At 75.9% G+C, this 57,338-nt stretch carries 46 protein-coding genes and 3 pseudogenes (2 of these 49 cut by a window edge); 20 read left to right on the forward strand and 29 right to left on the reverse strand.

Annotated elements, in window-relative coordinates:
* Positions 1-985 carry the 3' portion of an NADP-dependent malic enzyme gene (locus IPO09_12740; GenBank protein ID MBK9518191.1) on the forward strand. The gene continues 1,328 nt to the left of window position 1, outside the view, so the window shows 985 of its 2,313 coding nt (coding positions 1,329-2,313); its start codon lies off the left edge, out of view; it ends in the stop codon at positions 983-985.
* 164 nt (positions 986-1,149) lie between these two features.
* Here the strand turns inward: IPO09_12740 and IPO09_12745 are convergent, their stop codons facing one another.
* From IPO09_12745 to IPO09_12775, 7 genes are all read right to left on the reverse strand, one after another.
* Positions 1,150-1,533 carry a DUF302 domain-containing protein gene (locus IPO09_12745; protein ID MBK9518192.1) on the reverse strand — a complete coding sequence of 128 codons (384 nt, stop codon included), beginning with the start codon at positions 1,531-1,533 and terminating at the stop codon, positions 1,150-1,152.
* 196 nt (positions 1,534-1,729) lie between these two features.
* Positions 1,730-3,133, reverse strand: coding sequence for a hypothetical protein (locus tag IPO09_12750; protein MBK9518193.1), 1,404 nt, complete (start codon positions 3,131-3,133; stop codon positions 1,730-1,732).
* A 223-nt stretch (positions 3,134-3,356) separates the two neighbouring features.
* On the reverse strand, positions 3,357-4,172 hold the full coding sequence (locus IPO09_12755; GenBank protein MBK9518194.1) for an outer membrane lipoprotein-sorting protein: 816 nt from the start codon (positions 4,170-4,172) through the stop codon (positions 3,357-3,359).
* Between the two features lie 5 nt (positions 4,173-4,177).
* Complete coding sequence (locus tag IPO09_12760) at positions 4,178-5,485, reverse strand: ABC transporter permease (protein MBK9518195.1); 1,308 nt, start codon at positions 5,483-5,485, stop codon at positions 4,178-4,180.
* A 14-nt stretch (positions 5,486-5,499) separates the two neighbouring features.
* Entirely contained in the window at positions 5,500-7,689 is a 2,190-nt protein-coding gene (locus IPO09_12765; protein ID MBK9518196.1) for an FtsX-like permease family protein, read from the reverse strand.
* Entirely contained in the window at positions 7,686-8,402 is a 717-nt protein-coding gene (locus IPO09_12770) for an ABC transporter ATP-binding protein (GenBank protein MBK9518197.1), read from the reverse strand. The genes IPO09_12765 and IPO09_12770 overlap by 4 nt, the downstream gene beginning before the upstream one ends.
* Before the next feature lie 647 nt (positions 8,403-9,049).
* Positions 9,050-9,232 (reverse strand): CPXCG motif-containing cysteine-rich protein, encoded by a 183-nt coding sequence (locus tag IPO09_12775; GenBank protein ID MBK9518198.1) that lies wholly within the window; start codon positions 9,230-9,232, stop codon positions 9,050-9,052.
* Positions 9,233-9,384: 152 nt separating this feature from the next.
* Here IPO09_12775 and IPO09_12780 point away from each other — a divergent pair, with 152 nt between their 5' ends.
* The 3 genes from IPO09_12780 to IPO09_12790 all read left to right on the forward strand — a co-directional run bounded on the left by IPO09_12780 (position 9,385) and on the right by IPO09_12790 (position 10,799).
* Positions 9,385-10,017 carry a Smr/MutS family protein gene (locus IPO09_12780; protein ID MBK9518199.1) on the forward strand — a complete coding sequence of 211 codons (633 nt, stop codon included), beginning with the start codon at positions 9,385-9,387 and terminating at the stop codon, positions 10,015-10,017.
* 168 nt (positions 10,018-10,185) lie between these two features.
* On the forward strand, positions 10,186-10,578 hold the full coding sequence (locus IPO09_12785) for a hypothetical protein (protein MBK9518200.1): 393 nt from the start codon (positions 10,186-10,188) through the stop codon (positions 10,576-10,578).
* Positions 10,575-10,799, forward strand: coding sequence for a hypothetical protein (locus tag IPO09_12790; GenBank protein MBK9518201.1), 225 nt, complete (start codon positions 10,575-10,577; stop codon positions 10,797-10,799). The genes IPO09_12785 and IPO09_12790 overlap by 4 nt, the downstream gene beginning before the upstream one ends.
* A 61-nt stretch (positions 10,800-10,860) precedes the next feature.
* Here the strand turns inward: IPO09_12790 and IPO09_12795 are convergent, their stop codons facing one another.
* Positions 10,861-11,211, reverse strand: coding sequence for a hypothetical protein (locus IPO09_12795; protein ID MBK9518202.1), 351 nt, complete (start codon positions 11,209-11,211; stop codon positions 10,861-10,863).
* A 349-nt stretch (positions 11,212-11,560) separates the two neighbouring features.
* On the opposite strand from IPO09_12795, the gene IPO09_12800 reads away from it, so the two are divergent.
* On the forward strand, positions 11,561-12,130 hold the full coding sequence (locus tag IPO09_12800; protein MBK9518203.1) for a sigma-70 family RNA polymerase sigma factor: 570 nt from the start codon (positions 11,561-11,563) through the stop codon (positions 12,128-12,130).
* Here IPO09_12800 and IPO09_12805 read toward each other — a convergent pair.
* Positions 12,127-12,693: a sigma-70 family RNA polymerase sigma factor gene (locus IPO09_12805; GenBank protein ID MBK9518204.1), complete on the reverse strand. Its 567-nt coding sequence runs from the start codon at positions 12,691-12,693 to the stop codon at positions 12,127-12,129. The two genes, IPO09_12800 and IPO09_12805, sit on opposite strands and share 4 nt — an antisense overlap.
* 125 nt (positions 12,694-12,818) lie before the next feature.
* Here IPO09_12805 and IPO09_12810 point away from each other — a divergent pair, with 125 nt between their 5' ends.
* The 3 genes and pseudogenes from IPO09_12810 (at position 12,819) to IPO09_12820 (ending at position 22,434) form a co-directional block, all read left to right on the forward strand.
* Positions 12,819-16,766 carry a M36 family metallopeptidase gene (locus tag IPO09_12810; GenBank protein MBK9518205.1) on the forward strand — a complete coding sequence of 1,316 codons (3,948 nt, stop codon included), beginning with the start codon at positions 12,819-12,821 and terminating at the stop codon, positions 16,764-16,766.
* Positions 16,767-16,913: 147 nt separating this feature from the next.
* A pseudogene (locus tag IPO09_12815) lies at positions 16,914-17,474 on the forward strand (hypothetical protein).
* Positions 17,475-17,679: 205 nt separating this feature from the next.
* Positions 17,680-22,434, forward strand: a complete 4,755-nt coding sequence (locus IPO09_12820) for a myxosortase-dependent M36 family metallopeptidase (GenBank protein MBK9518206.1) — start codon at positions 17,680-17,682, stop codon at positions 22,432-22,434.
* Between the two features lie 94 nt (positions 22,435-22,528).
* Here the strand turns inward: IPO09_12820 and ybaK are convergent, their stop codons facing one another.
* The 4 genes and pseudogenes from ybaK to IPO09_12840 form a co-directional block, all read right to left on the reverse strand.
* Positions 22,529-23,011, reverse strand: coding sequence for a Cys-tRNA(Pro) deacylase (gene ybaK, locus IPO09_12825; GenBank protein ID MBK9518207.1), 483 nt, complete (start codon positions 23,009-23,011; stop codon positions 22,529-22,531).
* 49 nt (positions 23,012-23,060) lie between these two features.
* Positions 23,061-23,753: an orotidine-5'-phosphate decarboxylase gene (pyrF, locus tag IPO09_12830; GenBank protein ID MBK9518208.1), complete on the reverse strand. Its 693-nt coding sequence runs from the start codon at positions 23,751-23,753 to the stop codon at positions 23,061-23,063.
* Positions 23,754-24,387: 634 nt separating this feature from the next.
* Positions 24,388-25,275 (reverse strand): annotated as a pseudogene (locus tag IPO09_12835) (DUF4388 domain-containing protein).
* A 21-nt stretch (positions 25,276-25,296) separates the two neighbouring features.
* The gene (locus tag IPO09_12840) at positions 25,297-27,024 is read right to left on the reverse strand and encodes a proline--tRNA ligase (GenBank protein MBK9518209.1); all 1,728 of its coding nucleotides are present in this window, start codon (positions 27,022-27,024) and stop codon (positions 25,297-25,299) included.
* A gap of 98 nt (positions 27,025-27,122) precedes the next feature.
* Between IPO09_12840 and IPO09_12845 the strand changes: the two genes are divergently transcribed.
* Positions 27,123-27,476, forward strand: coding sequence for a cytochrome c (locus tag IPO09_12845; protein ID MBK9518210.1), 354 nt, complete (start codon positions 27,123-27,125; stop codon positions 27,474-27,476).
* An 18-nt stretch (positions 27,477-27,494) separates the two neighbouring features.
* Here IPO09_12845 and IPO09_12850 read toward each other — a convergent pair whose 3' ends face one another.
* The 4 genes and pseudogenes from IPO09_12850 to IPO09_12865 form a co-directional block, all read right to left on the reverse strand.
* Positions 27,495-27,968, reverse strand: a complete 474-nt coding sequence (locus IPO09_12850; GenBank protein MBK9518211.1) for a hypothetical protein — start codon at positions 27,966-27,968, stop codon at positions 27,495-27,497.
* A 165-nt stretch (positions 27,969-28,133) separates the two neighbouring features.
* Positions 28,134-29,253: pseudogene (gene ispG, locus IPO09_12855) on the reverse strand (flavodoxin-dependent (E)-4-hydroxy-3-methylbut-2-enyl-diphosphate synthase).
* Positions 29,254-29,310: 57 nt separating this feature from the next.
* Positions 29,311-30,363, reverse strand: coding sequence for a thioredoxin domain-containing protein (locus IPO09_12860; protein MBK9518212.1), 1,053 nt, complete (start codon positions 30,361-30,363; stop codon positions 29,311-29,313).
* Between the two features lie 192 nt (positions 30,364-30,555).
* Positions 30,556-32,955 (reverse strand): PAS domain S-box protein, encoded by a 2,400-nt coding sequence (locus IPO09_12865; GenBank protein ID MBK9518213.1) that lies wholly within the window; start codon positions 32,953-32,955, stop codon positions 30,556-30,558.
* An 870-nt stretch (positions 32,956-33,825) separates the two neighbouring features.
* Between IPO09_12865 and IPO09_12870 the strand changes: the two genes are divergently transcribed.
* A complete protein-coding gene (locus IPO09_12870) occupies positions 33,826-35,961 on the forward strand; it encodes a HAMP domain-containing protein (GenBank protein ID MBK9518214.1) in 2,136 nt (711 codons plus the stop codon).
* 128 nt (positions 35,962-36,089) lie between these two features.
* Positions 36,090-36,632, forward strand: a complete 543-nt coding sequence (locus tag IPO09_12875; protein MBK9518215.1) for a DUF1801 domain-containing protein — start codon at positions 36,090-36,092, stop codon at positions 36,630-36,632.
* 109 nt (positions 36,633-36,741) lie between these two features.
* Here the strand turns inward: IPO09_12875 and IPO09_12880 are convergent, their stop codons facing one another.
* Positions 36,742-37,206: a cyclic nucleotide-binding domain-containing protein gene (locus tag IPO09_12880; GenBank protein ID MBK9518216.1), complete on the reverse strand. Its 465-nt coding sequence runs from the start codon at positions 37,204-37,206 to the stop codon at positions 36,742-36,744.
* A gap of 111 nt (positions 37,207-37,317) precedes the next feature.
* On the opposite strand from IPO09_12880, the gene trxB reads away from it, so the two are divergent.
* The 3 genes from trxB (at position 37,318) to IPO09_12895 (ending at position 39,066) form a co-directional block, all read left to right on the forward strand.
* Positions 37,318-38,244: a thioredoxin-disulfide reductase gene (gene trxB / locus IPO09_12885; GenBank protein ID MBK9518217.1), complete on the forward strand. Its 927-nt coding sequence runs from the start codon at positions 37,318-37,320 to the stop codon at positions 38,242-38,244.
* Positions 38,245-38,327: 83 nt separating this feature from the next.
* Positions 38,328-38,780: a cyclic pyranopterin monophosphate synthase MoaC gene (gene moaC / locus IPO09_12890; protein ID MBK9518218.1), complete on the forward strand. Its 453-nt coding sequence runs from the start codon at positions 38,328-38,330 to the stop codon at positions 38,778-38,780.
* 85 nt (positions 38,781-38,865) lie between these two features.
* Positions 38,866-39,066 carry a hypothetical protein gene (locus IPO09_12895; protein ID MBK9518219.1) on the forward strand — a complete coding sequence of 67 codons (201 nt, stop codon included), beginning with the start codon at positions 38,866-38,868 and terminating at the stop codon, positions 39,064-39,066.
* Between the two features lie 28 nt (positions 39,067-39,094).
* On the opposite strand, the gene IPO09_12900 is transcribed toward IPO09_12895, so the two are convergent.
* Both IPO09_12900 and IPO09_12905 read right to left on the reverse strand, forming a co-directional pair.
* Positions 39,095-39,652: a heme NO-binding domain-containing protein gene (locus tag IPO09_12900; protein MBK9518220.1), complete on the reverse strand. Its 558-nt coding sequence runs from the start codon at positions 39,650-39,652 to the stop codon at positions 39,095-39,097.
* A 91-nt stretch (positions 39,653-39,743) separates the two neighbouring features.
* Positions 39,744-40,520, reverse strand: coding sequence for a TatD family hydrolase (locus IPO09_12905; protein ID MBK9518221.1), 777 nt, complete (start codon positions 40,518-40,520; stop codon positions 39,744-39,746).
* Positions 40,521-40,923: 403 nt separating this feature from the next.
* Between IPO09_12905 and IPO09_12910 the strand changes: the two genes are divergently transcribed.
* Both IPO09_12910 and IPO09_12915 read left to right on the forward strand, forming a co-directional pair.
* A complete protein-coding gene (locus tag IPO09_12910) occupies positions 40,924-41,586 on the forward strand; it encodes a hypothetical protein (protein ID MBK9518222.1) in 663 nt (220 codons plus the stop codon).
* Between the two features lie 391 nt (positions 41,587-41,977).
* A complete protein-coding gene (locus tag IPO09_12915) occupies positions 41,978-43,651 on the forward strand; it encodes a hypothetical protein (GenBank protein ID MBK9518223.1) in 1,674 nt (557 codons plus the stop codon).
* A gap of 352 nt (positions 43,652-44,003) precedes the next feature.
* Here the strand turns inward: IPO09_12915 and IPO09_12920 are convergent, their stop codons facing one another.
* The 9 genes from IPO09_12920 to IPO09_12960 all read right to left on the reverse strand — a co-directional run bounded on the left by IPO09_12920 (position 44,004) and on the right by IPO09_12960 (position 52,325).
* The gene (locus IPO09_12920) at positions 44,004-44,795 is read right to left on the reverse strand and encodes a methyltransferase domain-containing protein (GenBank protein MBK9518224.1); all 792 of its coding nucleotides are present in this window, start codon (positions 44,793-44,795) and stop codon (positions 44,004-44,006) included.
* On the reverse strand, positions 44,792-45,658 hold the full coding sequence (locus IPO09_12925; GenBank protein MBK9518225.1) for a chemotaxis response regulator protein-glutamate methylesterase: 867 nt from the start codon (positions 45,656-45,658) through the stop codon (positions 44,792-44,794). Before IPO09_12925 ends, IPO09_12920 begins: the two co-directional genes overlap by 4 nt.
* Positions 45,643-46,095 (reverse strand): response regulator, encoded by a 453-nt coding sequence (locus tag IPO09_12930; protein MBK9518226.1) that lies wholly within the window; start codon positions 46,093-46,095, stop codon positions 45,643-45,645. Before IPO09_12930 ends, IPO09_12925 begins: the two co-directional genes overlap by 16 nt.
* The gene (locus IPO09_12935; GenBank protein MBK9518227.1) at positions 46,095-48,650 is read right to left on the reverse strand and encodes a response regulator; all 2,556 of its coding nucleotides are present in this window, start codon (positions 48,648-48,650) and stop codon (positions 46,095-46,097) included. The genes IPO09_12930 and IPO09_12935 overlap by 1 nt, the downstream gene beginning before the upstream one ends.
* Positions 48,651-48,652: 2 nt before the next feature.
* Positions 48,653-49,216, reverse strand: coding sequence for a chemotaxis protein CheW (locus IPO09_12940; protein MBK9518228.1), 564 nt, complete (start codon positions 49,214-49,216; stop codon positions 48,653-48,655).
* Between the two features lie 3 nt (positions 49,217-49,219).
* On the reverse strand, positions 49,220-49,594 hold the full coding sequence (locus tag IPO09_12945; protein MBK9518229.1) for a response regulator: 375 nt from the start codon (positions 49,592-49,594) through the stop codon (positions 49,220-49,222).
* Entirely contained in the window at positions 49,591-50,892 is a 1,302-nt protein-coding gene (locus IPO09_12950) for a chemotaxis protein CheR (protein ID MBK9518230.1), read from the reverse strand. The genes IPO09_12945 and IPO09_12950 overlap by 4 nt, the downstream gene beginning before the upstream one ends.
* Before the next feature lie 26 nt (positions 50,893-50,918).
* Positions 50,919-51,482, reverse strand: a complete 564-nt coding sequence (locus IPO09_12955; protein MBK9518231.1) for a chemotaxis protein CheW — start codon at positions 51,480-51,482, stop codon at positions 50,919-50,921.
* Positions 51,483-51,563: 81 nt separating this feature from the next.
* Positions 51,564-52,325 carry a hypothetical protein gene (locus IPO09_12960; GenBank protein ID MBK9518232.1) on the reverse strand — a complete coding sequence of 254 codons (762 nt, stop codon included), beginning with the start codon at positions 52,323-52,325 and terminating at the stop codon, positions 51,564-51,566.
* 281 nt (positions 52,326-52,606) lie between these two features.
* On the opposite strand from IPO09_12960, the gene glmU reads away from it, so the two are divergent.
* From glmU to glmS, 4 genes are all read left to right on the forward strand, one after another.
* On the forward strand, positions 52,607-54,052 hold the full coding sequence (gene glmU / locus IPO09_12965; protein MBK9518233.1) for a bifunctional UDP-N-acetylglucosamine diphosphorylase/glucosamine-1-phosphate N-acetyltransferase GlmU: 1,446 nt from the start codon (positions 52,607-52,609) through the stop codon (positions 54,050-54,052).
* 33 nt (positions 54,053-54,085) lie between these two features.
* Positions 54,086-54,826: a DsbA family protein gene (locus tag IPO09_12970; protein MBK9518234.1), complete on the forward strand. Its 741-nt coding sequence runs from the start codon at positions 54,086-54,088 to the stop codon at positions 54,824-54,826.
* A gap of 133 nt (positions 54,827-54,959) precedes the next feature.
* The gene (locus tag IPO09_12975; protein MBK9518235.1) at positions 54,960-55,400 is read left to right on the forward strand and encodes a hemerythrin family protein; all 441 of its coding nucleotides are present in this window, start codon (positions 54,960-54,962) and stop codon (positions 55,398-55,400) included.
* A 142-nt stretch (positions 55,401-55,542) separates the two neighbouring features.
* Positions 55,543-57,338, forward strand: partial view of a glutamine--fructose-6-phosphate transaminase (isomerizing) gene (gene glmS, locus IPO09_12980; protein ID MBK9518236.1) — the 5' portion only. Its footprint extends 40 nt past the window's final position; only the first 1,796 of its 1,836 coding nucleotides appear in the window; it begins with the start codon at positions 55,543-55,545; its stop codon lies beyond the right edge, outside the window.

Raw genomic sequence — 57,338 nt, forward strand, 5'->3', positions numbered from 1 at the left:
GGTGATGGGCAACATCATCGAGAAGACCAAGAGCAAGCTCACCAAGATCGTCTTCGCCGAGGGCAACCACCCCAAGATCCTGGCGGCCGCCCAGATCCTGCGCGAGGAGGCCATCTGCGAGCCGGTGCTGCTGGGGCCGGTGGCGCAGATCCGGCAGTCCATCACCGACCTGCGGCTCGAGGCCCTGGAGGGCGTCTCGGTCATCGCCCCCGAGGAGAGCCCGGACTTCGAGCGCTACGTCACCCGCCTCTGGGAGCTGCGGCAGCGCCGCGGCACCACCCACGAGGAGGCCCGCCGCAAGCTCCGCTTCCGCAACTACTTCGGCTCCATGATGGTGGAGCTGGGTGACGCCGACGGCCTGGTGACCGGCCTGACCACCGGCTACGCCGACGCCATCCGCCCGCCGCTGGAGGTGCTGCGCACCCGCGTCGGCAAGCAGGCCGCCGGCGTCTACATCGTGGTCACCAAGAACGACTTCAAGTTCTTCGCCGACTGCACCGTCAACATCGACCCGACCGCCGAGGCCCTGGCCGAGATCGCCATCGCCACCGCCGACCTGGCCCGCTACTTCGACGTCACGCCGCGGGTGGCCATGCTCTCGTACTCCTCCTTCGGCAGCGCCGCCGGCGCCAGCCCCAAGAAGATGCGCGAGGCCACCGAGCTGGTGCGGCAGCGCGCCAAGGACCTGGAGATCGACGGCGAGATCCAGGTGGACATCGCCACCTCCCCGGACGTGCGCAGCGAGGAGTTCCCCTTCTCCTCGCTGAGCGAGGACGCCAACGTCTTCGTCTTCCCCAACCTGGACTCGGCCAACATCGCCTACCAGATGCTGGAGCGGGTGGGCGGCGCCGAGGTCATCGGGCCGGTGCTGCTCGGCATGCACAAGCCGGTCAACGTGCTGCAGATGGGCTGCTCGGTGCAGGCCATCGTGAACCTGGCCGCCATCACCGCCCTGCGCGCGCAGGGCGACCAGTTCACCTTCTAGCGGACCAGGCTCCCCCTCACCGCGACCCTCTCCCCCAGCCAGCTGGGGGAGAGGGGGCAGAGCGTGGTGAGCCTCCCCCCGGTTGCCGGGGTGAGGGCTGCCTGGCGTTCACCCGCGGTCAAGCCCCCTCTCCCCTCCGGGGAGAGGGCCGGGGTGAGGGGGGCTCAGGCCGGGGGCGCCAGCCGCTCCAGCACGGAGCGCAGCCGGGTGCGCAGCTCGGCCGCCACCCCGGCCAGCTCCGGGGTCGAGGCCCCCAGGGTGCGGATGGGATCGACCGCCATCACCACCACCCGGCTGGCCTCGTCCTCGTAGATGGCCACGTTGCACGGCAGGAGCACGCCCACGCCGAGGTCGGCCAGCAGGGCCTGCTGCAGCAGCCTCGGGTCGCAGGCGCCCAGCACCAGGTAGCGGCGGGACTCCGCGCCCAGCTTCTGGCGCAGGTGCTCCTGCACGTCCACCCGGGTCAAGAGCCCGAAGCCCTCGGCCTGCAGCGCCGACTGCACCCGCTCCACCACCAGCTCGAACGAGCCTGGGACCTGCCGCTTCATCCCGATGCCGCTCATCGCCCCCCCGGGGCGCCGCCCGGAGGCGGCGCCGATGTCGACCGCTCCACTCTGCTCCAACGCCGCGTGGAGTTCCACGGTGTACGGGGCCCTGGCGGCGCCCACGTCGACGCGTCACCCGGCCGGTGGGCCGGGCCGGTGCGTCCAGGTCGGGGCAGGTGGGAGGAGCGGCGCGGCGGACCTACAGCCTGATCCGCAGCGCCACGCCCAGGTCCAGCACCGGCACCGGGATCGGCAGGGGCGCCGTCGCGGAGCCGTTGCCCAGCGCCTGCGCCGGCACCGTCCCGCCGAAGCGGAACTCCCCCCCCTCGTGGCCCAGGTGGCCCGCCAGCCAGGTCTCCACCGTCAGGTAGGTGTTGACCAGCACCGAGTGGTCGAGCCGCAGCACCGCCGAGCCGTCGGAGAGGTTGGCCACCACCGAGGTGGTGAGGGTGGTGTCGTTCCAGCGCCCCGGCGAGGCCAGCACCAGGTAGGCCGCCGCGTAGTGGCGCCCCAGGTAGAACGGGGTGAAGGCGGGGCGTGGATCCACCGGGCAGGCGGCCGGCACCAGCTCGCCCGGCGTGGGCAGGCAGGCGGGGTCGGTGGGGTGGAGCGGCACGTAGGGCGAGGCCAGCAGCACCGGGTAGGCGCGCGCCGTGTCGTAGCCGGTGTCGTTGAAGAAGTACTCGGCCCCGGTGGTCAGGGCGTCCTCGTCGGAGTACTTCCAGGACCACTCGGCGCCCAGCACCAGCTGCGGCGTGGTGCGGGTGTCTGCGTCCCGCGCCCAGCTGGCCAGCTGGGTGGGGTCGGCGCCCGGCCGCAGCCGCCAGCGCGGGGCGTCGCGGCCCGAGGTGAGGGCCAGCTCGCCGCGCAGGTCGAGCTCCCAGAGGGCCAGGCTGGCGTCCAGCCCGAAGCGCGGCCGGTGCCCGCGCTGGCCCACCACGTCGGCCGCCAGCTCGGCGCCCCCCAGCACCACCTCGGCGCGGGCCCCGCCGCCCACCCGGCCGAGCGTGCCGGGCCCCTGGTTGCGGCCGGCCAGGTCCTCCAGGATGGCCAGGCCGTAGAGGTTCCAGCCGCGCGCCTCCCAGGGCAGGTGGGCCTTCACCATGGCCAGGCCGGTGCGCGCGTCGAAGGGGGCCAGGGGATCGCGCCGCACCGGGTGGAGGAAGTCGGTGGGGTTCCAGAAGCGGCCCACCCCCCACTTGACGTGCTGCTTGCCGGCCGTGACGAAGACCGTCCGCGACAGGTCGAAGTTCACGTAGAGCTGGTCGAGCGCGCCGCGCGACTGGGCCTGCGGCGTGGTGCGGCCGAGGAGATCGGTGGCCTCCAGCGCCGCGGTGGGATCGTAGGAGAGCCGCCCCAGGGCGAAGCCGCGCACCCGGTCGTTGGGGCGCACGTCGAGGAAGGCGTCGAGCAGGTTGGGCGAGCTCATCGGCCAGAGCGCCGGCACCACGTTGCGCTGCCAGGTGGTGGTGGCGCGCAGGTAGAGCTGCCCGCCCAGGGCCAGGGGATCGTCCACGGCGTCGTCGATGCGCCCGGTCGGGCCGGCGCGGTCGCGATCGCCGAGGAGCTCGGCCTCGCGAGGGTCGAGGGCGCCGCCGGGCACCCCTCACCCCGGCCCTCTCCCCGGAGGGGAGAGGGGGCAGACGTGGTGACGGGCACCCCCTCACCCCGGCCCTCTCCCCGCTGGGGAGCGGGGGGCACGGCCGCCGGGAGCGGAGGGGTCGGCGCACCGAACAGGTCCTCCTCGCTGGGCCGCTCCTGCGCGGCAACGGGGCCGGCCGCGAGGAGGGCGGCCAGCAGCAGCGCGGCCGGCGGGCGGGCGGCGCTCACCGGCTCCTCGCCTCGAGCCAGGCCTTGGTGAACAGGTTGGCCTCGAGGGGCCTGAGATCGATCTCCTTGATGAGCACCAGCGTCTGGTTGCCCTTCTCGATCTCGTCGAAGAAGCGCATCTCCTCCGGGTACCAGACCTCGCCCTGCTTCGACTCCGACCAGATCCGCCGCCAGCGCGGGTAGTAGGAGGTCCGCATCAGCTTGCCGGAGAGCGCCAGCTCCTCGCGCTTCAGCTCGTTCAGGGTGGCCTGGTCCACCCAGAGCCGCATCACCGGGAAGGCCACGTCCACCCCCGGCTTCACCGTGAGCGTCAGCTTCCAGGTCTGGTAGGCGCCCAGCTTCGCCTCCCCCTCGAACCTGGCGTCGTACTCCTCGGCCAGCCGGGAGTCGGAGAGGTCGCCGCGCCGCGTGTCCGACCCCCCGATGCGCTCGCGCTCGGTGCGCCGCTCCCACCGGCCGGTGGCCGGGTCGTACATCCACAGGTTCTTCTCGATGCGCAGGTAGCCCTTGCCGGCCTCGGCCTTGGGCTTGGTGAAGAGGAACATCTGCTTGTCGTCGGCGTCGCGCCGGTAGACCAGCAGCTCGGAGGCCAGGTCGGTCTTCCCCTTCTCCTTCGACTCCATGTAGCAGAGCGCCTTCCAGTCGCCCTGGTTGCGCTGCCGCTCGTCGATCTCCTTCACCACCGCGGCCAGGCCGGCCGGCGTGGAGGGGTCGAAGCGGCGCTCGGCGGCGGGGGCGGCGGCCCGGGCCGGCGCGGCGGCGGCGGCCAGGGCGAGCAGCAGGGCGGCGAGGGGCGTGCGGCAGGCTGGCATGGCGTTCACCCGATGTGGTGCATGGCCGTCACCGGCCGGAGGCGCGCGGCCCGCACCGCCGGGAAGACGGAGGCCAGCACGGTGATGGCGGTCAGCAGGAGGACGTCGACCACCGCGGCGCCGGCGTCGAACCGGAAGCCGAGGTGCTCCTGGGAGAGGAAGAGCTGGATGGCCTCGGGCACCGGGATGTGGGCGGCGTTGAGCCCCCCCGCCACCGCCGCCGCGCCCAGGGCCCCGGCGGTGCAGCCGGCCAGCCCCAGCAGCCCGGCCTCCAGCACGAAGAGCCAGAGCACCTTGCGGCGCTGCATGCCGATGGCCCTGAGGGTGCCGATCTCGCGGGTCCGCTCGCGGATGGCGATGGCCAGGGTGTTGAGGATGCCGATGATCACCACCACCATGAGGATGAAGACCAGCAGGCCGGTCAGCACCCGCAGGCCGAAGACCAGCTGCTTGAACTGGCCCAGCTCGTCCTCCCAGGTGGTGACGTCGAGCTTCTGCCCGGTCCAGTCCTCGCTGGGCACGGTCTGGAAGAGCTTCATGTAGTAGGGCTGCGGGTCCGGCTCCATGACCCGCCAGCCCTGCTCGGACAGCGCGGTGCGCAGGCGGGCCGCCACCTGCGGGGCCAGGGCCTGGTCCTTCAGGAACAGGTGGATGGCGCCGGTGGTGGAGGGGGAGAGGCCGTAGAGGCTGCGCAGGGTGCCGGCCTGGATGAAGGCCGAGAAGCCGGAGAGCAGCCCCACGTTCTTCACCACCACCGCCACCCGCACGTCCACGGTGTTGTTGACGCCGCGGTCGGTGGGGGCCGAGAGGGTGATGACGTCGCCGGCGGTGACCTTGAGCCGCTCGGCCTGGCCCTGGAAGAGCAGCAGGGTGTCGGGCTGGGCCAGCTCGTCGAGCGAGCCGGCCAGGGGCTGCAGCACGCGCCGCACCGCCGGCTCGCTGGCGATGTCCACCCCGCCCAGCACCAGGTCCATGGAGGCGCTGGGGGAGACCCCCTTGGCCCAGCCGCGCCCGCGCACCGTGAAGTAGTCGAGCTCGGGCACGGCCGCCCGGGTGGCGGCCAGCACCTTCGGGTAGTCGGAGACCAGCGGCGCGGCCGAGCCGCTGGTCACCTTGAAGAAGCCGCCCACGTTGACGTGGCCGGTCATCAGGGTGGTGGCCGACTCGAGCATGGCGAACTCGATGCCGGCGGTGAGGGCCCCCAGCAGCACCAGCAGGCCGGTCACCGCCGCCAGGGCCCCGCCCAGGAAGAGGTTGCGCCGGGTGTGGCGGGTCAGGTTGCGGGCGGCGATGCGCAGGTCGACGAGGAGCATGGCGGGGGCCGCTTTCAGTCGTCGGAGGCCATCGCCTCGACGGGCGTGACCCGCATGGCGATGAGGGCCGGGTAGAGGCCGGAGAGGACGCTGACGCCCAGCACCAGCAGGAGGGAGGCGGCCACGCTGGCGCCGCCCATGCGCGGCAGGAGCGCCGGCCCGGAGAAGAGGAAGAAGAGCAGGTCGGTGGAGGCCGGGATGCCGCCGAAGGCCCGCATGAGCGCCACCACCCCGGCGCCCAGCGCCGCGCCGCCCAGCCCGAAGACCAGCCCCACCGCGGCGATCTCCACCAGCAGCATCACCACCACGAAGCGGCGCTGCGCCCCGATGGCCCGCATGGTGCCGATCTCCTTGACCCGCTGCAGCGCCGCCATGACCATGGCGTTGTTGATGATGACCAGCGCGATGGCGAAGAAGATCACCACCGAGGTGTAGAGCACCACCCGGAGCACGGTGACGAACTGGCCCACGAAGCCGGAGGCGGTCTGCCAGTCCACCACCGTGAGCCCCAGGCCGGCCGCGTCGGCGGCCGCCTGCACGTCCCGGCGGGTGGCCTCCAGGCGGGCGGGGTCGTGCAGCAGGATGGCGGCGTTGAGGGCCACCCCCCGGTCGATCTCCTCCTGGGTGTAGACCCGCCCGGCCAGCGCCTCGGCGGCCTGGCGCTTGGCCGCCACCCCGGACAGCAGCGCCCCCTCGTCGATGTCCACCTGGCGGGCCTGGTCCGGGGCCGGCCCGGCGGCGCCGCCGAAGAGGGCCGCCTCGGCCTCCTCGCGCGAGAGCTGGCGCGCCCCCTGGGCGGCCCGCAGGCCGGCCAGCTCGTCGGCCTTGTCCTTGGTGAGGTAGCCGTACAGGTCGCGGAAGGACTGCAGGTCCATCACGCTGGTGGTGCCGGCGATGCCCGACTTCTCGATCCCCTTGAACTGGATGAAGCCGTAGACCTTGACGTTCACCGAGTTGAAGGCGCCGGTCTTGCCGGGGGCCTTGATGGTGATGACGTCGCCGACGCTGATCTGGTAGAGGCGCAGCAGCGGCGCCAGCTCGCGGTAGAAGAGGTCGTGGCGCTGGTCGAAGCTGGCGTCGTCCACGTCGAAGAGCCGCGCCAGCAGCGCCGGCAGCGCCTCGTCGTCCGGCGCGCCCAGGGCCGACCGGAGCCGCGCCGCCGCCACCTCGGCCTGCAGCGGATCGAGCTGCAGCAGGATCTCGCGGCTGCGCCCCTGCAGCTCCTTCTTCCAGCGCTGCAGCTCCTCGTCCTTGGCCAGGGTGCGCCCGAAGCGGTCGCGGGCGTCCTTGATCTGGTCGAGGCGCCGGGCGTTCTTCAGCTTGAGCCACTCCTCGGCGTACTGCTTGCCGAGCAGGATGCCGCGCTGGCCCGGCGGCACCACCTGGCCCTCGGCGATCTCGGCCAGCTCGAAGGCCTTCATGAAGGCGTCCACGTCGGTGCCGACGTAGCGGATGAAGGTGAAGGCCGAGTCCATGGCCAGCGGGGCGATGCGGTTCTCCAGGAACTCCAGCGCCGGCAGCGGGTCGGCCTCGAAGCCCTCCCAGAAGGCCGGCGCCACCGCCTGGTCCAGCCAGGCCTTCTGCTGCTGGCGCTCCGGCCAGTCGGGCCCGTCCTGGTCCACCAGCACGCGGGCCTGGGCCAGCTCCTCGCCGAGCAGCCCCACCATGCGCCGCAGGTGGGCCTGCCTGGCCCGCCAGGCCCGCAGCGCCTCCGGCCCGCGGTCGCCGCCCTCGACGCGGCGGGTGTCGGCCCGCAGCTTCTCCAGGGTCACGTCGAAGGCGTTGCCGGTGGCCACCATGGCCTGGTCGATGCCCATGGGCACCACCATCCGCACGTTGGGCACGGCCAGCAGCGCCGCCTTGACCCGGGCGAAGTCCTCGATGGGGTCGAGCAGCGACTCCCCGCGCAGCCCGCCGTAGAGCTCGAGCTGCCCCTCCGAGGACCGGTTGAAGACCTGCAGCTGGCCGCCCAGCGACCCCTGGATGGAGGTGCGCATGCCGCGGTCGATGGAGTCCATCACCGAGGCGCCCACCACCACGATGAGCGAGCCGGCCAGGACGATGAGGCCGATGATGACGGTGCGGGCGCGGCTGGCCAGCAGGTTGCGCCCGGCGATGCGCAGGAGGACGCGCGCGGCGTCGCCGCTCCGGCGCGGCCGGTCGCCCGGCGGCGCCGCGGCGGGGCGGGCGGGGGGCGCGGTCACGCCGGGCTCCCGGCGGCCTGGACGCCTCCCACCACCTCGCGCGCCGCCACCTGCCCGTCGGCGATGCGCACGATGGCGCTGGCGTGGGCCATCACCTTGGGGTCGTGGGTGGAGAAGACGAAGGTGGTGCCGTCCTTGCGGTTGAGGTCCCGCATCAGGTCGATGATGTTCTGCCCGGTCACCGAGTCGAGGTTGGCGGTGGGCTCGTCGGCCAGCACCAGGGCCGGCCGGGTCACCAGGGCGCGCGCCACCGCGACCCGCTGCCGCTGCCCGCCGGAGAGCTCGCTGGGCCGGTGCCGGCCGTAGGCCCCCAGCCCCACCGCCTCCAGCAGCCCGGCCACCCGCTCGCGCCGCGCCGGCGCGGCCAGCCCGCCCTGCAGGAGCAGCGGGAACTCGACGTTCTGGAAGACCGAGAGCACCTGCACCAGGTTGAAGCTCTGGAAGATGAAGCCGATCTGGTGGAGGCGCAGGTCGGTCAGGTCCCGCTCCGAGAGCGCCGCGGTGTCCTGCCCGCCCACCAGCACCACCCCGGCGGTGGGCGTGTCGACGCAGCCGATGAGGTTGAGCAGGGTGGTCTTGCCGGAGCCGGAGGGGCCGGCGATGGAGAGGAACTCGCCCTGCTCCACCTCCAGCGACACGCCGCGCAGGGCGTGCACCTGGGTCTTGCCCAGCAGGTAGTCCTTGGTGACGTCGCGCACCGAGATGATCGACATGTGGCTGCCTCCCTGATCCCGCGCCCGCCGCGCCGGGCGGGGTCCGGCCCGGCCGGGGGCCCCTTGCGGCGCCGGCCGCCCGGGCTGCTATACTTCTCAGTGGCTGATTAACTTAGCTGCTAAGACATTCTCGATCTAGGTCGACCCCGCCGACATGTCAAGTGACAGCCTCGTTCCCCCGCCCGGCCCGGACCACCTCCTGCTGGTGCTGCAGCAGCTCGGCGAGGCGGCCGGGCTCTACCAGCAGGTCATCGCCGACCGGCTGGGGCTGACCCGCACCGACCTGGAGGTGCTGTCCCTGGTGGGCCTGCGCGGGGCCCGGACGGCGGGGCAGCTGGCCGAGGCCACCGGCCTGACCACCGGCGCGGTCACCGGGGTCATCGACCGGCTGGAGCGGGCCGGCTACGCGCGCCGCGCTCCCCACCCGGGCGACCGGCGTCGCGTCATGGTGGCGCTGGTGCCCGAGCGGCTGCTGCCGGTGCTGCGCGTCCACGAGCCCCTGCACACCGCGGTGCACGCCCTCGACGCCGGCTTCGGGCCGGCCCAGCGCGCCGTCATCGCCGACTACGTGATGCGGGCCTCGGCCATCTTCCGGGCCGAGGCGCTCCGCCTGCGCGCCGAGGCGGCCTTCGCCCCGCGGCGAGGCCTCACTCGTCCTGGCGCGCCACGCCCACCGCGAACCCACCAGGCTCCTCCTCGACGGCGTGCACCAGCCACGGCCGGCAGCAGACCGGGCAGTCCTCCACGTAGGTCTGCGACTCGCCCCCCGAGGGGTCGATGAAGATGGTGACCACCTCACCGCAGTAGGGGCACTCCACGTCGAAGTCCACGCCGGCAGTCTACCCCTGGCCACCCGCGGCGGGCCGCCGTCACCGCGCACCACCCCGCCCGGGCCGCTCCGCCCGGCGGCTTCCGGCCGCGGCCGCTTGGCACTACATTCGACCCCGTGAAGAAGAAGCCCTTCCACGCCCCCTTCGAGAAGCTGGCCGGCCTGAAGAAGGCGCTGGAGGCGCCGGCGCCCAGGGTGAAGCCCGCGCCGCCGCGGCCGCTCCCGCCGCCGCCGCCGCGCGAGCGGAGCGAGGCCGAGCTGTGGGCCGAGGCCACCGCCGGCGCACGCCAGGTGGATCCGGGGCCCGGGCTGGCCGCCCCGCCCACCCCGCGAGGCCCGCCCGAGCAGATCTGGTACGCCGACCTCGACGCGGTGGACGCGCTGCGGGCCCTGGTGAGCGGCGACGCCCCCTTCGACATCGCCGACGGCGACGAGTTCATCGAGGGCAAGGTGGCCGGCCTGGACGCCGGCGTCATGAAGAAGCTGCGGCGCGGCGACTACGCCGTGCAGGGCCACCTCGACCTGCACGGGCAGACCCGCGAGGAGGCCAAGCGGGCGGTGGAGCTCTTCCTGCGGGACTCCCGCCGCAGCGGGAAGCGCTGCGTGGTGCTGGTGCACGGGCGGGGGCTCCACTCGCGCGACCAGCTGCCGGTCCTGAAGGAGGCGCTGCGGACCTGGCTCGGCCAGGGGCGCTTCGCCAGGCACGCCCTGGCCTTCTCCACGGCCCGGCCGGCCGACGGCGGCAGCGGGGCGGTCTACGTGCTGCTGCGCCGGCCAGGGCGCTGAGGGTCGGGGTCGGGGTCGGGGTCGGGGTCGAGGTCGGGGTGCCGCCGTGGCCCTGCGGGTACCCGGGAGTCACGCCGGACCCTGATCGCACACCCCCAGCGGGGTTCAGCGCAGCGTCCGGGCCGACTTTTCGCGTCACGTCTCGACTCCTGGTCGGTCCAAGTGATCGTGGGCACCTCTGCAAAGAAGGCCGGGCTGGACCGGCGCTCCCTCTGGATCGGCGACCCCTTCGACCCCGAGTTCGAGTGGCGCCGGGCGCAGCCCCGGCGGCCCACCCCGCGCGCCATCTCCGACCTGCCCCCCTCCGACCGGCTCTGGCAGGCGCTGGGGCGCCGCTTCGAGCAGGGCCACCTGGCCGCGCGGCTCACCGAGCTCGACGACTGGATTGGCCTCGCCACGCGGCGTGAGCTGGACGCGCTGGTGGAGGAGACCTTCGCCGGCGTGGACGACCCGGCGCTCCCCGAGCTGCGCCGGGTGGTGCGCAGCCTCGACCACCGGACCATCTACTACCTGGTGGCCGCCCGCTCCGGCCGGCCGCGCCGCTCCGAGGGGGCCCCGTGACCCCCTCGACCATCCACCGGCCGCTGCCGTCCATCGTGGTGGAGCTCGGCCGGGTGCCCGAGGTGGACCTGCGCGCGGGGCTCGGGGGGCGCCGCTTCGAAGAGCTGGTGCGGTCCGGGACCCTCCTCCCCCCGCAGGCCCGGCCGCGGCCGAGCCCGCTCTGGCTGGCTGCCCTGGCCGCCGCGCTGCTGCTGGCCGCGGCGGCCTTCCTGGCGCGCTGACCTCGGCCCGCGCGCGGTCCGGTTCACCGGGCGCCGCGGGCGTGGCGAGCCACCTCGCCGATCACTCCGCCTCGTCCTGCGAGCTGGGCGCCAGCCAGAGCCGGTCCAGCCAGCTGGCGTCGCGCGCCTCTCCCCGCCCGTCGTCGCGCTCCGGCCGCGGCAGGGCCGAGACCACCGCCAGCACCACCGAGGCCAGCGGCAGCCCCCAGAAGGCCAGGGGGGCGATGGCCCCGAGGGCGTGCCAGAGCGTGGCGTCCGTGCCCGGCTGGATGAGGGCGCGCCCGTGGGTGGCGAGCGGCCAGGCGAGGAAGCCCGCCAGCACCAGGAGGGCCGCCTGGGTCAGGCCGGCGAGGCGGGCGCCGCCACCTGGGCTGGCGTCTCGGAAGGGCGACGGCGATCGGCTCGGGCGCATGCAGACCTCTCCCTGGTTGCGGCGACCCGCCGGGGCTGACCCGGCCGCGCCGGTCCGGATCACCCGGACGCAGAGGAGACAGCGCGGCGGGCCGGTCGTGACGCCGCAGGTCGGCGCGCCGGTGGGAGTCGGCCTGTTTTTTCGCCTGCGACCGCCCCGGCCGGTCACACCTGGCCGGCTGGGCGGTCTACCTATCGAGCCCGGGGGGGCTTGGCTCACCCGGTCGCGTGGCGGGGAGCCGCCTGAAGCGCCGGAGGTCCGGATCCTTCCAGGGAGACCGGGCCCCCGGCGCTTCTCTTTTTCAGGCCCCACTCCCCCCCTGTCCGTCCTGCGGGTACCATGCGGCATGGTGTCGCTCGAGGCCAAGGTCAAGGTGCTCCTCCTCGCGGGGGACCGGCGGGGCGCCGCCTCCGAGGCGATCCGCGGGCTGGGCCCCAAGGTGCTCGGCTACCTGCGCTCCATCCTGCGCAACGACGAGGACGCCGCCGACGCCTTCAGCCACTTCGCCGAGGACCTGTGGAAGGGCATCGGCGGGTTCCGCGGCGAGTCGTCGCTCAAGACCTGGGCCTACAAGCTGGCCTGGTGCTCCGCCATGCACATCCGCTCCGACGCCTGGAAGCGGCTGGGGCGGCGGCTGGAGACCGGCGAGGCCTCGCAGCTGGCGGCCGAGGTGCGGACCAAGTCGGTGGTGCGCGACGAGCGGCAGCGGCTCTCGCTGGAGCGGCTGCGCGAGGCGCTCTCCGCCGAGGAGCAGACCCTGCTCTTCCTGCGCCTGGACCAGCAGCTGGAGTGGAGCGAGGTGGCCGAGGTGCTCTCGGCCGGGGGGCCGGTGGTCGAGGCGGCCGCCCTGCGGAAGCGCTACGAGCGGCTGAAGGAGCGGCTCGCCAAGCTGGCCAGGGAGCAGGGGTTGACGGACTAGACCAGCCCGCGGTCCTTCGCCAGGCGGGTCAGCTTCTCCTTGAGCCGCTCGAAGCGCTTGCGCAGGGCCGCCGAGTCCACCGGGACGTCGTCCACGGCCATGACCTCGGCGATCTCCTCCCAGGCCAGCTGCTGGTCGATGCGCAGCACCAGCAGGGTCTGCTCCTCCTCGGTGAGCTCGGCCCGCAGTCCGTCGAGCGCCTGGCGCTGCCGCTCCACCCGCAGGCCGGTGCGGGTGCGGATCTCCTCGGCCAGCCTCGAGGCCTCGCCGGTCTTGAAGCGGCGGCCGCGGCGGCGCCAGGCCTCGTCCTTCAGGTTGAGGGCGGCGTTCCAGGCGAGCTTGAAGGCCCAGGTCTTGAGCGACGACTGGCCGCGCCAGGTGGGCAGGCCGCGCCACAGGTGCTCGGCGAAGATGGAGAAGGCGTCGGCGGCGTCGGCCTCGTCGCGCAGCACGGCCTGCAGGTAGCCCAGGATCTTGGGGCCGTAGGCCCGCAGCGCCTCGGTGGCCGCCGCGCGGTGGTCGCCTCCGGCCAGGGTCGCCTTGATCTGCTCCTCCACGGTCATGCCGGCATGCTACCGGCCGCGCGGGCCGATGGCGACGGCCATCCGCGGCCCCTCCTCGGGTGGTGCTGCCCGGCGCCGGCCCGGCCGCTTGCTCCCCGGCCTGACCTGTCGCTACGGTGCCGCGGGTGTCGTCGATCATGACCCGCCAGGCCCCGTCCGCCCTGCTGCTCGCCCTCCTCCTCGCGGCCTGCGGCCCGCCGCAGAGCCCGCCCCTGGCCGCTCCCCTGGCCGCTCCCCCGAGCGCCCCACCGGCCGCCACCCCCGCGCAGCCGCGGGCGCCAGCCGCCGCCGGCAGCCCCGCCGGCCGGCCGGGCAACTTCAACGCCCTGGCCCTCGCCGCGGCCGGCGGCGGCGCCCCTTCGTCCGGCGCCGCCGTGCCCAGGCCCGCCGCCCGGGCGGTGGGCCACATGAACCAGCAGCTCGGCGTGCCCTCCTTCCTCTGGGGCGGGCCGGCCGGCGCCCCGGTCGCCCGGGCCGGCGGCGTCGCCCCGCGCGGCGGCCCGGTGGAGGCCGCCCGCGCCCACCTCGTCGGCCTGGCCCCCGCCTACGGCCTCACCGCCGCCGACGTCGTGGGCGCCGAGGCCGCCCGCGTCCACGACACCGGCCGCGGCCCGGTGGTGGTCACCTTCCGCCAGGCCCCCGGCGGCGTGGAGGTCTTCCGCGGGGAGGCCAGCGTGGCCATGCGCCGCGATCTCTCGCTGGTGGCCGTCTCCGGCAGCCTGGCCCCCACCTCCGCGCTGGCGGCCGCCTCGGCCCGCGCCGCCGCCCCGGCTCGCGCCGGCCGCGGCGCCGCCGGCTGGACGCTCGACGCCCCCTCGGCCCTGGCGGCCGCGCTCACCGACCTGACCGGCCAGGCCTTCGCCGCGGCCGACTTCGCCCCGGCCGGCCGCGCCGGCGCCTTCGAGACCTTCGACCTCCGACCCGCCGCCGCGGTCGCTCGCGCCGGGCGCTTCCTGCGCCCCGCCGGCGTGCGGCGGACCTGGTTCCGGCTGCCCGGCGGCCTCACGCCCGCCTGGCGGGTGGAGGTGGCCTACCAGCGGCTGGGCGCCCGCGAGACGCTCTCCTACGGCTCGGTGGTCGCGGCCGGCGACGGCGCGCTCCTGTTCCGCAAGGACCAGCAGGAGCACCAGGCCTTCAGCTACCGCGTCTGGGCCTCCGACCCCGCCACGTTGCTGCCCGACGACGGGCCCCAGGGGCTGGCCGGCACGCCGCACCCCACCGGCCTGCTCGACGGCTACCAGCCCCCGCTCGCCGCCCAGCGGCTGGTCACCCTGCAGAGCCTGCCCTTCAGCCGAAACGACCCGTGGCTGCCGGCCGGCGCCGTCGAGACCAGCGGCAACAACGCCGACGCCTACGCCGACCTGTCCGCGCCCGACGGCTTCACCTCGCTGGTGGAGAGCTCGGCCTCGCTCGACCAGCGCGCCGCGGTCACCGCCCCCGGCGCCTTCGACCACGCCTACGACCTGGCGCAGGATCCGCTGGCCTCCGCCAGCCAGATCCAGGCGGCCGTCACCCAGCTCTTCTACGACGTCAACGCCCTGCACGACTGGTTCTACGACGCCGGCTTCGACGAGGCGGCCGGCAACGCCCAGGCCCTCAACTTCGGCCGCGGCGGCGTCGAGGGCGACCCGCTGAAGGTGGAGGCGCAGGACAGCTCCGGCACCGACAACGCCAACATGTCCACGCCGGCGGACGGCTTCTCGCCCCGCATGCAGATGTTCCTCTGGAGCAACAGCGACCTGGTGAAGGCCACCGTCAACGCCCCCGCCGCCCAGGCCGGCCTGAAGCAGGCCGCGCCGGCGTCCTTCGGCCCGCAGGCCTTCGAGCTGACCGGCGACCTGGTCCCGTCGCAGCCGGCCGACGCCTGCGCCGCCCTGGCCAACGCGGCCACCGGGCCCGGCCAGATCGCCCTCATCGACCGCGGCACCTGCACCTTCGTGGAGAAGGTGAAGGCCGCCCAGGCCGCCGGCTACGCCGGGGTCCTGGTCCGCAACGTCCTGGCCACCGCGGCCTTCCTGCCCATGGGCGGCCTCGACGAGGCCATCACCATCCCGGCGCTGATGGTCCGCAAGGCCGTCGGCGACGCCATCGGCGAGGCGCTCGGCGCGGGCGCGGTGGTCAACGTGACGCTGCAGCGGATCCCCGGCCTGCGGCGCGACGGCACCATCGACAACCTCATCGTGGCCCACGAGTGGGGCCACTACCTGTCGAACCGCCTGGTGCAGGACGCCGCCGGCCTCGACACCGTGCAGGCCCGCGGCATGGGCGAGGGCTGGAGCGACTTCGTGGCCCTGCTGCAGGCGGTCCGCCAGGAGGACGCCCTGGCCGCCGCCAACGCCGGCTGGGCCGGCGCCTACGCCGCCTCCGGCTGGGTCGCGACCGGCCTCGACGCCACCGGCGCGCCCAACCAGGGCGCCTACTACGGCATCCGCCGCACCACCTACTCCACCGACCTCACCAGGTCGCCGCTCACCTTCCGCCACGTGGCCGACGGCGAGGCGCTGCCGGTGGCCACCCCGCCGCTGCGCTTCACCGGCGCGCCCAACTCCGAGGTCCACAACGCCGGCGAGGTCTGGGCCAGCGCCCTGTGGGAGTGCTACGCGGCGCTGCTGCGCGACACCCAGGGGGCCGCCCCGCGCCTCTCGTACGCCGAGGCCAGCCTGCGCATGCGCGAGTACCTGGTGGCGGCCTTCAAGCTCCTGCCCGGGTCGCCCACCTTCCTGGAGGGGCGCGACGCCCTGCTGGCGGCGGCCCTGGCCGGCGATCCGGTCGACGCCCAGCGCTTCTGGGCCGCCTTCGCCACCCGCGGCTTCGGCGTCGGCGCCTCGGGCCCGACCGACCGCTTCGGCGCCACCAACCAGGGCGTGGTCGAGAGCTTCGCGCTGGGCGGCGAGCTGTCGCTGGCCGGCCCGCCCACCCTCGCGGTGTCCCCGGCCTGCGACGACGGCGACGCCACCCTCGACGACGGCGAGACCGCCACCCTCACCCTGCGGCTGGTCAACACCGGCTCCGGCGACCTGCCCGCCGGCGCGGCCACCCTCACCTCCTCCACGCCCCACCTCACCTTCCCGGACGGCGGGGCCGTGGCCGTCGGCCCGGCCGTCGTGGGCGGCGAGGCGGTCGCCACGGCGCGGGTCTCGGCCGGCGGCGCCACCACCGCCGAGCTGGCCGAGGTGACCCTCACCTTCGCCGGCGGCTACCTGGCCAGGCCCACCGCCCTCTCCTTCCAGCTCCGGCTCGACGCCGACGTCCTCGCGGCCGCCTCGGCCACCGACACCCTGGAGGCCGAGCGCTTCGCCTGGACCCCGGGCGCCGATCCGGCCCTGGCCACCGACGCCCTCTTCCAGCGGCGCACCCTGAGCGCCGTGGACCACGCCATCTTCGGCCCGGACCCGGACACGACCGCCGACATCACGCTCACCTCGCCGCCCCTGCTGGTGGGCACCGGGCCCTTCACGCTCGGCTGGCGCCACACCTTCTGGTTCGAGGCCGATCCGGCCGGCACCCCGGACCGGGTCTTCTACGACGGCGGCGTGGTGGAGCTCTCCGACGACGGCGGCGCCACCTGGCTGGACGTCGGCGGCCCGGCCTACAACGGCGCCATCTCGGTCACCGGGTTCTCGAACCCGCTGGAGGGGCGCCCGGCCTTCGTGGACGCCAGCCCGGACCACCTCACCCCCGGCGCGCTGGTGCCGGTGGCGCTCGACCTGGCCCGCGCCTGCAGCGGCGGCGCGTCCTGCGCCGGCAAGTCGGTGCTGCTCCGCTTCCGCATCGGCGCCGACCTCGGCTTCGGGGTCCCGGACGGCTGGACCATCGACGACGTGGCGGTGGGCGGCCTCACCAACACCCCCTTCGACCGGCTGGCCCCCGACGCCGGGCGCTGCGTCGTGCCGCCGCCCGCCGCGCCCGCCTCCGGCGGCGGCTGCTCGTCCGGGGGCGCTGCTCCGGGCCCGCTGGCCTGGCTCGTCCTCGGCCTGCTCCTGCTGCGCCCGGCCCGCCGCCCGTCCCCCTCGATGGCGGGAGCCGGGTCGGGGCGGGCGCTCCGGGCCTCCCGGGTGCCCCGCCACCCGTGACCGCGCCCGATCCCGCTTGCCCCGGCGCCCCGCCTCTCGCTACCGTGCTCAGTTCTTGCCTCTCACCCTGACCACCCAGATGGAGCACGCCGCCCACCGCGGCCCTGGTGGCAGGTCGCAGCCTCTCTCCCCTGGGAGTCGCCGATCATGATCCGATCGCTCAAGCCGTCCCTGCTGCTCGCCCTCCTCCTCGCGGCCTGCGGCCAGCCGCAGAGCCAGCCCACCGCCGGCGCCACCGCGGCGAAGCCGCAGGCGCGCGCCGCCGGCAGCGTGGTCCCGAGCAGCACCGGCCGCCCCGGCAACTTCAACGCCCTGGCGGCCGGCAAGGCCGTCATCGGCGCCCCGACCGCCAGCGCGGCCGTGCCCAGGGGCACCCCGCGGGCGCCGGTGCACATGAACCGTGAGCTCGGCGTGCCCTCCTTCCTGTGGGCCGAGTCGGCCGGCCTCACCTCCGCCCGCGCCGGCGCCGCCGCCCCGCGTGGCGGCCCGGTCGAGGCCGCCCGCGCCCACCTCTCCGGCCTGGCCCCCGCCTACGCCCTCAGCGCCGCCGACGTGAAGGGCGCCGTGGCCACCCGCGTGCACGACACCGGCCGCGGGCCGGTCATCGTCACCTTCCGCCAGTACCCCGGCGGCGTGGAGGTCTTCCGCGAGGAGGCCAGCGTGGCCATGAGCCGCGACCTCTCGCTGGTGGCCGTCTCCGGCAACCTGGCCCCCGCCGCCGCGGCCGCCTCGGCCCGCGCCGGCGGCGCCTTCGCCCTGGACGCCCGCGCCGCCGTGGCCGCCGCCCTCACCGACCTGACCGGCGAGGCCTTCGCCGCCGGCGACCTCACGGCCGGCGCCACCCGCGGCAAGTTCCTCACCCTGGACCTCGCCCCCGGCGTGGCGCGCGGCGCGCGCCGAGCGGTTCACCCGGGTGGCCGGCGCCAAGAAGGTCTGGTTCCGCTTCCCCTCCGCCCTCGAGCCGGCCTGGCAGGTGGAGCTGGCGGTGGCCAGGCTCGGCCAGGCCGACGACCTGACCTACGGCTACGTGGTCTCGGCGGTGGACGGGCGGGTCCTCTTCCGCAAGGACCAGCAGGAGCACCAGTCCTTCAGCTACCGCGTCTGGGCCTCCGACCCGGCCACCTTGCTGCCCGACGACGGCCCGCAGGGGCTGGCCGGCACGCCGCACCCCACCGGCCAGGCCGACGGCTACCAGGCCCCGTTCGCCCCCCAGGGGCTGGTGACGCTGCAGAGCCTGCCCTTCAGCCAGAACGACCCGTGGCTGCCGGCCGGCGCCGTCGAGACCACCGGCAACAACGTGGACGCCTACGCCGACCTGACCGCGCCCGACGGCTTCACCTCGCTGGCCGCCGACCCGGCCTCGCTCGACCTGCGCGCCGCCGCCACCGGCCCCACCGCCTTCGACTACGCCTACGACCTGGCGCAGGACCCGCAGGCCTCCACCACCCAGATCCAGGCGGCCGTCACCCAGCTCTTCTACGACAACAACGCCCTGCACGACTGGTTCTACGACGCCGGCTTCGACGAGGCGGCCGGCAACGCCCAGGCCCTCAACTTCGGCCGCGGCGGCGCCGAGGGCGACCCGCTGCACGTCGAGGCGCAGGACTTCGGCGGCATCAACAACGCCAACATGGCCACGCCGCCGGACGGCTTCTCGCCCCGCATGCAGATGTACCTGTGGAACAACGGCGACCTGGTGCGGACCCTGGTGAACGCCCCGGCCGGGCTGGCCGGCTTCAAGCGCTCGGCCAGCGCGGCCTTCGGCCAGCAGACCTTCGAGCTCACCGGCGACCTGGTCCCGTCCCGGCCGGCCGACGGCTGCGGCGCCTTCCTCAACCCGTCCACCGGGCCCGGGCAGATCGCCCTCGTCGACCGCGGCACCTGCACCTTCACGGTGAAGGTGAAGAACGCCCAGAACGCCGGCTACGCCGGCGCCCTGGTCCGCAACGTCCTGGCCGCCTCGCCCCTCGGCACCATGGGCGGCGCCGACCCCACCATCACCATCCCCTCCCTGCTGCTCGGCAAGGCCGACGGCGACGCCTTCGGGGCCGCCATCCTGGCGGGCGACACCATCAACGTCACCCTGCAGCGCGTCCTCGGCCGGCTGCGCGACGGCACCATCGACAACCTGATCGTGGCCCACGAGTGGGCCCACTACCTGTCGAACCGCCTGGTGCAGGACGCCGCCGGCCTCGACACCGTGCAGGCCCGCGGCATGGGCGAGGGCTGGAGCGACTTCGTGGCCCTGCTGCAGTCGGTCCGCGAGGAGGACGCCCTCTCCGCCGCCAACGCCGGCTGGGCCGGCGTCTACGGCGCGGCCGGCTTCGTGGGCAGCGGCACCGACACCTTCGGCGACCCGAACCAGGGCTACTACTACGGCATCCGCCGCACCCCCTACTCCACCGACATGAGCAAGTCCCCGCTCACCTTCCGGCACGTGGCCGACGGCGTGCCCCTGCCGGCGGTGACCCCGCCGGTGGTGTCGAACGGCCTGCCCAACTCGGAGGTCCACAACGCCGGCGAGGTCTGGGCCAGCGCCCTGTGGGAGTGCTACGCGGCGCTGCTGCGCGACACCCAGGGGGCCACCCCGCGCCTCAGCTACGCCGAGGCCAGCCTGCGCATGCGGGAGTACCTGGTGGCGGCCTTCAAGCTGCTCCCCCTGTCGCCCACCTTCCTGGAGGGGCGCGACGCCCTGCTGGCGGTGGCCTTCGCCGCCGACCGGACCGACTTCGACCGCCTCTGGGCCGCCTTCGCCAAGCGCGGCTTCGGCGTGGGCGCCGTCGGGCCGGCCAGCCGGTTCAGCACCACCAACGGCGGCGTGGCGGAGAGCTTCGCCCTGGGCGGTGAGGTGTCCCTGGCGGGCAGCTCCTTCGCCGGGGTCACCTCCGGCTGCGACGACCGCGACGGCACGCTCGACGACGGCGAGACCGGCACCCTGACCCTGCGGCTCCTCAACACCGGCTCCGGCGACCTGCCGGCCGGCGCCGGCACCCTCACCAGCAGCAGCCCCAGCCTCACCTTCCCGGACGGCGGCAGCGTGACCGTCGGCCCGTCCGTGGTGGGCGGCGAGGCGGTCGCCACGGTGCGGGTCTCGGCCAGCGGCGCCACCACCGCCGAGCTGGCCGACCTCACCCTCACCTTCGCCGACGGCTACCTGGCCCAGCCCACCACCCTCCCGTTCCAGCTCAGGCTCGACGTGGACGTCCTCAAGGCCGCCTCCGCCACCGACACCCTGGAGGGCGACACCTTCGCCTGGACCCCGAGCGCCGATCCGACCCTGCCCACCAGCGCCGCCTTCGAGCGGCTCACCGGCAACGCGGTGGACCACGCCATCTTCGCCCCCAACCCCGCCTCGGCCGCCGACATCCGGCTCACCTCGCCGCCCCTGCGGGTGGGCGCCGGGCCGTTCAGCATCTCCTGGCAGCACTTCTTCTGGTTCGAGGCCGATCCGTCCGGCACGCCCGGCCAGGTCTTCTACGACGGCGGCGTGGTGGAGCTCTCCGACGACGGCGGCCTGACCTGGCGCGACGTGGGCGGCCCGGCCTACAACGGCGTCATCACCGCCACCGGCTTCGGCAACCCGCTGGAGGGCCGCCCCGGCTTCGTGGAGGTCAGCCCCAGCCTGTTCGTCACCGGGGCGCTCGACCCGGTCTCGCTCGACCTCACCAGCGCCTGCACCGGCGGCTCGGCCTGCGCCGGCAAGACGGTCCTGTTCCGCTTCCGCATCGGCGCCGACGCCGCCTTCGGCGAGCTGGGCTGGTACATCGACGACGTGGTGGTGGGCGGCATCACCAACACCCCCTTCGACCTCCTGACCGACGACGCCCGGCGCTGCGTCAACCGCCCGCCGTCCGCCGCCGCCGGCGCCGACCAGCTGGTGAACGAGGGCGGCCCGGTCACGCTCAGCGCGGCCGGCTCCTCCGACCCCGACACCGGCGCCGTCCTCGGCTACGCCTGGACCCAGACGGCCGGCCCGGCCGTGGTGCTCTCGGGCGCCGGCGGCGTCACCGCCACCTTCACCGCCCCCGCGGTGGACGCCGCCACCACCCTGGCCTTCCTGGTCACGGTGAGCGACGGCGTCAGCAGCAGCAGCGCCACCACCCTGGTGACGGTCGCCAACGTCAACCGGGCGCCGGTGGCCGCCGCCGGCCCGGCCCAGTCGGTGGCCGAGCGCACCGTGGTGACCCTGGACGGCAGCGGCTCCAGCGACGCCGACCCGGGCTCGGTGCTCACCTACTCCTGGGCCCAGACCGGCGGGCCGGGCGTCACCCTGCTCGGCGGCGAGGGCCCCAGGCCCTCCTTCGTGGCCCCCGAGGTGGCCGCCGACGCCACCCTCACCTTCGGCCTCACGGTGAGCGATGGCCAGGCCGTCAGCGCCACGGCCTCGGTGGTGATCACCGTGCGCAACGTCAACCGCGCCCCGACCGCACGGGCGGGCGCCACCCAGGCGGTCGACGAGGGCGCCACCGTGACCCTCGACGGCGCCGCCTCCTCCGACCCGGACGCCGGCACCACGCTCGGCTACACCTGGCTGCAGACGGCCGGCCCGGCCGTGACGCTCTCGAGCGCCAGCGCCGCCTCGCCCACCTTCGCCGCGCCGCAGGTCACCACCAGCACGCTCCTCACCTTCCGCCTCACGGTGAGCGACGGCACCGACTCCAGCTCGGCCGCGGTGGACGTGCTGGTGCGCGACGTGAACCGGGCCCCGGTGGCCTCCACCTCCGGCCAGCAGGGCGCCTTCGAGCGCGACCTGGTGACCCTCGACGGCAGCAGCTCCAGCGACCCGGACGCCGGCACGGTGCTGGGCTTCAGCTGGACCCAGACCGGCGGCCCGACCGTCGCGCTGCTGGGCCCCGACTCCTCGCAGCCGACCTTCGCCGCCCCCGAGGTGGACGCCGCCGGCGCCACCCTCACCTTCGAGCTGGTGGTGTCCGACGGCCGGGTGCAGAGCGCGCCGGCCACCCTGACCGTGCTGGTCTCCAACGTGAACCGGCCGCCGACGGCCAACGCCGGCGCGCCCTTCGCGGCCGAGGAGCGGTCCAGCGTGCTGGTGGAGGGCGCCGGCGCCGACGACGACGGCGCGGCCCTCACCTACGCCTGGGTGCAGCTGGGCGGCCCCACGGTGACGCTGGCCGGCGCCGACACCGGCGCGGTCACCTTCACCGCCCCGGAGGTCGCCGCCTCGACCGAGGTGGTGCTGGAGCTCACCGTCTCCGACGGCGAGGACTCCGCCACCTCCGAGGTGGCCGTGACCATCACCAACGTGAACCGCCCGCCGGTGGCCCAGGCCGGCCCGGCCCAGGTGGTCAACCCGGGCGTGGCGGTGTCGCTCGACGCCGGCGCCTCGGCCGACCCCGACGCCGGCGCCGCCCTCACCTACGCCTGGACGCAGACCGCCGGCCCGGCGGTGGCGCTCAGCGGCGCCGCCACGGCCGCCCCGTCGTTCACCGCCCCGGCCGGCCCCGCCACCCTCACCTTCCAGGTGACGGTGGGCGACGGCGCGGCGCTCTCGACCGCCAGCGTCACCGTGACGGTCAACGCCGGCTCCGACTCCGGCGGCGGCGGGTGCGGCTGCTCGGCCGGTGGCGGCAACCCGGCCGCGCTGGTGCCGTTCCTGTTCGGCCTGGCCTTCCTGCGCCGCCGCCGGGTCCGCCCGGCCGCCCGCTAGGCAGCGAGCCGTCGCAGCACCGTCGTACCGGACGCGGCGCGGGTCACCCTCCCTCGGTGGCTCGCGCCGGTTCGTTCCTGGGCTGGCCCGGCCCCTACCCCTCGATGGCCGCGTCCACCGGCGTGGCCCGCGCCAGCGCCGCCAGGGCCTTCGGGTCCAGCCCCACCAGGAAGCCGCGCGAGCCGCCGTTCACGTAGACGCGCGGCAGGTCGAGGATGGTCCGCTCCACGTACACCGGCAGGACCTTGCGGGTGCCGAGCGGGCTGGTGCCCCCCACCTGGTAGCCGGAGTGGCGCTGGGCCACCTCGGGCCTGCAGGGGGCGATGGCCTTCCGGCCGAGCTGGCGGGCCAGCGCCTTGACGCTCACCTCGCGGTCGCCGTGCATCAGCACCAGGAGCGGCGCCCCGGCCTCGTCCTCCATCACCAGGGTCTTCACCACGGCGTGCTCCTCCACGCCGAGCTCGCGGGCGCTGACCCGCGTGCCGCCCTTCTCCTCGTAGCGGTAGGGGTGCTCGGTGTAGGCCACGCCGCGCTCGCGCAGCAGGCGCGTGGCGGGGGTGCTGGGGGTCTTGCTCACGGGGCCTCCGGGTGCGGGGCGCGGCTGGTCGGGCGGCTGGTCGGCCGGGTCAGGCCGGCGGCAGCTCGGCCGCGATGGCGCGAGCGGCCGCCACCGGGTCGGGGGCGTCGCGCAGCGGGCGGCCCACCACCAGCACGTCGGCCCCGGCGGCCACCGCCTGGGCCGGGGTGGCCACCCGGGCCTGGTCGCCCAGGGCGGCGCCGGCCGGCCGGATGCCCGGGACCACCAGCAGGGGCCCGGGCCCCACCGCCGCGCGCACCGCCGCCACCTCCTGCGGCGAGCAGACCAGCCCGCCGGCCCCGGCCGCCACCGCCAGGCGGGCCAGCCGGACCACCGCCGCCTCGGGCGGGCCGGCCAGGCCGATCTGGTCGAGGGTGGCGGCGTCCAGGCTGGTGAGCACGGTGACCGCCAGGATGCGCACCTGCGGACCGGCGCCGCGCACCGCCGCCCGCACCATCTCCTGCCCGCCGGCGGCGTGCACCGTCAGCAGGGAGGCGCCGGAGGCGGCGGCGCTGCGGGCCGCCCCCTCCACCGTGGCCGGGATGTCGTGCAGCTTCAGGTCCAGGAAGACCGGGCGGCCCAGCGCCGCGGCGGCTCGCACCGCCTGGGCCCCTTCGGCCAGGTAGAGCTCCAGCCCCACCTTGAGCATGCCGACGTGCGGCGCGATGGCCCGGGCGAACGGCTCGGCCGCGGCCCAGCTGGGGAAGTCGAGGGCGCAGCAGAGGCGGTCCTTCGGGTCCATGGTTCCTCCGGGCGAGGCGCGCCGCTCGGCGCGGCCTCGCGGCGAGTCGGGCCGGGTGGGACCGGCCGAAGGGCGGCGCTCAGGCCTTGCCGACCTGCATGCGCCCCACCTCGCGCAGCAGCGCCTCGGCCTGGTGCTGGGCCAGGAGGTTCTTCACCTCGAAGAGCGAGTAGGCCAGCAGGTCCTCCAGCGCCTCGAGCGCGCGGGCCTTGGCGGCCGCGCCCTTGTAGGCGCCCTGGGCGTTCACGTTGGCCAGCACCCGCGCCACGTCGAGGGATCCCTGCGCGTCGAAGCGGACCCCCTCGAAGATGGGGCGCTGCCGCTCGGGCATCCGCTCGAAGTAGCTGTTGAAGCGCGTGGGCGCCCCGGGGCGGAGCTCCTGCAGCGCGGCGTGCACCCTGAGGAAGATGCGCCGGTAGATGTCGAAGGCGCCGCCGGGGCGTGGCAGGAGGGGATCGGCGGTAGGGACGGGGGTCGCGGTCGGGGTCGCGGTCGGGGTCGCGGTCGGGGTCGCGGTCGGGGTCGCGGTCGGGGTCGCGGTCGGGGTCGCGGTCGGGGTCGCGGTCGGGGTCGGGGTCGGGGTCGGGGTCGGGGTCGGGGTCGGGGTCGGGGTCGGGGTCGGGGCCGGGGCCGGGGCCGGGGCCAGCGCCCCGGCCGCCAGCAGCGGCGCGGCCTGGCGCAGCGCCTCCAGCAGCCCCAGCCCGCTCTCCTGGGCCAGCTCGGCGAAGGTGCGCGTGCCGTCGGCGGTCCGCATCAGGCGCGCCGCGTGCTCGCCGAGGCCGGGCGGCACCTCCACGGTGCGCGCCAGCACCACCTCGCGCCCGCCCACCTCGCCGAGCAGCCGCTCCGCCTCGTCCACCCGCTTCATGCCCTGCAGCAAGAGGTCGCGGGTCCGCTCCGGCAGCTTCACCGCGTTGGTCTCGTCGTGCGGCCCCTCCAGGAAGGCGAACTCCCCGTTGGCCTCCAGGAAGGCGCCCAGCAGGATCTCGCGCACCTGGTGGCAGACGGCCGCGTAGAGCTGGCCGGGGGAGAGGACCCCCTCGTCCACCAGCACCTGGCCGAGCGGGCGGCCGCTGCGCACCAGCCGCCCGCAGCGCTCCAGCACCTCCAGGCTGCACAGGCCGAGGCGCCACAGGACCGGACCGAGCCGGTCGCACGGGTCGGACGAGGAGGCGAAGACCACCTGCCCGTCGCGGAAGTAGATGGTGCGTCGCCGCAGCCGGTCCGGGGTGGGCGCCCCGCGGGCGCCGCGCTCCCCCTCCCGGCCGGCGTCGAGCAGCAGCACGCCGGTCTTGAGCGAGGTGAAGACGAACTGCACCACCTCGGCCACCGTGAGCGCCGCCAGCGACCCGGCGAAGTAGGCCTGCTCGCCGCGCCCGTGGCGCGCCGGCGAGACCAGCAGGAAGGCGCCGCGGGCCGAGGCCACCTCCACCGCGTCGCCCGGCACCAGCCCCAGGGCCTCGGCCGCCCGCGGGGGCACCGCCACCTCGCCGTCGAACCCGATGGTCAGCTTCGCGCGCACGCCTGGCCTCGTCCCGTGGGCTCAGCGCCCGGTCGACCGCCGCACCAGGTCGGCCACCCGGTCGGCCACCTCGGCCAGCGGCACCAGCTCCACGTCCTTCACCCCGCGCAGCTTCCACTCCACCTTGCCCTCGGCCAGCCCCTTCTTGCCCACCGCCAGCCGCAGCGGGATGCCGATGAGATCGGCGTCCTTGAACTTCACGCCGGGCCGCTCGTCGCGGTCGTCGTAGAGCACCTCGACCCCGGCCGCGGAGAGCGCCGCCACCACCTGGTCGGCGGCCGCCACCAGCTCCGGCTCCTTGCCGAGCGGCAGCACGGTGACGTGGAAGGGGGCGATGGCCATGGGCCAGCGGATGCCGTCCTGATCGTGGTGCAGCTCGATGGCGGCCGCCAGGATGCGCTCCACCCCGATGCCGTAGCTGCCCATGACGATGGGCACCTGGGCGCCCTGGGCGTCCAGCACCGCCGCCCGGAGCGAGGTGGAGTACTTGGTGCCCAGCTTGAAGATGTGGCCGATCTCGAGCGCCTTGAAGACGTCGAGCGTGCCGTCGCACCGCGGGCAGCCCTCGCCGGCCTTGACGTTGCGCAGCTCGGCCAGCCTGCCGTGGGCCAGCAGGTCGCGCGCCACGTCCACCCCGCGCACGTGGAAGCCGTCCAGGTTGGCGCCGGTCACCATGTTGGTGCGGCCGGCCACCGCCGGGTCGACGAAGACCGGGGCCCGGGTGACGCCCACCGCGCCCAGCGAGCCGGGGTGCGCCCCCAGCAGCGCGACGATCTCCTCGGGGTGGGCCGGGCGGACCTCGGCGGCGCCGGTGGCGGTCTGCAGCTTGGCCTCGTTGAGGTCGTGGTCCCCGCGCACCACCGCCACCACCAGCGCCCCGTCGGCCGAGTAGACCAGGGTCTTGAGCTGCCGGCGGGCCCCCACGCCGTAGGGCTGGCGCTGCAGCGCCTCGATGGTGACCACCCCGGGGGTGGCGAACTGCTCCAGCGCGGCCGGGCCGGGCAGGTCGGCCACCACCTCCAGGCGCGAGGTGGCGGTCTCGGTGTTGGCGGCGTAGCGGCAGGCGGCGCAGGCGGCCACCAGGTCCTCGCCGGCGTCGGTGCGCACCATGAACTCCTGCGAGCCCGAGCCGCCCATGGCGCCGGAGTGGGCCTGCACCGCCACGAAGTCGAGGCCGCAGCGGGTGAAGATCCGCTCGTAGGCGCCCTTCTGGTCGTCGTAGCTCCGGTCCAGGCCGGCCTGGTCCACGTCGAAGGAGTAGGCGTCCTTCATGGTGAACTGGCGCACCCGCAGCAGCCCGGACTTGGGGCGCGGCTCGTCGCGGAACTTGGCCTGGATCTGGTACCAGACCTGCGGCAGCTGGCGGTAGGAGCGCAGCTCGTCGCGGGCGATGGCGGTGAAGATCTCCTCGTGCGTCATGCCCAGGCAGTAGTCGCCGCCCTTGCGGTCCTTGAGCCGGAACATGTTGTCGCCCATGACGTCCCAGCGCCCCGACTCCTTCCAGATCTCGGCCGGGTGCAGGGCCGGCAGGTAGAACTCCTGGCCCCCGATGGCGTCCATCTCCTGCCGGATGATGGCCTCGATCTTGGCCAGCGAGCGCCGGGCCAGCGGCAGGTAGTCGTAGAGGCCGGCCCCCAGCTGGCGGACGAAGCCAGCCCGGACCAGCAGGCGGTGCGAGGCCACCTGGGCGTCGGTGGGGGCCTCCTTGAGCGTGGGGATGAAGGCCTTCGAGGCGCGGACGACGGTCATGGTCCGGGGTTTATACACCGGGGCCGAGGCCGCCCGAAGCGCCGCGGCGGCCGCCCTCGGCCCTTCCCTCGCGGCCGCCGCCGGGATAGGAGGAGGCCGTGCCCACCCGGACCATCATCGCCCTGCTGGTCTTCGCCGCCCTGGCCCTGGCCGGAGGCCTGGCCTGGGACGCCGGCCTCCTGGCCCCGCCGCGGCCGCCGCTGCTGGAGACGCCGGCGCTGCTGGCGGCCGGCCAGGGGGTCTACGCCTACCGCTGCGCCTCCTGCCACCGCGACGTCGCGCTGGCCCCGAAGGTGGTCGGCCTGTCGGCCGACCAGGCCTACGAGAAGATCGGCCGGCTGCAGGAGCACCCGCGCGCCAACATGCCGCCCTTCCCGGGCACCGAGGAGGACCGCCGGGCCCTGGCGATCTTCATGGCCGCGCTCGGGGCCGGGCGGGCGCGCCTCCCGTAGCGCGCCGGGCGCGCCCGGTCAGCCCTGCGCGGCACGCCAGAGCCCCCGAGCGCCGAGCAGCAGCAGGGCCAGCCCGCCGCCCCCGACGGCCAGCAGGAGGCCGAGCGCCGCCAGGAGCGTGCGGCCGCCGGCCATGGAGGTGAAGAAGCGCGCCCCCTGCACGCCGCGCGGGTCGAACCCGAGCGCGGCGAGCTCGACCGGATCGGCGGCGCCCGGGATGAAGGCGCCCCTCACCTCGCGCTCGGCGTCCTGGCAGGTGACCTCCCCCTGGAACTGGGCGACGAACGGGTGGGCGCCCTCGCGATCGGCGGCCAGGAACAGCGTGCTGGTGCCCTGGCGCACCGGCGTCCGCGTGTCACAGCGCAGCACCGCGTCGGTGAGGACCACGGTCCGGCCGGCCGGCGCGTCCGCCACCAGCGACGGGACCGGCGAGCGCCCGGCGCGCGCCACGGCGGCGGTGACGGTGGCGGCCCCCGGGGCGACGGCGCCCACGGCCAGGCCACCGACCACGACGAAGGCGACGTGACGGGGCTGGAAACGCAGGGGAGACCTCGCGGCGAGGGGGTGTGGCGGCGCCCCAGAGGTAGCAGGCGGCGCCGGCCGCGTCGAGGTCGGCAGGCCACCTCGGGCAGGGCGGCGGCCCGGCGTCGCGCCCGCCTACGTCCCCTCGGCCGGCGCCCGCCCGGCCGCGATGTCGAGCGCCTCGGAGACCAGCGCCTCCTCGAGGTCCTCGGCCTTCATGCGCCGCACCACCTTGCCGGCCTTGAAGAGCAGCCCCACCCCGCCGTGGCCGTAGGCCACGCCCACGTCGGCGGCGGCCGCCTCGCCGGGGCCGTTCACCTCGCAGCCCATCACCGCCACCGACACCTCGCCCTTCACGGTGGAGAGCCGCTGCTCCACCCGCTCGGCGATGGGGATCATGGCCACCGAGCAGCGGCCGCAGGTGGGGCAGGAGGTCAGGGTGGCGCCGCCGAACTTGAGCCCCAGCGACTTGAGCAGCAGGCGCGCCACCTTCACCTCCTCCACCGGGTCGGCGGTGAGCGAGATGCGGATGGTGTCGCCGATGCCGTCGGCCAGCAGGATGCCCAGCCCGGCGGCGCTCTTGACCGTGCCGGCCAGCAGGGTGCCGGCCTCGGTGACGCCCAGGTGGAGCGGGTAGTCGAAGCGCCTGGCGAAGAGGCGGTTGGCGGCCACCGTCATGGCCACGTCGTGGGCCTTCAGGGAGACCTTGATCTCCTGGTAGCCCTCGTCCTCCAGGAAGCGGATGTGGCGCTCGGCGCTCTCCACCATCCCCTCGGCGGTGGGCCAGCCGTGCTTCTCCACGATGTCCTGCTCCAGCGAGCCGGCGTTGACGCCGATGCGGATGGGGACCATGCGCTGGCGGGCCGCCCGGACCACCTCGCGGACCCGCTCGCGCGCCCCGATGTTGCCGGGGTTGAGCCGGATGGCGTGGACCCCGGCGTCGAGCGCCGCGAGGGCCAGGCGGTAGTCGAAGTGGATGTCGGCCACCAGCGGCACCGGCGTGGCCTTGACGATGGCGGGCAGCGCCGCCGCGGCCTCGGCGCCCGGCACCGCCAGCCGCACCAGGTCGGCGCCGGCCTCGGCCAGCGCCCGGATCTGGGCCAGCGTGGCCGCCGCGTCGGCGGTGTCGGTGGTGGTCATCGACTGGACGGAGATCGGCGGCCCCGCCCCCGATGGCCACGCCGCCGACCTTCACCTGCCGGGTCGGCCGCCGCTCGCCCAGCCCCGACGACTCACCCTGTCCGTATGCGCCCATGTGGTCTCCCGACGGCCCGGATCTAACGCCCGGGCCACCGGGCGCCACCACGCCGGCCTACTTCTTGGCGGCCAGCTCGGCGTCGATGAGGGGCTTGAAGGCCTCCAGCGGCTGCGCCCCGGAGAGGAGCCGGCCGTTGATGAAGAAGGCCGGGGTGCCGCGCACGCCCGCCTTCTCGCCGGCCGCGGCGTGCTCCGCCACCACCGCCGCCTTCTCGCCGGAGTCGAGGCACTTGTCGAAGCGCCCCTCGTCCAGCTTCAGCTCGCGGGCGTAGGCCTTGAGGTCGGTGACCTCCAGCCGCGGGGTGACGGCGAAGAGCTTGCCGTGCATGTCCCAGTACTTGCCCTGGTCGCCGGCGCAGTGGGCCGCCTCGGACGCCTTGGGGGCCAGGTTGTGGCTGGGCAGGGGGTAATCCCGGTAGACCAGCTTGATCTTGCCCTTGTACTTCTCGAGCTCCATCAGGTCCTTCACCGTGGACTCGGCCCGGGCGCAGTAGGGGCACTGGAAGTCGGAGAACTCCACGATGGTGACGGGCGCGTCGTCCGGCCCCTTGGACGGACCGGTGGACGAGACCTCCACCTTGGGCGGCAGGTAGGCCGGCAGGAGCACCTCCACCTTGGCCTCGGCGCGCAGCTGCTCGACGTACTGGGCCAGCACCACCTGCCCCTTCTGCTGCTTGAGGAACTGGGCGATCTGCGGCTTCACCTTGTCGAGCGGCTCCTCCACCTGCTTGGCCGCCTTGGCCCGCTCGTAGATGGCCCGGATCTCCTCGTCGGACGGCGCGGCCACCTTGGTGGCCAGCTCCTTCTCGAGGAACTCGGGGACCTTGAGCCCAGCCGCCTTGGCCTTGGCGTCCACCAGCCGCTGGGTGATGAGCTGGTCGAGCGCCTGCTTGCGCAGGTCGTAGGTCTTCTGCTCGACCTCGTTGAGCTCGTTGCGGATGAGCTTGTCCACCTCGTCGGCGGTGATGACCTCGGCGCCGATGCGGGCCACCGGGGCGTTCTTGCCCGTGACGCCGGCGTCGGCGGAGGCCGCCTGGGTGGGGCGGGGGGACTGGCAGGCGACGACGGCGACGGCGAGCGCGCCGAGGAAGAGGGGACGGGTGCGCATGTGGCTCCAGGTGGAGTGAGGGAAAGCCGGGGCAGATTGCCGCGGGAGGGGCCACAGGTCAATCGACGAGGTGCCCGCGCCATTCCCCAGCGGGGGTGCGACCGGAGCGGACAGCCCCGGGCACGGGCTGGACGGGCGGGTGGCGCCCGATACGTCCCCGGCACGCCCGACACCCGGGACGGCGGCGCCCGCTCAGCGCGCCCCGGGCACCGGCCGATCCAGCGCGGACCGCACCTCGGCCAGCAGCGCCGCCGGGGCCAGCGGCTTCGCCAGCAGCCGCTCCCGCGCCGCGGCGGTGCCCCGCTGCACCCGATCGGCCGCGTAGCCGCTGGCGAAGAGCACCCGCAGCCGGGGGTCGAGCGCGCGGATGCGCTCGTAGGCCTCCACGCCGGTGAGGCGCGGCATGGTCACGTCGAGCAGCGCCAGGTCGAACGGCTCGCTGGCCGCCCGCACCGCCGCCACCGCCTGCTCGCCGTCCTCGGCGGTGGTGACCCGGTAGCCGTGACGGCGCAGCAGGCTGGCCCAGACGCCGCGCACGGTGGCGTCGTCCTCGGCCAGCAGCACCAGCTCGCCGTGGCCGCGCGCCGCCAGCGGGGGCGCCGCCGCCACCGCCTCCTCGGTCGCCCCGGGCAGGAGCGGCAGGTGGACGTCGAAGCGCGCCCCCTGCCCCGGCTCGCTCCAGACCTCCACGAACCCCCCGCTGCCGCGCACGATGCCGTGCACGATGGAGAGCCCCAGGCCGGTGCCGCGCCCCGCCGCCTTGGTGGTGAAGAAGGGGTCGAAGATGCGGGCCCGCGTGGCCTCGTCGAGGCCGGCGCCGTGATCGCGCACCGAGAGGACGGCGTAGGGCCCGGGCGGCACCTGGTGGAGAGCGGCCGCGGCGGCGTCGAGCGCCACCTCCGCCAGCGTCACCTCGAGATCGCCCCGCCCCGCCATGGCGTCGCGGGCGTTGGTGGCCAGGTTGATGAGCACCTGCTCGAGCTGCCCGCGGTCCCCCCGCACCGGCAGGCGGCCCGGCGCCGGCGTCACCAGCAGTCGCACCTCCTCGCCGATGATGCGGCGCAGCATCCGGGCCACGCCCTCCACCACCTCGCCGAGCTCCACCAGCCTGGGCTGGCCGCCCACCCGCCGGCCGAACGCCAGCAGGCCGCGGGTCAGGCCGGTGGCGCGGTCCACCAGCTGCATGGCCTCGTCGAGGTCCTCGCTGACGGGGTGGTTGTCGCCCAGCGCCTCGCGCGCCGCCCCCACCAGGCCCACCAGCCCGGTCAGGATGTTGTTGAAGTCGTGGGCCACGCCGCCGGCCAGCGTCCCGAGCGACTCCAGCTTCTGGGAGTGGCGCAGCGCGCCCTCCAGGCGGCGCCGCTCGGTCACGTCCTCCGCGATCGAGGCGAAGTGGGTGATGACCCGGGAGCCCTGGCGCACCGGCACCACCGAGACGGCCTGCCAGGCGGGCCGGCCGTCGCGGCCCGGGCGCGACAGCTCCCCGGCCCAGGGCTCGCCCGCCAGCAGCCGGCCCCAGATCTCGCGCGACTGCTCCGCCGTGACGGCGGGCGCCTGCAGCTGGTCGAAGGGGCGGCCCAGCACGGCCTCGCGCGGCAGCCCCACCTGCTCCAGGTGGCGCTCGTTGGCGTACTCGACGATGCCGGCGGCGTCGAAGATCACCACCGAGGCGCTGGTCTGCTCCAGCACCGCCGACAGCTTGGTGCGCAGCTCCTCCGCCCGGTCCCGGCTGGAGAGCTGCCACACCGCGTCCATGTAGAGCCCGAGCTGGCGCACGTCCTCGTCGTCGTAGGGGTCGGCCTTGTTGGCGGCCCCGGCCACCGCCACGATGCGCCCGTCCACCACCACCGGCACGGTGAGGAAGCGCGTCAGGGCGGCGTGGCCGAGCGGGTAGCCCTTCTTGTGGGGGTGCGGCGCGGCGAAGGCGTTCACCACGACGGGGCGGCGCTGCCGCACCACCTCGCCCCACAGCCCGGTCTTGTCGAGGGCGTAGACCCGCTGCATGTCGGGGATGGAGCAGGCGCGCATCACCGACTGCGACCACGAGTGAAGGGTGAACTCCCGGCGGTCCTCGTCGTAGTAGTAGATGTAGCCGAGGGCGCTGCCGGTGAGCACCAGCGACTCCTCCAGCGCCCGGTCCAGCAGCTCGCGCAGCGTGGCGCCACGGCTGCGGGCCAGCCGCTCCAGGCACTCGTGGCGCCGCAGGTCGGCGCGCCGCCGGGCGTCCCACTCGTTGCGCTGGGTCAGGTCGCGCAGGAAGACGAAGAGCTTCCCCTCGCGGGCGAAGTAGTTGGCGGCCACCTCCAGCTCCAGCAGCAGGCCGTCCTTGCGCCGGTGGTGGGTCTCGAACCGGTCCCAGCCCTGCTGGCGCAGCCGCTCCAGGTGCTGGCTCACCTCGGCGGCGCTCTCGCGCGCCTCCAGGTCGGAGATGCGCATGCCGAGCAGCTCGTCGCGCGTGTAGCCGGAGAGCTCGCAGTAGGACTGGCTGACGTCGAGGAAGCGCCCCTCGCGATCCACCAGCCAGAAGCCGTCGGCCGCCTCGGCCTCGCCGGGCGCCGGCCTGCTCGGGACTGCCTCCACCGTGTGGGACATCGCCACCTTCACGCACCGCACGGTGCCACGCCGGACCAGGCCGCGAGCGCGGTAGGTTGGCGCACGCGGCGAACCGGCGCGGGCGGGCGGCCTGGCCCGGCCCGCGGAGACCAGCCGCGCTGCCCCGGCGGGCCTGCGCCGGGTAAGGGGGGGACCCCGCGGTGGTCCACAGGGTGGCCGCATCACTCCACAATTCCCCCCCTGTGCCGCCGTGACCCGGTGCCCCGACACCCGGAGGGTAGCTTTCACCCCGCGGCCCTGGTGCGAGCCGGCGGAGCGTCGCCGCCTGTCCAGCCAGATCTCCATGGCTTGACCAGCGACAAGGCGCGGCTCCGGCCGCCTCTGCGGCTGGCACGGCAGGTGCTTCAGCGGCGGGCGTCGGCCTCGCGGGAGCCCCACATGCGGATCAAAGGAAAGATCGTCACCCTCGGGGTGACAAGCGCGCTGGTGGTCGGCGCGGCTCTCGGCGTCTACCTCGACGTGGTGACCGGCACGCAGACCGAGCACCGCATGGAGGATCTCGACTCCGCGCTGCGCGCCGGCTTCGACCGCAGCGCCAAGCTCCAGGTGGAGACCGCCATCTCGCTGCTGTCCGGCGTGGCGGCCCGCCGGGACCTGTCGCCCGAGCAGGCCCGGACCCTCGGGGCCGAGCTGCTGCGCGGCCTGCGCTACGACGGGGCGCAGTACTTCTGGGCCGACACCTACGACGGCGTCAACGTGGTCATGATGGGCATGGCCGTGGAGGGGAAGCCGCGCCTCGACTCGAAGGACGCCGAGGGCGTCCCCTTCATCCGCCGCATCATCGAGGCCGGGCGGAAGGGCGGCGGCTTCACCGACTACCGCTTCCCGCGCGGCGGCGCCGGCGCCCCGCTGCCCAAGCGCTCCTACTCGCTGGCCTTCGCCCCCTTCGGCTGGGTGGTGGGCACCGGCAACTACGTGGACGACATCGACGCGGTGGTGGCGGCCGAGCGGGCCGCGGCGCAGCGGCAGCGCCTGGCCCAGCGCTGGGCCACCCTGGTGGCGGTGCTGGCCATCGTGGGCCTGGCCGCCGCCGCCGCCTGGGTCCTGGCCGGCTCGGTGACCCGGCCGCTGGCCCACCTGGTGGCCGAGACCGGCGCGCTCACCCGCGCCGTGGCGGAGGGGCGCCTCGACCAGCGCGGCGACCCCTCCCTGGTCGATGCCGAGTTCCGGCCCATCGTGGAGGGGCTCAACGCCACCCTCGACGCCTACGCCCGGCCGCTCCAGATGACGGTGGAGAACGTGGCCCGGCTGGGCCGCGGCGACGTGCCGCCGCCCATCACCGAGCCCTTCCAGGGCGACTTCAACCGCATCAAGGAGAGCCTCAACGGCTGCTTCGCCGGTGTGACCGCGCTGGTGGTGGACGTGAACCTGCTGGCCGAGGCCGGGGTGGCCGGTCGCCTCTCCACCCGCGCCGACGCGGCCCGCCACCAGGGCGACTTCCGCGTCATCGTGGAGGGGATGAACCGCACCCTCGACGCCGTGATGGGGCCGCTGGGCGTGGCGGCGCGCACCGTGGACGCCATCGCCCGCGGCCAGATCCCGGCCCCCATCACCGAGGCCTACCGGGGCGACTTCGAGGTCATCAAGCAGAACCTCAACACCTGCATCGCCGCCATCCGCGCGCTGGTCAGCGACGTGGACGGGCTGGCCCAGGCCGGCGTGGAGGGCCGCCTCTCCACCCGCGCCGACGCGGCGCGCCACCAGGGCGACTTCCGCAAGGTGGTGGAGGGGATGAACCGCACCCTGGACGCCGTGGTGGGGCCGCTCGGCGCGGCGGCCCGCGCCGTGGACGCCATCGCCCGCGGCGAGATCCCGGCCCCCATCACCGAGGCCTACCGGGGCGACTTCGACGCCATCAAGCGCAACCTCAACACCTGCTTCGCGGCCGTCACCGCGGTGGTGGCCGACATCGACGGCCTGGTGAAGGCGGCGGTGGCCGGGCGGCTCACCACCCGCGCCGAGGCCTCGCGCCACCAGGGCGACTTCCGCCGGATCGTCGAGGGCGTCAACCAGACGCTCGAGGCGGTGCTGGCCCCGGTCACCGAGGCAGCCGCCGTGCTCGACCAGCTGGCCGCCCGCGACCTCAGGGTGCGCGTCTCCGGGAGCTACCAGGGCGACCACGCCCGCATCCAGCGCTCGGTCAACGCCACCGCCGAGGCGCTGCACCAGGCCATCGCCCAGGTGGCGGAGGCGGCCGACCAGGTGTCGAGCGCCTCCCAGCAGATCGCCGCCTCCAGCCAGTCGGTGGCCAGCGGCGCCTCCGAGCAGGCCTCGTCGCTGCAGCAGACCACCGCCTCCATCGAGTCGGTGTCCGCCATCACCAGGTCCGCCAGCGACAGCGCCCAGCAGGCCAACCTGCTGTCGGGCCAGGCCCGCCAGGCCGCCCAGGGCGGCGCGGCCGCGGTGGACCAGATGGTGGGCGCCATGGGGCGCATCCGCGCCTCGGCGGAGGGCACCTCGCAGATCATCCGGGACATCAACGACATCGCCTTCCAGACCAACCTGCTGGCGCTCAACGCGGCGGTGGAGGCGGCCCGCGCCGGCGAGGCCGGGCGCGGCTTCGCGGTGGTGGCCGAGGAGGTCCGCTCGCTGGCGCTGCGCGCCAAGGAGGCGGCCCAGAAGACCGAGGCCCTCATCCGCGTGTCGGTCAAGGAGGCCGGCGAGGGCGAGGGCACGGCCCGCACCGTGTCCCTCCGGCTGGGCGAGATCGTGGGCGGCATCGGCAAGGTCACCGCCATCGTCTCGGAGATCGCCGCCGCCGCCCGGGAGCAGTCGTCCGGCATCGACCAGGTGATGCTGGCGGTGGGCGAGATGGACAAGGTCACCCAGCAGAACGCCGCCAGCGCCGAGGAGTCCTCCTCGGCCTCCAGCGAGCTCAACGGCCAGGCCGAGGAGCTGGCCGCCATGGTGGGCGCCTTCCGCATCGACCGGGTGGGCGCCGCCCGGGGGCTCGGCCACCGATCCCCGTCGTCGGCCGGAGCCTGACCCGCCGGGCGGCGGAGGGGGCGCAGCCCCGGCGGGGAGCACCCCTTCGAGCGGGCCCGCTGGAGTTGCGGCGGCGCCCGCCGTGGTGAGACGCTGCGCGGCGCCGTCCTCCACCCGAAGGAGCCGCCATGGCCTCCCGCCGCCGCGCCGACCGCCCCGCCCGCCCCGCCACCCGCGCCGGCCGTCCCGGGAAGCCGGCTGCGCCGAGATCGAGGCGCGCGGCCGCCGCGTCGAAGGCCACGCCCCGCTCCGCCGCCGCGCGGGCGCCCTCCCCCGCGCCGGACCTGGCGCCGGCCGCCTTCCTGGCCGCCCTCCCGGAGCCGCGGCGCAGCGAGCTCACCCGCATCGACCGCTTCGTGCGGGACACCCTGCCCGACCTGGAGCGGGTGGTGCGCTCCGGCATGCTGGGCTACGGCCCCTTTCACTACCGCTACGCCTCGGGGCGCGAGGGCGACACCGTCAAGATCGGCCTCGCCAGCCGGGCCCAGTACGTCTCGCTCTACACCTGCGCCGCCGACGCCCGGGGCCACGTGGCGGAGCGCTACCGGGCGCGGCTCCCCGGCGCCGACATCGGGAAGGGCTGCGTCCGCTTCAGGCGGTTCGACGACCTGGACCCCGAGGTGCTGCGGGAGCTGCTCCTGGAGGTCGATCGGGTCGGGTACGAGCCCTGAGCGGGCCAGCGTGATCCGGGGGCACCGTTCGTGCCGAGCCCTTCGGCTTCGCCCCGCTGGCGCGGGGCCACGCCGCGGTCCGGCCGCGCCGTGACCGCCTGGGCCGCCGCTAGCGGAACGGCCCGGTCATCGCGAAGAAGCCCTGGATCTTGTCGTTCATCTCGCGCAGCCGCGACGAGAGGGTCCTGACGAAGGTCCAGAGCAGGGCGTAGGCCAGCTCCTTGTCCACGAACATGAGCTGGTCGAGGTCGTCGCGCCGGATCGCCAGCAGGGTGCAGGTGCTGTGGGCCAGCGCGTCGGCCGAGCGCGGCGCGTCGTCGATCATGGCCATCTCGCCGAAGTAGGCGCCGGCGTCGAGGATGGAGAGCGCCTCCTCCCCCACCCCCTTCACCATCTTGGAGATGCGCACCCGGCCGGCCACCACCACGTACATCTCGTCGCCGCCGTCGCCCTCCTTGAAGATGGAGGTGCCCACCGGCAGCTCGCGCTGCGCCGCCAGGGCGGCCACCTGCGCCAGCTGGGCCGAGGAGAGGGTCTCGAAGAGCGGGCAGCGCCGCAGCACCTGGGGATCCATCGCCGCGGGACGATACCAGAGGGGTGCCGCCTGCGACGAACCCCCACGGTGACAGCCCGGCGCCAAGGGGTTACAAGTGCCCAGCGCCCGCCCGGAAAGGACCCCACCACCATGGCCCAGCACGAGAAGGTGATCATCCTCGGCAGCGGACCGGCCGGCTACACGGCCGCCATCTACGCCTCCCGCGCCACCCTGAAGCCGCTGGTCCTCGAGGGGATGCAGCCGGGCGGCCAGCTCACCATCACCACCGAGGTGGAGAACTTCCCGGGCTTCCGGGACGGTGTCATGGGGCCGGCGCTGATGGAGGAGATGAAGGCCCAGGCCGAGCGCTTCGGCACCCGCATCGTCTCCGCCGAGGCCACCAAGGTGGACCTGTCGCGGCGCCCCTTCACCGTCACCACCGACGAGGCCGAGTACACCTGCGACGCGCTGATCGTCGCCACCGGCGCCACCGCCAAGTGGCTCGGCATCCCCTCGGAGAAGCAGTACCAGGGGCGCGGCGTCTCGGCCTGCGCCACCTGCGACGGCTTCTTCTTCAAGAACGTGGAGGTGGCGGTGGTGGGCGGCGGCGACACCGCCATCGAGGAGGCCACCTTCCTCACCAAGTTCGCCACCAAGGTCCACCTGATCCACCGGCGCGGCGAGCTGCGCGCCTCCAAGATCATGCAGCAGAAGGCCCGCGAGAACCCCAAGCTGGCGTTCCAGTGGAACTCGGCCGTCGACGAGGTGCTGGGCGACGGCAAGGCGGTCACCGGGGTGCGCCTGAAGAGCACGGTGGACGGCGCCACCCGCGACCTGCCGCTCAAGGGGCTCTTCATGGGCATCGGCCACGAGCCGACCACCGCCCTCTTCAAGGGGCAGCTGGCGATGAACGAGGTGGGCTACCTCACCGTCAAGGCGCCCTCCACCGCCACCAGCGTGCCGGGCGTCTTCGCCTGCGGCGACGTGGCGGACCCCAACTACCGGCAGGCCATCTCGGCGGCGGGCACCGGCTGCATCGCCGCCATGGACGCCGAGCGGTTCCTGGCCGGCCACTGACCGGCCCGGCCGCTCCGCCGCGGCGCGCCCTGGGTGGCGCGGCCGGGCGGGCCGGCCACGGCCACACGCGATCGGAGCGCGCCGTGAAGATGATCGACGTCGGGTCCAAGCCGGCCACCGAGCGGGTGGCGGTGGCCCGCGCCTCGGTCTGCATGTCGAAGGCCACCCGGGCCCTGGTGTCCGCCGGCCAGGTGGAGAAGGGCGACGTGCTGGCGGCGGCCCGCCTGGCGGGCGTCATGGCGGCCAAGCGCACCCCGGACCTGGTGCCGCTGTGCCACCCCATCTCGCTCTCCGGCGTGGAGATGGACGTGCGCCTGACCGCCCGCGGCGTGACGGCCACCGCCACGGTGCGCACGGTGGACCGCACCGGCGTGGAGATGGAGGCGCTCACCGCGGTGACCGCCGCCTGCCTCACGGTCTACGACATGCTGAAGCGGCACGAGAAGGGGATGCGCATCGAGGGGATCGAGCTGCTCGAGAAGTCCGGCGGGCGGAGCGGCCGCTGGGTGCGCCCGCCGGCGCGGCGCCGGCGCTGAGCGGGGCGCCGCCGCCGCCGATTCGGCGCCGGCCCCGCGGGCGGGTAGAGTGGCGTGGAGGTCGGGCTGCGTCGGGGGAGGAACCATGAGCCAGGTGACGGACGGTTCGGGCGAGCGCTGCGGCACCTGCCGCTACTACCTGCCCAACAAGGACAGCAACCCGAAGGACCCGGTGGGCCTGTGCCGCCGCTACCCGCCGCAGGTGGTGGGCAGCGGCGACGAGTCCACCTCGCCGGTGGTGAGCGACCTCGACTGGTGCGGCGAGTACCTGTCGCGCCGGGGCTGAGCCGGACGGGGCCGAGCCGGTCCGGCGCTCAGGCGCGGGGCGGGTGGGTGGCGCGGATCTCGAAGGTGGACTGGCCGCGCCGGGTGATGACCAGCTCCTCGCGGTAGCGGCGCGCCACGCCGCGGATGAGCCCGGGCACCAGCGCCTCCATGCTGCGCGCCGAGCCGTAGTGCAGCACCAGGTGGCCGGGCGAGCGCTCCACCACGGTGAACCTGGGCGGCTGCGCGTCGGGGGTCTTGCGGGTCATCTCGGCGTGCACCACGTCGATGGAGGCCAGGAAGTCGAGCGCCGTCCGGTACTCGGTGAAGAACTGCCGGTAGAGGGTGGGCGCGTAGTCGTTGATCCAGGCGTCGCCGAAGGCCTCGGCCAGCTCGGTGGGCGTGAGGTGGCCGGCCTCGGCCGCCGCGGCGAACAGGTTGCGGACCACCGCGTCGTCCACGTCGGCGCTGGGCAGGAAGATCGACCCGGGGCGCAGGCCCGCCAGCCGGAGCGCCTCGGTCCAGACCTTCCGACCGTAGCGCTTCTCCACCAGCTCGGAGAGGCAGGTGACGATGGTGCCCTTCATCTGGCTGCGCCGCCGGCCCATCGCTGGTGGCCTGCTGCGGCGTTCCCCTTTCCGTGAGAACCGTGGGCCTTGCGCCGCATCCCGTCGCGACCCCGTTTGGGTCTGTTCACCCTCAGTCGAGGTCGTCGGGCGCGAGCCCGAGCCAGGCCAGGGCGTTTCCCAGGCAGGCGCGGCGGATGACGGCCAGCGAGAGCCCGGCGCGGGCCAGCCGGTCGGCCACCCTCGGAAGGGCCAGGAGATCGCCCCCGGCGTCGCCGGCGTCGGAGCCGAGCAGGATCCCCTCGGCGCCGTGGCGCGCCACCAGCCTGGCCGCCTCCTCGACCCCGTGTCGGCCGGCCATGGTGAGGAGCGCCCGGTGGCCGCGCGCCCGCAGGATGGGCAGCGTGCGGGCGTCGGCGTGCTGCACCAGCACCCGCTCCGGCGGCAGCTCGGTGGACTCCAGCAGCTCGAGGAGCCGGCCGACCTGGCTGGCCCGCGCCCGCTCGCTGGTCCGCACCAGCAGCGGCAGGCGGAGCTCGGCGGCCATGCGGGCCTGCGCCAGGAAGACCTCCTCCTCCAGCGCCCCGCCCGCCTCGAGGCCGGCTGGCCCCAGCGCCGCCACCTCGGGCCGGCCCAGCACCGCCGGCAGGTCGGCCAGCCGCTCCGCCAGGCCGCGCCGGGGGATGCGCCGCGGGTGGATGCCCAGCGCCGCCCAGGCTCGCAGCCCGTGGCGCCGGAGCCGGCGCGCGGTGGCGGCCGTGTCCAGCCAGTGCTGCTTGAGCCCGGCCGCGGTGGCGGGGTGGAACCCGTCGCCGGAGGGCACCAGCGCGCCGGCGACGCCGAAGAAGCGCAGGGCCTCGACGTCGGCGGGGCGGAGCGAGGCGGCGTGGAGGAGGGCGTCGAAGGTCACGGGGGTCCTGGGAAACCACGCTCCCTCTCCCCCAGCTTGCCGGGGGAGAGGGCCGGTGAGGGGGCCGCTGGGGTCGGGGTCGGGGTCCTTGGAAACCACACTCCCTCTCCCCAGCTTGCTGGGGGAGAGGGCCGAGGTGAGGGGGCCGCTGGGGTCGAGGTCGGGGTCGGGGTCCTTGGAAACCACACTCCCTCTCCCCCAGCTTGCTGGGGGAGAGGGCCGGGGTGAGGGGGCCGCTGGGGTCGGGGTCGGGGTCGGGGTCAGGTCAGGATCGTACCGCGGCGGGGCTGCGCGCGAGGGCGCATGGCGGGGTGGTGCGTCCGGCCGGACCCGGCGTCGCGCCGACCGGGGTCCGGGACCCGGCAAGGCCGCGGAACTCGTCAGGCCGGGCCTGGCACGCACCATGCTCGCCAGTAGACCGGGCGCCCTGCTCGAGGGGAGGCGGGAGACCATGGACGACCAGGCCTGCCGTGACACCCGAGAGCTGGACGCCATCGTGCGCGACTACCGCGTCCGGTCCGAGACCAACCGGGAGGTGGTGCGCGAGGGCGAGCGGCGCAGGACCTCGGTGCTGGAGGTGAAGGTCTGGGCCACGCTGCCGCGCGGCGCGGCCCGGCTGCCTGGCGGGCCGGACTGCCGCGAGGCGGTGCGGTCCCTGCTGCGGGTGGCCGGGGCGGCGCTGGCCGCCGGCGGGCAGGCCCCGCTGGCCGAGCTCGAGCCCTTCCGCACCGCCCTCTACGACTCGCGCCAGCACCCGGGCTGCGACGAGCTCTGCCTCTCGGCCCGGCTGCCGCTCCGCTTCGGCGAGGCCGGCGCCGAGGACGACGGCCGCGAGGCCCGCCTGCGCGAGCTGAAGCGCCGGCTGGAGGCGCTGGGGATCTTCGAGGGTCGCTGGCGCGCCCGGCCGGAGGCGGCCGCCGAGGCGGTGGAGGACCCGTGGCAGGTGCGGCCCGCCGCGGTGGCTTTCGCGACGCGGGCCGAGCCGGCGGGGCCGGGGCTGGGGGTGGTGTCGGAGCCATCCCTGGGCCCGGGCCCGACCGCGCCGAGGGCGCGGCGCGCGGCGTGAGGTAGGGGGAGGCGGGACCCGGGTGCAGCCTGTCCCGTTTGCACCGGGCGTAGGCCGCGCAGCGCGCGGCCGGAGTTCACGTGCGCCCCGCGGTCAAGGTTCCGACCCCCAACCGCGACCCCAACCGCGACCCCGACCCTGACCCCAGCGGCCCCCTCACCCCGGCCCTCTCCCCCAGCAAGCTGGGGGAGAGGGAGTGTGGTTTCCCGGGACCCCGACCTCGACCTCGACCTCGACCTCGACCGCGACCGCGACCGCCACTCCGACCGCGACCGCGACCGCGACCGCGACCGGAAGCACGATCCACCCTGGCCGCTGAGAGCACGAAACGACTGTCCCCGTTTCGTTCCACGCACCTCTCGATGTCAGACACCCATGAGACTCTGGGTGCATGCACGCTCGCGCCCTCCACCTCACCCTCCCCTCCGCCGCCAGCGCGCCGGTGGCGTTCGCCGCACCCTCGAACCCTGGCTCCACCTCGCCCGCCCCGTTCGCCTGGCTCGTTGCGCCGGGCCCTGCCCGGGCCACCCCGCTCCCGCTCGCCTGTGAAGCCTCGCAGGCCTGGCGCGCCGAGCGCCGCCTCCAGCCGCTTCCCCCCGCCACGCTCCCGGACGCCCGCGCCGGACGCGACCAGCTCGCCCGCCTCCTCTCCCGCGAGCACGCCGCCGCGGCCGCCTTCCTCGTGGCCCTCTCCGACTTCGACCGCCGCCGCGGCTGGGAGGCGCTCGGTCACGCCAACCTGTTCGCCTTCCTCACCCGCGAGCTCCGCCTCTCCAGGAGCGGCGCCTTCTTCCGCCTCTCGGCCGCCCGCCTGGTGGCCCGCTTCCCGGCCGTGCTGGCGGCGCTCGAGGACGGCCACCTCTGCCTCACCTCGGTGGCCGCCCTGGCCCGGGTGCTCACCGAGGAGAACCAGGCCGAGGTGCTGCCCCGCTTCTTCGGCTGCTCTTCACGCGAGGCCAACGAGGTCGCCGCGGCGCTCGCGCCCAGGCCCGACCCGGCCAGGCGCACCGTGGTCACGGCGGTGGAGCCGCCCGCGAAGGCCTGCCCCGCAGGGGTAGTCCAGTCGACTGGACTGGTCCTGTCGCTCGCTCCTGCCCGGGCCAGCGCACCTGCCAGGCCTGGCGACCCCGACCAGCCCGGCGAACCCGCCGCTCCCGTCCAGGACCTCCGGACCGGCGCCACCCTCGCGGCGGGTCGGCGCGAGGAGGAGGCGTGCCCCGCGCCAGTCCAGTCGACTGGACTCCTCCCCGCCTCGCCCCCGCCACCGGCGCCCGCCGCCGCCCTCGTCGCGCCGCCTCCCGCCGCAGTCCTCGAGCGCCCCGACCAGGCCGCCCGAGCCAGCCAGCCCGACGAGGTCGAGCCACTCACGGCCGAGCTGCGCAGGCTGCACGTCACCGTGTCCCGCCGCTTCCTCTCCAAGCTCGCGACCGCTCACGACGGCCTCTCCCACGCCCTGCCCGGCGCCACCACCGAGCAGGTGCTCGAGGCAGCGCTCGACCTGCTCCTCGAGCGGCAGGCCTCCCGGCGGGGCCTGGTGAATCGGCCCTCGCGCCCCTCGCCCGCCGGCGCTCGTGAGTGCACGCAGCCAGCCGGCCCCGCGGTCAGCACCGGAGAGCCCGGCGCTGGCGCCGGATCAGCCTCCAAGGCGCCGGGGGCAGCCTCCCGCGCACCAGGGAACGAGAGGACGGCGACGCCGGGCGCGACCCAGGCCGCGACCCAGGCCTCGACTCCGGCCGCGCCTCCTGCTTCCCGCCACATCCCCGCTGCCGTCCGCCGCGAGGTCTGGCTGCGCGACGGCCAGCGCTGCCAGCACCCGCTCGACGCCGGCGGCACCTGCGGCTCCACCATGCGGCTCGAGCTCGACCACCTGGTGCCGCTGGCCCTCGGCGGCCCACCCACCGCGGAGAATCTCCGGGTCACCTGCAGCGTGCACAACCGGGCGGCGGCGAGGACCATCCTCGGCGAGGCGTTGGCGGCCAGCGGTCGCGGGGGGCGGAACGCGGCTCACGCGGGGGTGGCCGGAGGCGCTGACGGGGACGCGACCAGCGGCGGCCGCTGGCGTTGACGCCGGCCGCGGCCTCGAGCGCCGGGGCTTCCTCGGCACCCTGATACGGCGCCCGGCGTCTCTGCCCAGTCCAGTCGACTGGACCAACCCACCGGCGCCCACAGCGCCGCCCCGCTGGAACCCTGGCGTGGCTTCACGCCGCAGGACGTCGACATGTGACGCATGGTCCGGGTCCATCCCCAGCTCCGAAGTGCTCACCACCAACGGTGACGGCCCGCCTGGTGCTGGCTTGGCTGCCAGGCGCAATGACGGTGTACCTGGAGAGAACCGCTGGTGAGGCTGGGTGGCGCAGGTGGCGCGGTGCACACGCAGCAGCGCACCCCCTCGGAGGAGGGGAGCTCCTCCAGCCGCGTCAGCCCCGCCTCAGCAGCGTGGCCCCGCCCTCCTCCTCGAGCGCGAGGCCGAGGCCGGTGGCGAGCGGCAGCTCGACGGGCCCGAGGAGCAGGAGCCCACCTGGCTTGAGCGCCCCGGCCAGCCGCTGGAGCGCCGCGGCCGCCACGGCGGCCTCGAAGTAGATGAGCACGTTGCGGCACACCACGGCGTCGAAGGGCCCCGGCGGCGCGGGCTCGAGCAGGTTGTGGCGCAGGAAGCGGACCGGTGCGGCGGCGCGGGGGTCCACCCTGGCGCCCTGGTCGGAGGCCTGGAACCACCGCCCGGCCAGCGCCCGCGGCAGGCGGCGCAGCGCGCGGGCGCGGTAGAGCCCGGCCCGGGCCCGCGCGAGCGCCCGCTGGGAGAGGTCGGTGGCCAGCAGGGTGTCGCCGGCCACGTCGCGGCCGGCCTCCAGCAGCGCCACCGCCAGGCTGTAGGGCTCCTCGCCGGTGGCGCACCCGGCCGACCAGATCGAGAGCGGCCCGGCCGCGCCGGCCAGCCGGTGGGCCAGCGCCAGAAGCCCCTCGGCGTGGCGCCAGAAGGAGGTCTCTCCCACCACGGCGTGCTCGGCCAGCACCTCGGTGGCGGCGTGGTCGCCGGCCGCCACCGCGGCGGCCAGCGCGGCGGGCGAGCGTTCGAGCTCCTGCGCGGCGGCGGCGACGGCCCGGCGCAGCGTGGCCTCCAGCCCGGCCCCCAGTGACAGCCCGGCCCACCGCGCCAGGGCGCGCCCGGCCGCGGCCAGCTCCGCCTCGCCGAGCGGCGCGGCTCCGCTCACCGCGGCAGGTCCCCCATGAGGCGAAGCACCAGCGCGGGGGCCAGGTCGTCGAGCTCCAGGGTCTCGGCCGCGGCCCCGCGGCGCGCCGCCTCGCGCGGCATGCCGTAGACCACCGAGGAGGCCGGCCCCTGGGCCCAGGTGGCGCCGCCCTTGGCGCGCACGGCCGCGAGCCCGTCCACCCCGTCGTCGCCCATGCCGGTGAGCACCAGCCCGCAGGCGCCGGGGCCGTACTCGCGCGCCAGCGAGTGGAAGAGGGCGGTGCCGGACGGGCGGAAGCCGCGCACCGGCGGGGCGTCGTCGAGGTAGGCGGTGCCGATCAGCGCGGTGAGGTGGCGCCCCTCGCGCGCCAGGTAGACCACCCCGCCGTGCAGGGGCTCGCCGTGCTCGGCCAGCTTCACGCCGAGCGGGGTGTGGCGCGCCAGCCAGTGCACCAGGCCAGTCTCGAAGCCGGCGGCGATGTGCTGCACCACCAGCACCGCGGCCGGGAAGGAGGCCGGCAGGCCGGAGAGCAGGCGGGCCAAGGCCGGCGGACCGCCGGTGGAGGCCACCACCCCGACCACGCCGCGCGGCGGCCGCGGGTGGAGGGCGGAGGGGAGGGGCGCAGGGCCCTCGGGGCGCTGGGGCGGAGCGGTGGGGCGGTGGCGGGTGTGCGGGGTCGAGGTCGGGGCCGGGGTCAGGGCCGGGTGCGAGGCCGAGGCCGAGGTCGGGGCCGAGGTCGAGGTCGAGGGCGGGGTCGAGGGCGCGGTCGGGGTCGGGGTCGAGGTCGAGGGCGCGGTCGGGGTCGGAGCCGCGGTCGTCCGCAGGGCCCCCGCCGGAAGCCCCACCCCGCTCGTCCCCCGCGCCGGCGTCAGCGCCGGCCCCATCGCCCGGCGCCCCGCGCCGGCCGGTGGTGCCTGGTCATCACCGTGAGCCTGGCCACCCCGCGCACCGCCAGCCGGATGGCGTCGGCCTGGCGCTCGAAGCGGCCGGGCTCGGAGTCCGACGGCTTGGGCAGCACCTCCACCGCGCCGAGCTGCAGCGCCCGGAAGGCGGTCTCCTGGTGCTCGGGCCCGGACTGGCCGGTCACCACCACCACCGGCGTGGGGGCGCGGGCCATGATCTCCTCGATGGCCGCCAGCCCGTCCTTGCCGGGCATGCGCACGTCCATGGTGACCACGTCTGGCCGCAGGGTCAGCGTCAGCGCCACCGCCTGCGCGCCGTCGGCCGCCTCGCCCACCACCTCGATCTCGGGCACCTGCTCCAGGATGGCCCGCAGCAGGGCGCGGGCGGCGCGGGCGTCGTCGGCCACCAGGACGCGGATCACGGGCCCCCCGGCAGCAGCTGCCGCACCAGCTCGAGCAGCCGCCCGCGCTCCACCTCGCGCTTCACCAGGTAGCCGGCTGCCCCGGCGGCCAGGCCGGCGGCGCGGTCCTCCGGCGTGTCGAGCGAGGTGACCAGCACCACCGGGATGGCGGCCAGCGCCCGGTCGGCCTTGAGCCGCCGCACCAGGCCCAGGCCGTCGAGCCGGGGCATCTGCACGTCGGTGACCACCAGCGCCGCTCCGCCGTCGCGCACCAGGGCCAGGGCCTCCTCGCCGTCGCCGGCCACCGCCACCTGGTAGCCGGCCAGCTCGAGCAGCGCCTTCATGGCGGCCCGGGTGGTGAGCGAGTCGTCGGCCACCACCACGCGGGGCGGGGTGGCCGCGGCCGGCCGCGCCGCCGCCGGCAGGAAGCGGCGCAGCACCTCGGCGGCGTTGAGCACCCCCACCACCCTCCCGTCGTCGAGCACCGACGCGCCGGCCAGGTGGGTGGCCCCGGCGGCCCGGAGGCCCAGCGCCCCGACCACCACCTCCTGCTGCCCCAGCACCTCGTCCACCACCACCACGGCGCGCTGCGCGCCCAGCGCCAGCACCAGCGCCGGCACCGCCTTGCCGGTGGCCCGCCCCGGCGGGAGGCCCAGCAGCTGCGACAGCCAGGCCACCGGCAGCTGCACCCGCCCCACCTCCACGGTGGCGCGCCCGGCCACCGTGCCGACGTCGGCCGGCGCCAGCAGCAGCACCCGCTCCACCGAGTCGGCCGAGAGGGCCGCCAGGTCGCGGCCGACGCGGAAGAGGATGGCCGCGGTGGCGGCCAGGGTGAGCGGCAGCTCGAGGTCGAAGCGGGTGGAGCGGCCCGGCACCGAGGTGACGTCCACCGCCCCGCCCAGCCGGGCCACGGTGGACTGCACCACGTCCAGCCCCACCCCGCGCCCGGAGATGGCGGTGACGGCGCGGGCGGTGGAGAAGCCGGGCAGGAAGATGAGCCGGGCCGCGTCCTCGTCGCTGAGGCGGGCCGCTGCGTCGGCCGCCAGCAGGCCGCGGCGCACCGCCGAGGCCTTCACCGCGGCCAGGTCGAGGCCGCGGCCGTCGTCCTCCACCACCACGCCGACGCGGCTGCCGCGCGGCTCGACGCGCACGGTGAGGCGGCCGCCCTCGGGCTTGCCGGCCGCCAGGCGCACCGCGGCCGCCTCGATGCCGTGGTCGGCGGCGTTGCGCACCAGGTGCAGCAGCGGATCGCGCAGCTCGTCGGCGATGCGCCGGTCGAGCTTGACGTCGCCGCCGGCCACCTCCACCTCCACCAGCTTGCCGAGCCGGCCCGCCACCTCGCGCACGGCGCGCTTGAGCGGCTCCAGCATGAGCGCGGCCGGCACCATGCGCAGCGCCCGCAGGTCGTCGCGCAGCACCGCCCCGGCCAGCTGCTGGGCCTCGGCCTCGCGCTGGCCGTCGCGGGCCAGGCGGCGCAGGTCGGCGGTGAGGCCGCGCAGCCGCGCCGCCGCGGCCTCCACGGCGGTGCGCGCCTCGGCCGGATCGCTGCTGCGCAGCGCGTGCAGCGCCTGCTCCAGCCGGCGCACCACCTCGCGCGAGCGGTCCTCGGTGGCGGCCACCTCGCGGGCGCGCCGGGCGTGGCGGGCCTCGGAGAGCGAGAGCAGCTCGAGCTGCCGGGCCAGCGAGTCGAGGGTGGAGGTGAGGACGCGGATGGACTTGTCGGCGTGGCGGGGCTCGGCGGCCGCGGCGCCGGCGCCCGGGGCGGAGGGCGGCTGCTCCAGCCGCTGCCGCAGCTCCACCAGGTCGCCGGCCAGCGCCGCCGCGGCGCGCGCCGCCGCCGCCCCGCCGGCGCCCAGCCCCGGGAAGCCGCCCGCCACCCGCTCCGCCAGCTCGCGGGCGTGGGCCGGCACCGCGGCCGCCAGGTCCCGGCCGGCCGCCGACGCCTCGGCCACCAGCGCGGCCCGCGCGGCGTCGTCCACCGGGGCGCAGAGCGCCTCCAGCGCCACCTCCAGCCGCGCCAGCGGCCCGGCGGTGGTGGCCGCCAGGCCCACCGGCGCGGTGGCGGCCGGCTCCGGCTCCGGCTCCGGCTCGCGCGGCTCCGGGTCGTCCGGCCTGGGCCAGGCCCGCGCGCGGGGCTGCGCGGGCGACGGCGCCCCGACCCGCCAGGCCTCGGCCGCCCGTCGCCGCGGCGCGTCGCCGACGCCCAGGCCGGCCAGCAGGGCCTCCAGCGAGGCCACGGTTGGCGGCCCGCCGGCGTCGGCCGCCGCCACCGCCTCCTCCACCGCCTCGATGGCGTCGAGGATCACCTGCACCACCTCGCGCCCCAGCCCGACCTCCGGCCGGTAGCCGGCCAGCGAGCCCTCGATGGCGTGCGCCAGCGCCTCCACGTCGCCCAGCCCCAGGCTGGCGGCCGAGCCCTTCAGGCTGTGGGCGGTGCGTCGGATGGGGTCGAGCAGGGCCACCCGCGCCGGATCGGCCTCCAGCTCCAGCACCCCGCCCGAGATGACCGCCAGGTGCTCGCGCGCCTCGGCCGAGAAGACCGGCCAGATCTGGCGGAAGAGCTCGGGCTCCACGGCTACCCCCGGCCCGCCAGGCCGAGCTGGCCGAGGTCGAGGAGCGCCAGCCGGTCCGGCGCCACCCACAGGAAGGGGCCGGCGGGCGCCTGCACCAGCCCGGCCCGCGGCACCTCCAGCCGCCCCTCCAGCACCTCGGCGGCCAGCCCGAAGGCCTCGCCCTCGTGCTCCACCACGATCACCTTGCCGAGGTCGGAGAGCCCGCCGCCGCCCAGGCCGAGCAGCTGCCGGAGGTCGAGCACCGGCACCACCCGGGTGCGCGCCACCATGGCGCCCAGCAGCCACGGGGGAGCGGCCACCAGCGGCTGCAGCCCTCGCGCCTCCAGCACCTGGCTCACCGCCTCCACCGCCACCGCGTAGCGCTCCCCGCCCACCGCGAAGGCCAGCACCGGCTCGCACTCCGCGCGCGGGGCCTCGCGGCTGCCGGCGATGGCGCGGGCCCGCTCCGCCAGCACCTCGCGGCGCCGCTCCTCGCCGGTGGCGTCGCCCGCCAGGCGCGCCTCGGCCTCGTCGAGGCGGCGGTGCAGGGCGCCGAAGTCGACGGCGCCGTGGGGAGCCTTCGCCACGGCCTACCTCCGGGGCGGCAGCTTGAGGAGCGTGCCCACCGTCTTGCGCAGCTCGTCCACCGAGACCGGCTTGGTGAGGAAGGCGCTGGCCCCCACCAGCTTGCCCTTCTTGCGGCTGGTGTCGTCGTTGAGCGAGGTGAGCAGCACCAGCGGGATCTCGTGCAGGGCGGGGTCGCCGCGCACCGCCGCGCACAGCTCGAAGCCGTCCATGCCCGGCATGCGCACGTCCGACACGATCAGGTCCGGCCTGAGCTCGCGGGCCTTGGCCAGCCCCTCCAGGCCGTCCTTGGCCTCGTGGAACTCGATCTGCCAGCCCATCAGGTAGACCTGGATGAGCGAGAGCAGCGTGCGCGTGTCGTCGACCAGCAGGACCTTCATCTGGTGCTCCCGGGGGAAGGCGTGGCGGCGGGCGCGGGCGGCGCGCCGAGGGCCTGGCGCAGGGCGCCGGCGGTGAGCGGCTCGACGCCGCGCAGGGTGGTCTCGTCCGGCAGCCCCTCCAGGGCGTCCAGGGCGGCGCGGCGGGCGAGGGCGGCCTCGCCCGGGCGGCCCTGCCGGGCGTGCAGGCGCACCAGGGTGGCGTGGCCCTGCGCCAGCCCTGGCGCCAGCTCCAGGGCCCGCCGCACCGCCTCCTGGGCGGCCGCGTCGTCGCCGCGCACCTCGGCGGCCACCGCCAGGAGCAGGAAGGACTCGGGGCAGCGGTGGCGGGTGGCGGCCTCGCCGGCCAGCCGCTCGGCGCCGGCCAGGTCGCCGGCCCGCGCCGCCTCGCGGGCGGCCCGGAAGGCGGCCGCGCCGACCGGCCCGCAGCAGCGGGCGGCGGGGTCTGGGGGCGGGCTCCCCGGCTCGGCCCGGCGGCCGCGCAGGGACTCCAGCAGGCGCCGCGACGCGTCCGACACCGCGTAGGGCGGCCGGCGCAGCAGCGTGGCGCCCGGCCGCTCCACCCGCAGCAGCGGCAGCCCGGCCGCCAGCGGCTCCTCCACCGGCCCGAGCAGCAGGTAGCCGCCCGGCCGCACCGCCTCCACCAGCCGCGCCAGCACCTGCGCCGCCGTGGCGGGGGAGAAGTATATGAGCACGTTGCGGCACACCACCACGTCGAAGCCGGCGCCGGGCGGCGGCTCCAGCACCAGGTTGTGGCGGCTGAAGGAGACCCGCTCCCGCACCTGCGGCGCCACCGTGAGCCGTGGCCCCGCCTCACGGAACCAGCGCGACCGGAGCGCCGCGTCGGTGCGGCGCAGGGACCAGCCGCCGTACCGGGCCGCCCGCGCCGCCTCCAGCGCCCGGGCCGAGACGTCGGTGGCCAGGATGCGATCCGCCACGCCGCCGCGCCCGGCCTCCAGCAGCAGCATGGCCAGGCCGTAGGGCTCCTCGCCGGAGGCGCACCCGGCCGACCAGATGGTGAGCGGCCGCCCGCCCGGCGCGGCCTCGTCGAGCAGGCCGGAGAGCGCGGCCAGCTGCTCCGGGTGGCGGAAGAAGTAGGTCTCGCCCACCACCGCCTGCTCCACCAGCGCCGCCACGCTGCGGGCCTCGCCGGCCAGGACCCGGCGCAGGAAGGGCTCCGGGGCGGAGCCGGCGTCTCGGGCGGCCCGCAGGAAGCCCTCCAGCAGCGTGCGCCGCACCCCCGGCGAGAGGGCCAGCCCGCAGGCCCCCTCGACCACCCGCTCGAGCTCCTCGAGCGGCAGCCCGGGCGCGGCGCCGGCCGGTCCGCTCACGACAGCTCCTCCCGCACCGAGGCGATCACCGGCGACGGGTCGAGCAGCGGCAGCACCTCGCCGGCCACGGTGCACAGCCCCACCACCAGCCGCGACTCCTCCCAGCCGGGCACCACCTCGCGCCCGGCGGCGTGCAGCACCGGGCGCTCGTGCAGGCCCATGATGCGGTCGAAGACCAGCCCCACCGCCGGGGTGCCCACCAGCACGGCGATCTGCGCGTCGAGCGCCACCGGGCGGCGGACGCCCAGCAGCGCCGCCAGGTCCACCGCCACCACCGGCACGCCGCGGCACACGAAGGTGCCGAGGATGGCCGGCGGGGCGCCCGCCACCGGCTCGGTGGCCACCATGCGGACGATCTCCTTCACCCGCGCCGCCGCCAGCAGCCCGCGCCGCCCGGCCGCCTCGACCACCAGGTGCAGCCCGGGCAGCTGCTCGCCGCCGATGGCCGCGAGGGCGCCCTGGGCCTGCGACAGCTCCTCCTCGAGCTGGCGCATCCGCCCCACCAGGCTGGCGCGCGCCGCCGCCCCGGCGGCCGGGGTCTCGTCCTTGATGATCCCCATCCGAACGAGATTACCAGGGATCGGCGGGCGACCGCTGCCCGGCGCCGCCCAGCGACCCGGTGGCGCCCGGGGTCCGGAGGATCAGGCCGCCCCCGGGGCGCGGCGGCGCGGCCAGGCCGCCAGCAGGCCGAGGAGCGCCAGCGCCGAGGTGGGGCCGCCGGCCAGCCCGCACCCGCCGCCCTCGAGGTCCTGCGGCGGCACCACGCCCAGGCTGGCCTGGCGCGCCGCCGAGCGGTTGCCGGCCTCGTCGACCGCGGAGAGCGTGGCGGACCAGGTGCCCTCGGCCAGCGTGACCTCGGCGGTCCAGGTGCCGTCCTCGGCCGCGGTGGCCCGGGCCTCCACGGCCCCGACCGCCACCAGCACGGTGCAGCCCGGCTCGGCGGTGCCGGCCAGCGCCAGCGCGCCCGCCGCGGCCCGATCGTCCGGCCCGGGCCAGGTGAGCCGCGGGGCGGCGGGGGCCACGGTGTCGAGCGAGAAGGTGAGAGCGGTGGCGGCGGAGCGGTTGCCGGCCGCGTCCACCGCCGCCACCTCGAGCCGGTGCGATCCGTCGGGCAGGGCGCGCACCAGCGCGAAGAGCCCGCCGGCGGCGGTGGCCCGGACGGGCTGGCCGTCCAGCACCAGCTCCACCAGGGCCCCCTCCTCCACGCCACCGAGCACGGTGACCAGGCCGCCCGGCGCGGCGGCCGCGTCGAGGACCTGGCCCGGCGCCGGGGTCTCGAGGACCGGCGCGGGCGGCGGCGTCTGGTCGAGCGCGCGGGCGCCGGGCGAGGCCAGCAGGGAGGCCAGGGCCGCGGCGGCCAGCAGGCGCCGGGCGGCCGGGGCGAGGCGGCGTGGGACGGGCACGAGGACGCAGGGGCAGGGCGGCAAGGCTCGACCTCCAGGAGACGCGCGCATCGAGGCGGGTGGAGCCGCGGTGCTAGCACGAAGCACCCCGGATCCACGAGCTTTCCGACGTTTCCGGCGGGTCCGCCGGCCGGGGTCGCGTGCACCCGCGGTGAAGACCCACCGGCTCCGGCTGACCGGGATCAACCGGCGGGCCGGGAGGCGCACCGGGCGTCCGTGGCGAGCCGACCCGCCGGCGAGGCTTGCCGCACCCCCCGGCCATGCCACAGACTCCGGTCACCATGGCCACCAGGAAGCCGCGCACGCCGCTCGCCGCCATCGTCCTCGCCGCCGGCAAGGGCACCCGCATGAAGTCCATCACCGCCAAGGTGCTCCACCCGCTGGGTGGACGCCCGCTGGTCTGGTACGCGGTGCGCCGCGCCCTGGAGGCCGGCGCCTCGCCGGTGGTGGTGGTGGTGGGCCACCAGGCCGCGGCGGTGGAGGCGGCCCTGCGCGCCGCCCTGCCCGACGCCCCGCTGCGCTTCGCCCTGCAGGCCGACCAGAAGGGGACGGCCCACGCCGTGCTGGCGGCCAAGCCGGCGCTGCGCGGGGTCACCGGGCCCATCGCCATCCTCTCGGGCGACGTGCCGCTGCTCACCACCGCCACGCTGGCGGCGGTGGTGAAGGCTCGCGCCCGCGCCAGGAGCCCGCTGGCGCTGGCCTCCATGCGGCTGGCAGAGCCCCGCGGCTACGGCCGGGTGCTGCGCGACGGGCGCGGCCGGCCGGTGCGCATCGTCGAGGAGAAGGACGCCACCGCGGCGGAGCGCGCCGTCACCGAGGTGAACGCCGGCCTCTACTGCGCCGACGCCGCCTTCCTGTGGAAGGCGCTGGCCCGGGTCGACGCCCGCAACGCCCAGGGCGAGTTCTACCTGACCGACCTGGTGGCGCTGGCGGCCCGCGCGGCGCCGGCGGTGGCCGTGGAGGTGGACCCGCAGGAGGCCTCCGGGGTGAACGACCTGGCCGAGCTGGCCCGCGCCGGCAAGGAGCTGCAGCGGCGCCGCACCCTGGCGCTGCTGCGCGCCGGCGTCACCGTGGAGGATCCGGACCGCTTCCTGTGCGACGAGGGGGTGGAGGTGGGGCCCGACTCCGTGATCGAGCCGGACGTGCGGCTGCGCGGCGCCACCCGCGTGGGCGCCGGCTGCCGGCTGGGGCAGGGCGTGGTGATCACCGACGGCCTGCTGGCGGACGGCGTGACGGTGCGGCCCTACACGGTGGTGGAGGGGCCGGCCACGGTGGGCAGCGGGGCGCTGCTCGGCCCCTTCTCGCGCATCCGCCCCGGCTCCGAGCTGGGCGAGGGCGTGCACGTCGGCAACTTCGTGGAGACCAAGAAGACCAGGCTCGGCAAGGGCTCCAAGGCCAACCACCTGGCCTACCTGGGCGACGCGGTGGTGGGCGCCGGGGTCAACGTCGGCGCCGGCACCATCACCTGCAACTACGACGGCGAGAAGAAGCACGAGACGCGCATCGGCGACGGCGCCTTCATCGGCTCCGACTCCATCCTGGTGGCCCCCATCGAGATCGGCGCGGGGGCGTACGTGGCGGCCGGCTCCACCGTCACCCAGACGGTGCCGCCGGGCGCCCTGGCGCTGGGGCGGGCGCAGCAGGTGAACAAGGAGGGCTGGGTGGCCAGGCGGCAGGCGGCCAAGGCGGCGCAGGCGAAGGCAGCCGCGCGACCTGGCCCGCGCTAGCCACCTGGCCCGCCGCGCCGACCGGACGCCACCATGCACCCCGCCGCGCCCAGGGGCCTCGCCCACCGCGCCGCCGCCCCCCTGGCCGCCGCGCTCGCCGCCGCGGCCCTGCTGGCGGGCTGCGGGGGCGGCGGGGCCGAGCCGCCGCTGGCGCGGGTGACGCTGGGGTCCGCCCCGCAGCGCGGGCCGGCCGACGCCTGGGTCACGCTGGTCGAGTTCTCCGACTTCCAGTGCCCGTACTGCGGCCAGGCCCAGGCCTCGCTGGCGCTGCTCGCCGCGGACTACCCCGCCGACGTCCGGGTGGTGTTCAAGCACTTCCCGCTCTCCTTCCACGCCCACGCCGCCGCCGCCGCGGTGGCGGCCGAGTGCGCCCGCGCCCAGGGGCCGGCGCCGGACGGCCACTTCTGGCCCATGCACGACGCCCTGTTCGCCACCCAGGGCAGCTGGGGGGCCGCCGGCGTGAGCCCCGCCACGGCGGCCGCCTTCTTCGCGGACCAGGCCGGCCAGCAGGCCGGGCTCGACGAGGGCGCCTGGAGGGCCTGCGTGGCGGCGGACGACCGCAGCCGCGTCGAGGCCGACCTGGCGCAGGGCCGGGCCGTGCCGGTGTCGGGCACCCCAACCTTGGTGATCAACGGCGAGGTCCTGGTGGGGGCCGGCCCGCCGGGGACCTTCTATCCGGTGCTGCGCGCCCGGGTGGACGCCGCGCTGGCCACCGCCCGCCAGAGCGGCATCCCGCGCGCCGAGTACTACGACCGCGCCGTGCTCGGCCGGTAGGTGCTGGGCCGACACCAAGGCCGTGGACGCCGCCTCTCGGGGGGGTAGAGTGGAGGCCCCCCCGGACCCCGGTCCGGGGCAGCGCCCCGGGAGGCGACTCGTGACCGACGCTCCAGCAGGGACAGGCCCGCTCGTGGTGCCGCGCCAGGTGGCCTGGACGCAGGCGCTCTCGGTGGGCGTGGACGAGATCGACGCGCAGCACCAGGAGCTGTTCCGGCGCATCGGCCTCTTCTTCCGGGCCCTGGAGGAGAAGCGCGGCGCCGCCGAGCTCGAGCCGCTGGCGCTCTACCTGCGCCAGTACGTCCGCGAGCACTTCGCGGAGGAGCAGCGGCTCATGGAGTTCAGCGGCTACCCGGAGCTGGGCGAGCACCTCGAGGCGCACCAGCGGCTGGAGGCCGACCTGCACCTCCTCTCCGAGGAGCTGCGGCGCACCGGGCCGACCCTGGGCCTGGCCAGGCGGCTGGTGGCGCTGCTCAGCGGCTGGATGGTGGAGCACGTCGGCACCACCGACCGGCGCTTCGGGCGCTTCCTGGCCACCTTCCTCGGTCGCCGCTCGGTGAAGCCCTCGGCCTGAGCGGCCGCGACGGACTCCCCTCCCGGCCTGCGAGCGCCGGCGGCGGGGCGCCCTCGGGGCCGCGGGGCCCTCCCGGGCCAGGCCCCGCCTGCCCCGACCCGCAGGCTGGCTGCGCCGCGACCGGCGCGGTATGACCGCCAGCATGTGCGGAATCGTCGGTTACGTCGGCCCCCGGCAGTGCGTGGACATCATCGTCGGCGGCCTCAGGAAGCTGGAGTACCGCGGCTACGACTCGGCCGGCGTGGCCGCCCTGGGCCCCGACGGGCTGCGGGTGGAGCGGGCCAAGGGCAAGCTGGCCAACCTGGTGGCGGCGCTGGCGCTGCGGCCGCTGGCCGGCACCACCGGCGTGGGCCACACCCGCTGGGCCACCCACGGCCGCCCCTCCGAGGAGAACGCCCACCCGCACGCCTACGGCGGCGTGGCGGTGGTGCACAACGGCATCATCGAGAACCACCTGCAGCTGCGGGCCGAGCTCACCTCGCAGGGTGACCGCTTCTCCTCCGAGACCGACACCGAGATCGTGGCCCACCTGATCGCCGCGGCGCTCAAGGCCGGCGCGCCGGACCTGGTCACCGGGGTGCGCCAGGCGCTGGGCCGGGTGCACGGCACCTACGCCATCGCGGTGGTGAGCGAGGCGCGGCCCGGCGAGATCGTGGCCGCCAAGAACGCCTCGCCGCTGGTGATCGGCTACGGCGAGGGCGAGAACTTCCTGGCCTCCGACGTGCCGGCCATCCTGGAGCACACCCGGCTGGTGGTCTACCTGGAGGAGGGCGAGGTGGCGGTGCTGACCGCCGGCGGCGTCCGCATCTCCACGCTGGACGGCACCCCGGTGGAGCGCAAGCCGCGCAAGATCGAGTGGAGCGCGGTGGCCGCCGAGAAGGACGGCCACAAGCACTTCATGCACAAGGAGATCTTCGAGCAGCCCCGGGCGGTGGCCGACACGGTGCGCGGCCGCGCCTCGCTGGAGCAGGGCGACGTGCTGCTGGACGGCGTGACGCTCGACGAGCCCTACGCCCGCTCGCTGGACCGGCTCGCCATCGTGGCCTGCGGCACCTCCTGGCACGCCGGGCTGGCCGGCCGCATCATGATCGAGCAGCTGGCCCGCCTGCCGGTGGAGGTGGAGCTGGCCAGCGAGTTCCGCAACCGCGACCCGCTGGTGGGGCCCAGGGTGATGACGCTGGCCATCTCGCAGTCGGGCGAGACGGCCGACACCCTGGCGGCGGTCAAGGTGGCCAAGGCCCGCGGGGCGCGCGCCTTCGCCATCTGCAACGTGGTGGGCTCGGCCATCCCGCGCGAGTGCGACGGCGGCACCCTCTTCACCCGGGCCGGCCCGGAGATCGGGGTGGCCTCCACCAAGGCCTTCACCACCCAGCTGGCGGCCCTCTACCTGCTGGCGGTGCGGCTGGGGCGGCTGCGCGGCACCCTGACCCAGGAGAAGGGGCGCGAGCTGCTGGAGTCGCTGCGGCAGCTCCCCTCCTGGATGGAGCAGATGATCCGCCAGGAGGCGGCCGTCATGCCCATCGCCAAGCGCTGCGCCGCCGCCCGCGACGTCCTCTTCCTGGGGCGCGGCGCCCAGTACCCGGTGGCGCTGGAGGGGGCCCTCAAGCTCAAGGAGATCTCCTACATCCACGCCGAGGGCTACGCCGCGGGCGAGATGAAGCACGGCCCCATCGCCCTCATCGACGACGCCATGCCGGTGGTGGTGCTGGCCACCCGCGAGCCGGCCTACGAGAAGACCCTGGGCAACATGGAGGAGGTGCGGGCCCGCGGCGGGCACGTCTTCGCCGTGGTCTCGGAGGGCGACGTGCAGGCGGCCAGCCTGGCCGAGGTGGCGCTCACCGTCCCGGCCGCGCCGCCGCTGCTGACGCCGCTGCTGTCGATCATCCCGCTGCAGTTCCTGGCCTACCACGTGGCCGATCTCAAGGGCACCGACGTGGA

Origin of the sequence: Anaeromyxobacter sp. (assembly GCA_016718565.1) — a bacterium.
In the GTDB taxonomy this organism is placed as follows: Bacteria; Myxococcota; Myxococcia; order Myxococcales; family Anaeromyxobacteraceae; genus JADKCZ01.

What these genes read in the sequence shown, in the direction of transcription:
- IPO09_12745 (MBK9518192.1), bottom strand. Translation starts at nt 1,533, where the DNA reads ATGAAGCGGCAGGTCCCAGGCTCGTTCGAGCTGGTGGTGGAGCGGGTG.
- IPO09_12755 (MBK9518194.1), bottom strand. Translation starts at nt 4,172, where the DNA reads ATGCCAGCCTGCCGCACGCCCCTCGCCGCCCTGCTGCTCGCCCTGGCC.
- IPO09_12760 (MBK9518195.1), bottom strand. Translation starts at nt 5,485, where the DNA reads ATGCTCCTCGTCGACCTGCGCATCGCCGCCCGCAACCTGACCCGCCAC.
- IPO09_12770 (MBK9518197.1), bottom strand. Translation starts at nt 8,402, where the DNA reads ATGTCGATCATCTCGGTGCGCGACGTCACCAAGGACTACCTGCTGGGC.
- IPO09_12795 (MBK9518202.1), bottom strand. Translation starts at nt 11,211, where the DNA reads ATGCGCCCGAGCCGATCGCCGTCGCCCTTCCGAGACGCCAGCCCAGGT.
- IPO09_12805 (MBK9518204.1), bottom strand. Translation starts at nt 12,693, where the DNA reads ATGACCGTGGAGGAGCAGATCAAGGCGACCCTGGCCGGAGGCGACCAC.
- pyrF (MBK9518208.1), bottom strand. Translation starts at nt 23,753, where the DNA reads ATGGACCCGAAGGACCGCCTCTGCTGCGCCCTCGACTTCCCCAGCTGG.
- IPO09_12840 (MBK9518209.1), bottom strand. Translation starts at nt 27,024, where the DNA reads ATGACCGTCGTCCGCGCCTCGAAGGCCTTCATCCCCACGCTCAAGGAG.
- IPO09_12860 (MBK9518212.1), bottom strand. Translation starts at nt 30,363, where the DNA reads ATGCGCACCCGTCCCCTCTTCCTCGGCGCGCTCGCCGTCGCCGTCGTC.
- IPO09_12865 (MBK9518213.1), bottom strand. Translation starts at nt 32,955, where the DNA reads ATGTCCCACACGGTGGAGGCAGTCCCGAGCAGGCCGGCGCCCGGCGAG.
- IPO09_12875 (MBK9518215.1), top strand. Translation starts at nt 36,090, where the DNA reads ATGGCCTCCCGCCGCCGCGCCGACCGCCCCGCCCGCCCCGCCACCCGC.
- IPO09_12880 (MBK9518216.1), bottom strand. Translation starts at nt 37,206, where the DNA reads ATGGATCCCCAGGTGCTGCGGCGCTGCCCGCTCTTCGAGACCCTCTCC.
- trxB (MBK9518217.1), top strand. Translation starts at nt 37,318, where the DNA reads ATGGCCCAGCACGAGAAGGTGATCATCCTCGGCAGCGGACCGGCCGGC.
- IPO09_12895 (MBK9518219.1), top strand. Translation starts at nt 38,866, where the DNA reads ATGAGCCAGGTGACGGACGGTTCGGGCGAGCGCTGCGGCACCTGCCGC.
- IPO09_12900 (MBK9518220.1), bottom strand. Translation starts at nt 39,652, where the DNA reads ATGGGCCGGCGGCGCAGCCAGATGAAGGGCACCATCGTCACCTGCCTC.
- IPO09_12910 (MBK9518222.1), top strand. Translation starts at nt 40,924, where the DNA reads ATGCTCGCCAGTAGACCGGGCGCCCTGCTCGAGGGGAGGCGGGAGACC.
- IPO09_12915 (MBK9518223.1), top strand. Translation starts at nt 41,978, where the DNA reads ATGCACGCTCGCGCCCTCCACCTCACCCTCCCCTCCGCCGCCAGCGCG.
- IPO09_12925 (MBK9518225.1), bottom strand. Translation starts at nt 45,658, where the DNA reads ATGGGGCCGGCGCTGACGCCGGCGCGGGGGACGAGCGGGGTGGGGCTT.
- IPO09_12945 (MBK9518229.1), bottom strand. Translation starts at nt 49,594, where the DNA reads ATGAAGGTCCTGCTGGTCGACGACACGCGCACGCTGCTCTCGCTCATC.
- IPO09_12955 (MBK9518231.1), bottom strand. Translation starts at nt 51,482, where the DNA reads ATGGGGATCATCAAGGACGAGACCCCGGCCGCCGGGGCGGCGGCGCGC.
- glmU (MBK9518233.1), top strand. Translation starts at nt 52,607, where the DNA reads ATGGCCACCAGGAAGCCGCGCACGCCGCTCGCCGCCATCGTCCTCGCC.
- IPO09_12970 (MBK9518234.1), top strand. Translation starts at nt 54,086, where the DNA reads ATGCACCCCGCCGCGCCCAGGGGCCTCGCCCACCGCGCCGCCGCCCCC.